Origin of the sequence: Escherichia sp. MOD1-EC6842 (assembly GCF_002965705.1) — a bacterium.
Classification (GTDB): domain Bacteria; phylum Pseudomonadota; class Gammaproteobacteria; order Enterobacterales; family Enterobacteriaceae; genus Escherichia; species Escherichia ruysiae.
On the sequence record NZ_PTRF01000008.1, the window covers coordinates 1 to 56,455 of the forward strand.

The window sequence follows — 56,455 nt, forward strand, 5'->3', positions numbered from 1 at the left end:
AGGATCGCGCCGTCCATCTGCGCAGCACCGGTGATCATGTTTTTAACATAGTCGGCGTGCCCCGGGCAGTCTACGTGCGCGTAGTGACGGGTCGGGGTGTCGTATTCAACGTGAGAAGTGTTGATGGTGATACCACGAGCTTTTTCTTCCGGCGCGTTATCGATCTGGTCGAATGCACGAGCAGCACCGCCGTAGGTTTTAGCCAGTACGGTGGTGATTGCAGCGGTCAGAGTAGTTTTACCGTGGTCAACGTGGCCGATAGTACCAACGTTAACGTGCGGTTTTGTACGTTCAAATTTTTCTTTAGACACGGCTATATTCCTTACTATAGTGCTCTCCCCTTCAGGAGAGAGCACGGGACTTTGGTATTAACCCTGAGGCTTATTTACCACGGGCTTCAATTACGGCCTGAGCAACGTTACTCGGCGCTTCATCATACTTCAGGAATTCCATAGTGTATGATGCGCGACCTTTGGTCAGAGAACGCAGCTGAGTTGCATATCCGAACATTTCAGACAGCGGTACTTCAGCGTGGATCTTAACGCCAGTAACTTCAGATTCCTGACCTTTGAGCATACCACGACGACGGCTCAAGTCACCGATAACGTCACCGGTGTTCTCTTCCGGAGTTTCTACTTCAACCTTCATGATCGGCTCAAGCAGAACTGGTTTCGCTTTCTTAAAGCCTTCTTTAAAGGCGATAGAAGCAGCCAGTTTAAACGCCAGTTCAGAGGAGTCAACGTCATGGTAAGAACCGAAGTGCAGACGAATACCCATGTCTACTACCGGGTAGCCTGCCAGCGGACCTGCTTTCAGCTGTTCCTGGATACCTTTATCAACGGCCGGGATGTATTCGCCAGGGATTACACCACCTTTAATGTCGTTGATGAACTCGTAGCCTTTCGGGTTAGAACCCGGCTCCAGCGGGTACATGTCGATAACAACATGACCATACTGACCACGACCACCAGACTGTTTCGCGTGTTTACCTTCAACATCGGTAACTTTCTGGCGGATAGTTTCACGGTAAGCAACCTGCGGTTTACCTACGTTCGCTTCAACGTTGAATTCACGCTTCATACGGTCAACGATGATGTCGAGGTGCAGCTCACCCATACCCGCGATGATGGTCTGGTTAGATTCTTCGTCAGTCCATACACGGAAAGACGGGTCTTCTTTAGCCAGACGGCCCAGAGCCAGACCCATTTTTTCCTGGTCAGCTTTGGTTTTCGGTTCAACTGCGATGGAGATTACCGGCTCAGGGAATTCCATACGTTCCAGAATGATCGGCGCATCCGGGTCACACAGGGTGTCACCAGTAGTTACGTCTTTCAGACCGATTGCAGCAGCGATGTCGCCCGCGCGAACTTCTTTGATCTCTTCACGTTTGTTAGCGTGCATCTGAACGATACGACCGAAACGCTCACGTGCAGCTTTCACGGAGTTCAGTACGGTATCACCAGAGTTAACCACACCGGAGTACACACGGAAGAAGGTCAAGTTACCAACAAACGGGTCGGTAGCGATTTTGAACGCCAGTGCAGAGAACGGCTCGTCATCACTTGCGTGACGCTCAGCCGGAGTGTCTTTACCGTCGTCCAGGATACCGTTGATCGCAGGTACGTCAACCGGGGATGGCAGGTAATCAATTACCGCATCCAGCATCGCCTGAACACCTTTGTTCTTGAACGCAGAACCACAGGTTACCAGGATGATTTCGTTGTTCAGAACGCGCTGACGCAGAGCACCTTTGATTTCTGCTTCAGTCAGTTCTTCACCACCCAGGTATTTTTCCATCAGCTCTTCAGAAGCTTCAGCTGCGGATTCGATCAGGTTCTGGTGCCATTCGTTAGCCAGTTCAACCATGTCTGCCGGGATATCTTCGTATTCGAAGGTTACGCCCTGGTCAGCGTCGTTCCAGTTGATAGCTTTCATTTTCACCAGGTCAACAACACCGGTGAAATGTTCTTCAGCACCAATCGCCAGCTGCAGCGGAACCGGGTTCGCGCCCAGACGGGTTTTGATCTGGTTAACAACTTTCAGGAAGTTCGCACCCATGCGGTCCATTTTGTTAACGAACGCAATGCGCGGAACTTTATATTTGTTTGCCTGACGCCATACGGTTTCAGACTGCGGCTGAACACCACCAACTGCGCAGTAAACCATTACCGCACCATCGAGAACACGCATGGAACGTTCTACTTCGATTGTGAAGTCAACGTGCCCCGGGGTGTCGATGATGTTGATGCGATGCGGCTCATACTGCTTAGCCATACCAGACCAGAATGCAGTAGTCGCAGCGGAAGTGATGGTAATACCACGTTCCTGCTCCTGCTCCATCCAGTCCATGGTTGCAGCGCCGTCATGAACTTCACCGATTTTATGGTTTACACCGGTGTAGAACAGAATACGTTCGGTAGTAGTGGTTTTACCGGCGTCGATGTGCGCACTGATACCGATGTTACGGTAGCGTGCGATGGGTGTTGTACGAGCCATTTGTTTCCTCGTTTATCTTTTAGGCGTTCAATTTAAGTAGCCCAAAGCGGGCTGCTTACTGGAAGCGCCCGCCTGGTGACTAAAACTCCGAAGGGATTACCAACGGTAGTGTGCGAACGCCTTGTTGGCTTCGGCCATACGGTGAACGTCTTCACGTTTCTTAACTGCAGTACCTTTGTTTTCTGCAGCATCGGAAAGTTCGTTCGCCAGGCGCAGAGCCATGGATTTATCACCGCGTTTACGAGCAGCTTCAACGATCCAACGCATTGCCAGAGCATTACGACGAACCGGACGGACTTCAACTGGTACCTGATAAGTAGAACCACCAACGCGGCGAGACTTAACTTCGACAGTCGGGCGCACGTTTTCGAGAGCTACTTCGAATGCTTCCAGTTCAGATTTACCAGAACGCTGAGCCAGGGTCTCCAGCGCGCTGTATACGATAGATTCGGCAGTAGATTTTTTACCATCTACCATCAGGATATTTACAAATTTAGCCAGCAGTTCTGATCCGAACTTCGGATCCGGCAGAATTTTACGCTGACCAATGACGCGACGACGTGGCATGGAAATACTCCGTTGTTAATTCAGGATTGTCCAAAACTCTACGAGTTTAGTTTGACATTTAAGTTAAAACGTTTGGCCTTACTTAACGGAGAACCATTAAGCCTTAGGACGCTTCACGCCATACTTGGAACGAGCCTGCTTACGGTCTTTAACGCCGGAGCAGTCAAGCGCACCACGTACGGTGTGGTAACGAACACCCGGGAGGTCTTTAACACGACCGCCACGGATCAGGATCACGGAGTGCTCCTGCAGGTTGTGACCTTCACCACCGATGTAGGAAGTCACTTCGAAACCGTTAGTCAGACGAACACGGCATACTTTACGCAGTGCGGAGTTCGGTTTTTTAGGAGTGGTAGTATATACACGAGTACATACGCCACGTTTTTGCGGGCATGCTTCCAGCGCAGGCACGTTGCTTTTCGCAACTTTGCGAGCACGTGGTTTGCGTACCAGCTGGTTAACTGTTGCCATTAAATAGCTCCTGGTTTTAGCTTTTGCTTCGTAAACACGTAATAAAACGTCCTCACACAATATGAGGACGCCGAATTTTAGGGCGATGCCGAAAAGGTGTCAAGAAATATACAACGATCCCACCGTTACCAGGCGACCTGGCTGGTGTGCTTAACCGTAAGTCTGACGAAATCAGTATAGTCAATGGGAGTGATATCGTTCGAAATTCGACCAACCAAACCACGAGCGATGAGGTCTTCGTTCAGGGCATAGACCTTAATGGGGGCATTACGCAAACTTTCAAGGTAGCGGTTACCATCAGCTGCGGCAGTTACGCCATCCTGCAATAACAGCAGTTCATCCCCCTCGCTGAGCAGACGCAGCAGCGCAGGAAAATCCGTCAGCCAGGGTGAGCGATGTAATGTATGCAGCATGTAAGCCTCAAAATCTCAAAATAACATCGTAGTTGCCGAGTTCCCGACGTAATGCTTCTGCTTCGAGCGGAGTGACGTCGACAACAAAGGGTGTCTGCGGATCTAACCCACGTTCACGTAGTGAAGCCGCACAAACCCAGCACTGTTCAATATCATACAGCCCCAGCAGTTTAAAGGTTGCGATATAATCACGCGCCAGCACCGCATCGGGCTTTTGCCCAGGCAGAAGCTGAAAAACGCCATCGGCAATAAAGAAGACGGCGAGCTCGTCAGTTAATGCGGAAGTCGCCAATAAAGCATCTAATCCTTCACGGCCAGCAGCTGTACCATGAGGTGCAGTAGAAAAAACAAACGCAATTCGTTTCATCAGAACTGTACCACCCTGTCGCAAGTCAGCGAGGCTTCAGCCAGAGCGCCAAGACCACTTAAGGTAAAGCCCGGCTGGAGATTTACAGATGCCAGACCGAGTCTTCCAGCTTCAGTTTCATCGACGATACCGCGACGTAATGCTGCCGCCACGCAAATGTTCAGCGCCACACCATGTTGTGTATTCAGTTGTTGCCAGCCACGCACAAGGTCAAATTCATCGCTTGCCGGTGAGGTCAATTGGTTAGCGTTATAGACCCCTTCACGATAGAAAAAGACGCTGCTTAACTCATGGCCTTCTGCTATCAGCGCCTGCGCAAACTGAAAAGCACTACTCGCCTGTTGCGTACCGTATGCTGGCCCGGTTACCACGATGGCAAAACGCATTACTTCTCTTGCCCCTGGAAATCACCGCTCTTGAACTGACGGATATAGAGATAAACAGTGTGCTTGGAGATGTTCAGACGATCTGCAACCTGGTTGATCGCGTCTTTAATATCGAAGATCCCTTTCTCGTAGAGATTCAGCACGATCTGACGATTTTTGGCGTTATTGGCAACATTGCGATCGGCATTCACTTCTTCGATGGTGAACTCCAGCGTTTGGGTAACCAGATCTTCAACAGAAGAGGCAAAGTTGACGCTTGAACCGACATCCGGGGTTTCTGGCGGCACAAAAGTGCTCATAATCTGCGAGAAGGGAACATCAAGATTCATATTGATGCACAGCAGACCAATTACACGCTGTTCGCGGTTACGAATGGCGATAGTCAGGGACTTCATTAATACACCGCTTTTGGCGCGAGTAAAATAGCATTTAGAAACGCTGCTATCCGCCCCCGTCATATCGTGCAGCATACGCAGCGCCAGATCGGTAATCGGCGAACCAATCTTCCGGCCTGTATGTTCACCGTTGGCAATACGAATGGCTGAACATTTCAAATCCTGCAAAGAGTGCAAAACGATTTCACAGTGGGAGCCAATGAGCATCGCTAACCCGTCCACCACAGCTTCGTAGGATTTCAGAATATCAAAATCGGTCTGGTCGAAAGGACGTTGATCCAGTAAATCCAACTCACTGGTTTCATTGGTTAAAAGCGACCTGGACATGAAAAAAAACACTCCTTTTCAGGAGCCTGTCGTTAACTTTTCAGGGCAGGCTCATTAATGATGCGGGTAACTAAATTAATACAGCGGAGGTTCCGCTTTCCAGCACTAATTATATCCGGCCTGTAATAAAAAAAACCGCCGCCTGGTCAGGCGGCGGTTCTTAATGCTTATTTTTTAGCAGAATCTGCGGCTTTCGCATCGGCTTCTGGCTTCGCATCAGCCTTCGGCGCTGGTTTCACATCCAGCAACTCTACGTCAAATACCAGAGTAGAGTTTGGTGGGATCCCCGGAACACCCGCTTTACCGTAAGCCAACTCTGGTGGAATAACCAATTTGATCTTGCCACCTTTCTTGATGTTCTTCAGGCCTTCGGTCCAGCCTGGGATAACGCCGTCCAGACGGAAAGAGAGCGGTTCACCACGGGTGTAAGAGTTATCGAACTCTTTACCGTCGATCAGCGTACCCTTGTAGTTCACTACAACAGTATCGCTGTCTTTCGGTGCTTCGCCTTTACCGGCTTCTACTACTTGATAAACCAGGCCAGTCGAAGAGGTTTTCACACCTTTCTCTTTAGCAAATTTCTCGCGGTACTCTTTGCCTTTAGCTTCGTTATCAGCCGCGTCTTTTTCCATCTTCGCCTGAGCAGAAGACTTCACGCGAGCTTCGAATGCTTGCAGAGTCTGTTCGATCTCTTGATCGGAAAGTTTGCTCTTATCGGCAAACGCATCCTGGACACCGGCGATCAGCTGATCTTTATCCAGCTTAATGCCCAACTTTTCTTGTTCTTGCAGAGAATTTTCCATGTAACGACCCAGCGAAGCACCCAGTGCGTAAGCTGATTTCTGATCGTCATTTTTGAACGCTGCTTTGCTGTCAGCAGTTGTGGCAGGTTTCGCCGCTTCGGCAGCAAAAGTAATTGGTGTATGCAGGGCAACGGCCATTGTGGTCGCCAGCAGCGTTACTTTAAACAGTGATTTCATCCATATCTCCAGGCTCGGGGCATCTCACCCCAGGGTTAACTATTATCAGAAGGGTACTATAAAGCGTTGTCGGATAAATCTACATACAGACACGCCCTATTATCATCTATTTTCAGACTCTTTTTGTTTAAATTAGTTTCGATGTCGCGAAATGAGTGCTGTCTCTGGCAGCAAAGTTAAGTAGAATCCGCAGCGATCATTCGACCAAAGAGGTGAACCATGCAGGATTTATCGATGGAAGCACGCCTGGCAGAGCTGGAGAGCCGACTGGCTTTTCAGGAAATCACCATTGAAGAACTGAACGTCACGGTGACCGCTCATGAAATGGAGATGGCAAAACTGCGCGATCATCTGCGTCTGCTTACTGAGAAGTTAAAAGCCAGCCAGCCGTCGAACATCGCGTCGCAGGCTGAAGAAACGCCACCGCCACATTACTGAGGCGAAAAAAAAGCGGGTAATTCCCGCTTTTTTGATACCGTTACGGTATTAGTGGCAACCGCAACCGCCGTTACCTTTACCACCACAGCAGCCTTCGCCACCGTGTTCATGACCGTGATCGTGACCGCCGCAGCAACCGTCGTGATCGTGGTGATGATCGTGCGCGCCATGAACGTGACCATGAGCCAGTTCTTCTTCAGTCGCTTCGCGAATCGCCACAACTTCAACGTTGAATTTCAGGTTCTGACCCGCCAGCATGTGGTTACCATCAACCACGACGTGATCGTCTTCAACAGCAGTGATCTCAACCGGCACCGGACCCTGGTCAGTTTCAGCCAGGAAACGCATACCTACCTGCAGTTCATCAACGCCCATAAATACGTCTTTAGGAACGCGCTGCACCAGGTTTTCGTCGTACTGGCCGTAAGCGTCGTTCGCGCCAACAGCTACATCAAATTTGTCGCCAACTTCATGACCTTCCAGCGCCGTTTCCAGGCCAGAGATCAGGGAACCGTGACCATGCAGGTAGTCCAGCGGCGCACTCACCGGAGACTCATCAACCAACACACCGTCTTCTGTACGTACCTGATAGGCCAGGCTGACCACCAGGTCTTTTGCTACTTTCATGATATCTCCTGAGCATGGGAAGAATAGTGGCGCAGATTGTATCGGAATTCTGCTGCCGTGTACTCACTAGCTTAAAAAAACTCGGCGCATATCGCTAGTCCGGATGAAAAATCCCAATCACTTGCTCATCTTTGCGAACGTGATCGCGGGCTTCTTTATCGGCTTCACGCATCTGATGCCCACACTTAACACATTCAACAATATCAATATTATTTTCGCGCCACATCGCCATTGAGTCTTGCGCCTGACAGGCTGGACATTTCGCGCCAGCAATAAAACGTTTTCGGATTGCCATCTTCACCCTCTACTCAAATTCATCCCAGCCATCCATTTGGCGTCGTTCTTGTTGCATTTCACGCTGGAAAATCTCTTCCAGTTCGCGTCGGGCTTCCCTGGCGCGAGAAATTTGTACGGTATCAGCGTGCATCGGGATAAGTTCCCGCAGCATTCGCATATCCAGGCGACGAAAATGCAGTTGCGCCCGCTGCGCCTGGTGTGGATGCATACCTAGCGACACTAACGTCTTGCGCCCCAGCTCTAACGCACTGGAGAATGTTTCACGGGAAAACTGTGTCACCCCTGCTTGTAATAACTCATGTGCTTCGACACGTCCGCGCGCTCGCGCAAGAATATGCAAATGCGGGAAGTGCTGCTGGCATATTTCCACCAGCTTCATGGTGTCTTCCGGCTCGTTACAGGTAATGACGATAGACTCTGCGGCCTCTGCGCCCGCAGAACGTAAAAGATCTACCTGCGTAGCGTCGCCGTAATAAACTTTGTAGCCATATTTGCGCATCAGGTTCACGGCGCTGATGTCCCGCTCCAGCACGGTAATGCGCATTTTATTCGCCATCAACAAACGACCAATCACCTGACCAAAACGCCCAAAGCCCACGACAATGACCTGCGGTTTATCATCGTTGACCCACGGTTTTTCATCTTCTTCTTCCGTTCCGTTAAACTGGCGGGATAGCCATTTATCCACCAGCTTCATCAGCAGCGGCGTGGTCATCATGGAAAGCGTGACCGTCACCAGTAACAGCGCCATCTGGTCGCCCTGGAATAAGCGTTGTGAAGAAGCGGTAGAAAAGAGCACAAAGGCAAATTCACCGCCCTGGCTCAGCACGCCAGCAAACTGCATCCGCTCAGAACTGCGCACGCCATACAGGCGCGCTAACAGATACAGCACAAGAATTTTCACCGCCACCAGCACGACCACGCTTATCACTACCCACAACAGATGGGTATAAAGCACCCCGAGGTTTAGCGACATCCCGACGGAGATAAAAAATAGCCCGAGCAGTAAGCCTTTAAACGGATCGATAGCCGTTTCCAGTTCATGGCGATATTCACTTTCCGCCAGCAGCACGCCCGCAATAAACGTACCGAGCGCCATCGACAGCCCCAGCGCATCCATAAACAATGCGGAACCCAGCACCAGCAGCAGCGTCGCGGCGGTGAACACTTCCCGCACGCCAGAAGCTGCAATAAAACGGAATACCGGGCGCAGTAAATAGCGCCCACCAATCAACATACCGACAAATGCCAGCACCTTCATGCCGATCTTCATCCAGTCGAAATGTTCGTCTGCCGAACCCGCCAACAATGGCACTAACGCCAGCGCCGGGATCACCGCCAGATCCTGAAATAGCAGAACCGAAAACCCGAGCTGCCCGGATTCGCTTCGATTCATCCCTTTCTCACGCATCAGTTGCAACGCCATTGCGGTTGAAGACATCGCCAGACCAATGCCACCTACCACCGCCGCCTGCCAGGCGAAATCCGTCAGCATCAATAATCCCGCCAGCAACGCCGCGCTTAACAGTACCTGTGCCGCGCCTACGCCAAAAATCGAGCGTCGCAATTGCCAAAGCTTGGAGGGATTCAACTCCAGCCCAATGATAAACATCAGGAACACCACGCCGAGTTCCGAAAAGTGGAGGATCTCATCGACGTCGCTAATAAACCCAAGCCCCCATGGGCCAATCGCAATCCCTGCCAGCAAATATCCCAACACAGCGCCAATACCCAGCCGCGATGCCAGCGGCACCGCAGCCACCGCCGCGAAGAGAAACAGCACTCCCGCGAGTAAAAAATCGGAACCTTCCATCAGCGGCCTCCTGGGGGCAGTGGATTTGCCAGCCAGTCGCCGTAGGCTCTGGCGTGACTCGCCAGCTCCTGTGCGCTTTGCCGTCTCGCCCAGTAAATAATAATGGGGCTTAACCAATGCATCCGGCACATGCCCGCCGCCAGTTCAAAGGGGCGCAGAACATCGCTCATCGGGTAGCGATTCAACGCGTCATAACGGTAAGCACTTTCCGGCTCGCCAGTGGTGATCACGCTACGCCAGTACTTTCCCGCCAGTTGGTTTCCCCCCGGCCCGCTGGCAAAACCACGGCTTAATACCCGGTCCAGCCACTCTTTCAGTAGCGCCGGGCAGCTATAGGTATAAAGAGGATGCTGAAAGACAATCACCTCGTGCTCGCGCAGTAATGCCTGCTCACGGGGGATATCAATAAAAAAATCGGGATAGTGCGCGTAAAGGTCGTGCACGGTAACATTGCTGAGCTGCGTGGCCGGTTTAAGCAGTACCCGGTTTGCCACCGAGTCCTGAGATTCCGGATGGGCATACAGCAGCAAAACTTTCGCTGGCTGAGACATCATCCCCCTCCCGGTATGGTTTTTGTGTATAGTCGCTGTTTTGGGCTACCATTGCGCCCGGTGCGGCAGCTCGCCCATACATTACATTATCATAATGATAAGTTAACATAGTCTGAACATACGGCGCCTTATGATTGTTTTCTCCTCGTTACAAATTCGTCGCGGCGTGCGCGTCCTGCTGGATAATGCCACCGCCACCATCAACCCTGGGCAGAAAGTCGGCCTGGTGGGTAAAAACGGCTGTGGTAAATCTACCCTGCTGGCATTGCTGAAAAATGAAATCAGCGCCGACGGCGGCAGCTACACCTTTCCTGGTAACTGGCAACTGGCGTGGGTGAATCAGGAAACGCCGGCGCTACCGCAACCTGCGCTGGAATATGTCATTGATGGCGACCGCGAATATCGCCAACTGGAAGCGCAGTTGCACGACGCCAACGAACGTAACGACGGGCACGCCATCGCCACCATTCATGGCAAGCTGGATGCTATCGACGCGTGGAGTATTCGCTCCCGCGCCGCCAGCCTGCTGCACGGCCTCGGTTTCAGCAACGAACAACTGGAGCGCCCGGTGAGTGATTTCTCCGGTGGCTGGCGTATGCGTCTTAACCTCGCCCAGGCGCTGATTTGCCGTTCAGACTTGCTGCTGCTCGACGAACCGACTAACCACCTCGATCTTGATGCGGTTATCTGGCTGGAAAAATGGCTGAAGAGCTATCAGGGCACGCTGATCCTGATCTCTCACGACCGCGACTTCCTCGATCCGATCGTCGATAAAATTATTCATATCGAACAGCAAAGCATGTTCGAGTACACAGGTAACTACAGCTCGTTTGAAGTGCAGCGCGCCACCCGCCTGGCGCAGCAACAGGCGATGTATGAAAGCCAACAAGAACGTGTAGCGCATCTGCAAAGTTATATCGACCGTTTCCGTGCCAAAGCCACTAAAGCGAAGCAGGCACAGAGCCGCATTAAGATGCTTGAGCGCATGGAGCTGATTGCCCCCGCGCACGTCGATAACCCGTTCCGCTTTAGCTTCCGCGCGCCGGAAAGCCTGCCTAATCCGTTGTTGAAGATGGAAAAAGTCAGTGCGGGCTATGGCGATCGCATTATTCTCGACTCGATAAAACTGAATCTGGTGCCGGGTTCGCGCATTGGTCTGTTAGGCCGCAACGGCGCGGGTAAATCGACATTAATCAAACTGTTAGCCGGTGAACTTGCGCCAGTCAGCGGAGAAATTGGCCTGGCGAAAGGGATCAAACTCGGCTACTTCGCCCAGCATCAACTGGAATACCTGCGCGCTGACGAATCGCCTATTCAGCATCTGGCGCGTTTAGCACCGCAGGAACTGGAGCAAAAACTGCGTGACTATCTCGGCGGTTTTGGTTTCCAGGGCGATAAAGTGACGGAAGAAACGCGCCGCTTCTCCGGTGGCGAAAAAGCGCGCCTGGTGCTGGCTTTAATTGTCTGGCAGCGCCCGAATCTGCTGCTGCTCGACGAACCGACCAACCACCTTGACCTCGACATGCGCCAGGCACTCACCGAAGCATTGATCGAGTTTGAAGGCGCGCTGGTTGTCGTCTCGCACGACCGTCATTTGCTGCGTTCCACCACTGACGATCTCTATCTGGTTCACGATCGTAAAGTCGAACCGTTCGACGGCGATCTGGAAGATTATCAACAGTGGTTAAGCGACGTACAAAAGCAGGAAAACCAGGCCGACGAAGCGCCAAAAGAGAACGCTAACAGCGCCCAGGCACGTAAAGATCAGAAGCGTCGGGAAGCAGAGTTGCGTGCGCAAACCCAGCCGCTGCGTAAAGAGATCGCCCGTCTGGAAAAAGAGATGGAGAAGCTGAACGCGCAACTGGCGCAGGCGGAAGAGAAACTTGGCGACAGCGAGCTGTATGACCAGAGCCGTAAAGCAGAACTGACCGCCTGCCTGCAACAACAAGCCAGCGCCAAATCCGGGCTGGAAGAGTGCGAAATGGCGTGGCTGGAAGCCCAGGAGCAACTGGAACAGATGCTCCTGGAAGGCCAAAGCAACTGATGGCGCAGATAACGACGACCGATGCCAATGTATTCAGCAGCAGTGTTGAATTTACCCCTATGCGCGGTTTCAGCAATTGTCATCTCCAAACCATGCTGCCGCGTCTGTTTCGTCGTCAGGTGAAATTCATCCCGCACTGGCAGCGGCTGGAGTTGCCCGACGGCGACTTTGTCGATCTCGCGTGGAGTGAAGACCCCACACAAGCGAAGCATAAACCGCGTCTGGTGGTCTTCCACGGTCTCGAAGGCAGCCTCAATAGTCCTTATGCACATGGTCTGGTTGAGGCAGCGCAAAAGCGCGGCTGGCTGGGCGTGGTGATGCATTTTCGCGGGTGCAGCGGTGAACCAAACCGGATGCACCGCATTTACCATTCGGGCGAAACCGAAGATGCCAGTTGGTTTTTACGCTGGCTGCAACGCGAATTTGGTCATGCGCCAACGGCTGCCGTCGGCTATTCGCTCGGCGGTAATATGCTGGCCTGTTTGCTGGCCAAAGAAGGCAATGACCTCCCGATTGATGCGGCGGCGATTGTCTCTGCACCGTTTATGCTGGAAGCCTGTAGTTATCACATGGATAAAGGCTTCTCCCGCGTTTATCAGCGTTACTTGCTGAACTTGTTAAAAGCCAATGCTGCGCGCAAACTGGCGGCCTACCCCGGAACGCTGCCGATTAATCTCGCACAGTTGAAATCGGTACGCCGCATCCGCGAATTTGACGATCTGATCACCGCCAAAATTCACGGCTACGCCGACGCTATCGACTATTATCGTCAGTGTAGCGCCATGCCGATGCTCAATCGGATCGCCAAACCCACGCTGATTATTCACGCCAAAGACGATCCGTTTATGGATCATCAGGTGATCCCGAAACCGGAAAATCTCCCACCACAGGTGGAGTATCAACTGACGGAACATGGCGGTCATGTTGGCTTTATTGGCGGTACATTACTTCATCCGCAAATGTGGCTGGAGTCACGCATTCCTGACTGGTTAACAACGTATCTGGAGGCGAAATCATGTTGATTCCGTGGCAAGACCTCTCCCCCGAAACGCTGGAAAATTTAATTGAAAGCTTTGTGTTACGTGAAGGCACCGATTATGGTGAACATGAGCGTACACTTGAACAGAAAGTCGCCGACGTCAAACGCCAGCTACAGTGCGGAGAAGCGGTGCTGGTATGGTCGGAGCTGCACGAAACGGTCAATATCATGCCGCGCAGTCAGTTTCGCGAATAACCTGCAACCGTCGGCGGACGAGATAATAATGATAGCTAAGTCATGGAGTTACTATGTCTGCCAAACATCCGGTCATTGCGGTAACAGGATCCAGCGGCGCGGGAACCACCACTACCAGCCTCGCGTTTCGAAAAATCTTCGCGCAGTTAAATCTGCGCTCAGCCGAGGTAGAAGGCGACAGTTTTCACCGTTACACCCGCCCGGAAATGGACATGGCGATCCGCAAAGCGCGCGACGCCGGGCGGCATATCAGTTACTTCGGCCCCGAAGCTAACGACTTCGGCCTGCTGGAACAAACCTTCATTGAATACGGCCTGAGCGGCAAAGGGAAATCTCGCAAATATCTGCATACCTACGACGAAGCCGTACCGTGGAATCAGGTGCCTGGTACGTTTACCCCGTGGCAGGCGCTGCCAGAACCCACCGATGTGCTGTTTTATGAAGGTTTGCACGGCGGCGTGGTCACACCACAACATAACGTCGCGCAGCATGTGGATTTACTGGTTGGTGTAGTGCCTATCGTTAACCTGGAGTGGATTCAAAAACTCATCCGCGACACCAGCGAGCGCGGGCACTCGCGAGAAGCGGTGATGGACTCGGTAGTTCGCTCAATGGAAGACTATATCAACTACATCACACCGCAGTTTTCTCGCACCCACATTAACTTCCAGCGCGTCCCCACCGTTGACACCTCAAACCCCTTCGCCGCAAAAGGCATCCCATCGCTGGATGAAAGCTTTGTGGTAATCCATTTTCGAAATCTGGAAGGAATCGATTTCCCCTGGCTGTTGGCGATGCTGCAAGGCTCGTTCATTTCCCACATCAATACATTAGTGGTGCCGGGCGGCAAAATGGGTCTGGCAATGGAGTTAATTATGCTGCCGCTGGTGCAACGACTGATGGAAGGGAAGAAAATCGAGTAACTCTGCTATTAAGCCGGATAAAATACTCTCCGGCTTCACAACGGGATAGTTAAATCACGCGGCAACCACTTCATACGAGTGAGTAATATTTACCGCTTTTTCCAGCATCAACGCGACTGAGCAATACTTCTCGGCTGAGAGATCAACCGCACGCGCAACCGCTGCATCCTTCAGGTCGCGACCGGTGACGATAAAATGCAGATTAATGTGCGTAAACAGGCGTGGTGCCTCTTCGCGGCGTTCAGAGGTCAATTTTACTTCACAATCGACCACATCCTGACGCCCTTTTTGCAGGATAGAAACCACATCAATGGCGCTGCAACCACCCGCCGCCATCAACACCATTTCCATCGGACTTGGCGCTTTATCGCCTGAGTTGCCGTCCATTAAAATCTGGTGACCAGAGGCGGATTCGCCCAGAAAGGTTAACCCTTCGACCCACTTCACACGCGCTTGCATAATCGAAACTCCATTGCGTCAATTTTCCTGACAGAGTACGCGTACTGACCAAATCGCGCAACGGAAGGCGACCTGGGTCATGCTGAAGCGAGACACCAGGAGACACAACGCGAAAGCTATGCTAAAACAGTCAGGATGCTACAGTAATACATTGATGTACTGCATGTATGTAAAGGACGTCACATTACCGTGCAGTTCAGTTGATAGCCCCTTCCCAGGTAGCGGGAAGCACATTTCGGCAATCCAGAGACAGCGGCGTTTTCTGGCTCTGGAGAAAGCTTATAACAGAGGATAACCGCGCATGGTGCTTGGCAAACCGCAAACAGACCCGACTCTCGAATGGTTCTTGTCTCATTGCCACATTCATAAGTACCCATCCAAGAGCACGCTTATTCACCAGGGTGAAAAAGCGGAAACGCTGTACTACATCGTTAAAGGCTCTGTGGCAGTGCTGATCAAAGACGAGGAGGGTAAAGAAATGATCCTCTCTTATCTGAATCAGGGTGATTTCATTGGCGAACTGGGCCTGTTTGAAGAAGGCCAGGAACGTAGCGCATGGGTACGTGCGAAAACCGCCTGTGAAGTGGCTGAAATTTCCTACAAAAAATTCCGCCAATTAATTCAGGTAAACCCGGATATTCTGATGCGTCTCTCCGCACAGATGGCACGTCGCCTGCAAGTCACTTCAGAGAAAGTGGGCAACCTGGCATTCCTCGATGTAACAGGCCGCATTGCACAGACTCTGCTGAACCTGGCAAAACAACCGGATGCCATGACTCACCCAGACGGTATGCAAATCAAAATTACCCGTCAGGAAATCGGTCAGATTGTCGGCTGTTCTCGTGAAACCGTGGGGCGCATTCTGAAGATGCTGGAAGATCAGAACCTGATCTCCGCACACGGTAAAACCATCGTCGTTTACGGCACTCGTTAATCCCGTCGGAGTGGCGCGTTACTGAGTAGCGCGCCATTTTGTTTAACCCGATGTGGCGCAGACTGATTTACCATCCTGATATCAACTATGCACTACGACAAACGCTGGTGCTATGTTTGCCCGTGGCCGTTGGTCTATTGCTTGGCGAATTAAGGCTTGGGCTGCTCTTTTCCCTCGTCCCCGCCTGTTGCAATATTGCGGGGCTTGATACGCCCCATAAACGCTTTTTCAAACGTTTAATTATTGGTGCGTCGCTGTTTGCCACCTGCAGCTTGCTAACACAACTGCTGCTGGAAAAAGATATCCCCCTGCCATTTCTGCTGACAGGGTTAACGTTGATACTTGGCGTTACTGCCGAGTTAGGGCCATTACACGCAAAATTACTTCCCGCATCGCTGCTGGCAGCTATTTTTACCTTAAGTCTGGCGGGATACATGCCCGTCTGGGAACCGTTGCTCATCTATGCGTTGGGTACACTCTGGTATGGGCTGTTTAACTGGTTTTGGTTCTGGCTCTGGCGCGAACAACCGCTACGCGAGTCACTTAGCCTGCTGTACCGTGAACTGGCAGATTATTGCGAAGCCAAATACAGCCTGCTTACCCAGCACACCGATCCTGAGAAAGCGTTGCCACCGCTGCTGGAACGCCAGCAAAAAGCGGTCGATTTAATTACCCAGTGCTATCAGCAAATGCATATGCTTTCCGCGCAAAATAATACCGATTACAAGCGGATGCTGCGCATTTTCCAGGAGGCGCTGGATTTACAGGAACACATCTCGGTCAGTTTGCATCAGCCAGAAGAGGTGCAAAAGCTGGTCGAGCGTAGCCATGCGGAGGAAGTTATCCGCTGGAATGCGCAAACCGTCGCCGCTCGCCTGCGCGTGCTGGCTGATGACATTCTTTACCATCGCCTGCCGACGCGTTTTACGATGGATAAGCAAATTGGCGCACTGGAAAAAATCGCCCGCCAGCATCCGGATAACCCTGTAGGGCAATTCTGCTACTGGCATTTCAGCCGCATCGCCCGCGTGCTGCGAACGCAAAAACCACTCTATACCCGTGACTTACTGGCCGATAAACAGCGCCGAATGCCGTTACTCCCGGCGCTGAAAAGCTATCTTTCCCTGAAATCGCCAGCACTGCGTAATGCAGGACGACTGAGTGTGATGTTAAGCGTTGCCAGCCTGATGGGCACCGCGCTGCATCTGCCGAAATCCTATTGGATACTAATGACGGTATTGCTGGTGACGCAAAATGGTTATGGCGCGACTCGTCTGCGAATTGTGAATCGTTCTGTCGGAACCGTGGTTGGATTAATTATTGCTGGTGTTGCACTGCACTTTAAAATCCCTGAAGGTTACACCCTGACGCTGATGCTTTTCACCACGCTCGCCAGTTACCTGATATTGCGCAAAAACTACGGCTGGGCGACGGTCGGTTTTACCATTACCGCTGTATATACCCTGCAACTGTTATGGCTGAATGGCGAGCAGTACATCATCCCCCGTCTAATCGATACTATCATCGGTTGTCTGATTGCCTTCGGCGGCACAGTTTGGCTGTGGCCGCAGTGGCAGAGCGGCTTATTGCGCAAGAACGCCCATGATGCCTTAGAAACTTACCAGGAGGCCATTCGTCTGATCCTCAGTAAAGATCCGCAACCTACGCCACTAGCCTGGCAACGAATGCGGGTTAATCAGGCGCATAACACCTTGTATAACTCATTGAACCAGGCGATGCAGGAACCGGCGTTTAACAGCCATTATCTGGCAGATATGAAACTGTGGGTTACGCATAGTCAGTTTATTGTTGAGCATATTAATGCCATGACCACGCTGGCGCGGGAGCACCGGACATTGCCGCCGGAACTGGCGCAGGAGTATTTGCAGTCTTGTGAAATCGCTATTCAACGCTGTCAGCAGCGGCTGGAATATGATGAACCGGGGAGTTCTGGTGACGCCAATATCATAGACTCGCCAGAGATGCTGCCACACGAAGGCGCGTCTGGCACGCTGGAGCAGCATTTACAACGCGTTATTGGCCATCTGAATACAATGCACACCATTTCAGCGATGGCCTGGCGGCAGCGACCGCATCACGGGATTTGGTTGAGTCGGAAGTTACGGGATTCGAAGGCGTAATATCATTATTGCCAGAAGCAAACCGTAGGTCGGATTAGGCGTTCACGCCGCATCCGACATGCTTTGCCTGATGCGACGATGACACGTCTTATTTACGCCCCAATCACCTTCGCCACCGCGTGGGCGAAACGTTGCATCCCTTCATCGATATCCGCATCTTCCACCACCAGCGATGGTGCAAAACGCATCACATCCGGTCCGGCATTCAGCACCATTACGCCTGCCTCTGCGCCCGCATACAGGAAATCACGCGCCCGACCTTTGTACTGTGGCTTAAGCTCCGCGCCAATCAACAGCCCCATACCGCGAATATCGCTAAACACATCGTACTGCTGATCGATCTTCTGCAAATGGTCAACAAAACGCTGGCGTTTCGCCTGAATGCCTTCCAGCACTTCAGGGGTATTGATGATATCAAACGCCGCGCCCGCTACTGCACAGGCCAGAGGATTACCGCCGTAGGTGGAACCGTGAGAACCAGGATGAAACGCAGAAGCAATTTCCGCCGTGGTCAGCATGGCGCTAATCGGGAAGCCGCCGCCTAACGCTTTCGCAGAAGTCAGAATATCCGGCGTCACGCCGTAGTACATGTAAGCAAACAAATCGCCAGTCCGCCCCATCCCGCACTGCACTTCATCAAACACCAATAATGACTGATGTTGATCGCACAGCTCGCGCAAGCCCTGCAAAAACTCTGGCGTCGCTGCCGTCACACCGCCCTCGCCCTGGATCGGCTCAACCACCACCGCACAGGTGTGATCATCCATCACCGCTTTCACTGCGTGGAGATCGTTAAAGGGAACGTGGATGATGTCTGCCGGTTTTGGCCCAAAGCCGTCGGAATATTTTGGCTGCCCGCCTACCGAGACGGTAAACAGCGAGCGTCCATGAAAGGCGTTATGGAAGGCAATAATTTTGGTTTTGAACGGGCTATGGCGCACGCAAGCGTAATGACGCGCCAGTTTAAAGGCCGTTTCGTTGGCTTCCGTCCCGGAGTTCATAAACACCACGCGTTCGGCAAAGGTTGCCTCGATCAGCTTACGCCCAAGACGCAGCGCCGGTTCGTTGGTGAAAACGTTGCTGATATGCCATAGCGTTTCCCCCTGGGTTTTTAACGCTTCCACCAGCGCCGGATGGCAATGGCCTAATGCCGTAACCGCAATGCCACCCGCGAAATCGACGTACTCTTTGCCTTGCTGATCCCAGACTCGGCTGCCCTGACCTTTTACCGGAATAAACTCTGCCGGTGCATAAATCGGCAGGATCACTTCATCGAAAGTCGCGCGTGTAATTGCTGCTTGTTCAGTTGCCATCTCATGATCACCCTGTTACGCATAAATCAATGTGAAATTATAATCACAAAATATGCATAAAAAATCACTAGATAGCAACCAGAAATCAGCGATGCAGGAAATTCGCCAGCAATTGATGCCCCTGTTCGCTGAGAATGCTTTCCGGGTGGAACTGCACACCTTCAAGATCCCACTGGCGATGGCGAATCCCCATAATCTCGCGGGTTTCGCTCCAGGCAGTCACGTCAAAGCACGCTGGCAATGAGTCAGGTTCTACCACCAGCGAATGGTAGCGCGTCACGGTGAGTGGATTTGCCAGACCGCGAAATACCCCCTGGCCGTTATGCGTAATCGGTGAAGTTTTGCCGTGCATGACCTTTGCGGCGCGCACGACTTTGCCGCCAAAAGCCTGCGCCATCGCCTGATGACCGAGGCAGACGCCAAGAATCGGCAAGCGTCCGGCATAGTGACGAATAGTCTCAAGGGAGATCCCGGCTTCATTGGGCGTACAGGGGCCAGGTGAGATGACAATTTTCTGCGGTTTAAGGGCGTCGATATCCGCCAGCGTCAACGCATCGTTGCGCTTAACCAGCACATCCGCCCCCAGTTCACAAAAGTACTGGTAGAGGTTCCAGGTGAAAGAATCGTAGTTATCAATAAGCAGGATCATGGCGGCTCCGGTACGAAAGAACCGCGCTATTTTACTCAGATTCCCCGGCTTCGCTTACCACTTTGCTAAATATCGTCTGCAGCGCAGAGAGATCGCCCATAGCCCCGCTCTGATTTGCCTGATTCCAGGTCTCTTTTTCGATACCCTGCCAGCTCAGTTGATAGCCCGCATGAATAGCCAGTTGCTCGAAGAAGATCCGCTGTGCCAGGCCACTTCCCGCACGGAATGGATGCAGGACATTGATTTCACAATAGTAGTGCGCCAGTCGCTCGACGAACTTCGCTTTCTCAAGGCCGACCAGATAACCTTCTTCCTCCAGATCCTGCATCAGGGCATTGCCCTCTTTTTCGATATAAGCAAAGTGGCAGAACGGCGTATCCCCCTGATAAATATCGACTTCACGCAGTTGCCCCGCCCAGTCGAAAATATCCTGATACAGCTGGCGATGAATAGCGCGCAAATGCGGTAAACCACGCACCAACGGACCAAGCTCAATGGTCGCGGCACGCAGCGCCGTCATTTCGTAAGCCGCCTGCTCCAGCCGCTGCTGTTGGCGGATATCCAGCCGATTACGCATGATATCGAGGCCAGGATAGAGATACGGGTCGCGCCCTTCGCCGAATTTATCGCTCATAGTGCCTCCTTAGCTCTTCAAGGCGCACCAAAGCCTCAGCGGCAGTAAGAGTGACTAATGGCATCTCGACGCCTTCAAGACGGCGACTGGCCTGGAAATTACGATTACGCTGAAGCTCCCAGAGACGGGACTTTTGCTTATCGGTGAGTTTCTTCACTGGATGCCTCCCTGAACGTGTCCATTTGCCACAAGTATAAGCGGCAAATCCGGGTTACGCCGGAAGAGCAGATGCGCGGACAATTTTGCCCGCGCGAGAAATCGTTACGGCAGGACTTTAGCGGAAAGGATAACGACCGGCTTTGACGGCACATTCTGGTATGGACCAACGTCATGAGTCGGCACCTGGGAAATCTTATCGGCAACGTCCATACCTTTCACCACTTTACCAAAGACGGCGTAGCCGAAATCACGCTGACCGTGGTCAAGGAAGGCATTGTCGGCTACGTTGATAAAGAACTGACTGGTTGCGCTGTCTTTGTCCGCAGTTCGCGCCATAGCAATAGTGCCGCGCGTATTGCGCAGGCCGTTATCGGCTTCATTTTTGATTGGCGGGTTTGGTTTTTTCTGCTGCATCTGCTCGGTAAATCCGCCGCCCTGAATCATAAAGCCAGGGATAACGCGGTGAAAGGTGGTGTTGTTATAAAAACCACTGTTCACATAATCGACAAAGTTTTGCACTGATACCGGCGCTTTCTGGCTATCCAGCTCCAGTTCGATATTACCAGCAGAGGTTGTTAACAATACGTGCGGATCCCCTTTCGCTGCCATTGCTACGGGTGAGAGAGCAGAAAGAGCGAAAACAGCAGCCATCGCCGCCAGGGTCGATTTGAACATGAGATTTCCTTAACAAACAGAGCAGAAAAAAAGCAAGTGGAGAGATTCTAAATAGCCTTCAATGACAAGGCCATTCCTTTACCTAATTTTACGTACTTGAAATATATGTAACCTGATGATCACTTTTATTTCGTGATCAGAATCACTTTAACGTTTGCAAATTAGCAACCGTTTGCAATTAAATATTTAATCAGATCACAAAATCACCTAAAATCGCCCGCTCGCGGCATAGCCCGCTATGCCATTTTACTTTTGAACGCAGGCCAATCATGACTAACAGCAATCGCATCAAGCTCACATGGATTAGCTTTCTTTCCTACGCACTGACCGGTGCGTTGGTTATTGTCACCGGGATGGTGATGGGAAATATCGCCGATTATTTCAATCTGCCCGTTTCCAGTATGAGTAATACCTTCACCTTCCTCAACGCCGGCATTTTAATCTCTATCTTCCTCAACGCCTGGCTGATGGAAATCGTCCCGTTGAAAACGCAGTTACGTTTTGGCTTTCTCCTGATGGTGCTGGCGGTTGCCGGTTTGATGTTCAGCCACAGCCTGGCGCTGTTCTCGGCGGCGATGTTCATCCTTGGGGTGGTCAGCGGTATCACCATGTCGATTGGTACATTCCTGGTAACGCAAATGTATGAAGGGCGCCAGCGCGGTTCCCGTCTGCTGTTTACCGACTCCTTCTTCAGTATGGCCGGGATGATTTTCCCGATGATCGCCGCATTTCTGCTGGCGCGCAGCATTGAGTGGTACTGGGTTTATGCCTGCATCGGGTTGGTGTACGTCGCTATTTTTATTCTGACCTTCGGCTGTGAGTTCCCGGCGCTGGGCAAACATGCGCCAAAAGCTGACGCCCCGGTAGCGAAAGAAAAGTGGGGGATCGGCGTGCTGTTTCTCTCTATTGCTGCGCTGTGCTACATCCTCGGTCAGCTAGGTTTTATCTCCTGGGTGCCAGAGTACGCCAAAGGTCTGGGCATGAGCCTGAACGACGCGGGTACGCTGGTAAGCAACTTCTGGATGTCGTACATGGTCGGCATGTGGGCGTTCAGCTTTATTCTGCGTTTCTTTGACCTGCAACGTATTCTGACCGTGCTGGCAGGCCTGGCTGCGATTCTGATGTACGTCTTTAACACCGGAACACCAGCGCATATGGCATGGTCTATTCTTGCTCTGGGCTTCTTCTCCAGCGCAATCTATACCACCATCATCACTCTGGGTTCCCAGCAGACAAAAGTACCATCGCCAAAACTGGTTAACTTCGTACTCACCTGTGGAACCATCGGCACCATGCTGACCTTTGTGGTTACCGGTCCGATCGTAGAACATAGCGGTCCACAGGCGGCACTGCTCACTGCAAACGGTCTGTACGCTGTGGTATTCGTGATGTGCTTCCTGTTAGGTTTTGTCAGCCGTCACCGTCAGCACAACACCCTGACCTCTCATTAATTGCCAATGCCGGGCGGCACTTTTGTCGTCCGGCTTTTTCCTCTCATCTCCCGCAACGTGCCTTCATCTCTATAAATGCTTTTATTTTGTCTGTTTTTTGCACAAACATGAAATGTCAGACAATTCCGTGACTTAAGAATATTTATACAAATCAGCAATATACCTCTTAAGGAGTATATAAAGGTGAATTTGATTTGCATCAATAAGTGGGGTTGCTGAATCGTTAAGGTAGGCGGTAATAGAAAAGAAATCGAGGCAAAAATGAGCAAAGTCAGACTCGCAATTATCGGTAACGGTATGGTCGGCCATCGCTTTATCGAAGATCTTCTTGATAAATCTGATGCGGCCAACTTTGATATTACCGTTTTCTGTGAAGAACCGCGCATCGCTTATGACCGCGTACACCTCTCGTCTTACTTCTCTCACCACACCGCCGAAGAGCTGTCGCTGGTGCGCGAAGGCTTTTACGAGAAACACGGCATTAAAGTTCTGGTCGGCGAACGCGCTATCACCATCAACCGTCAGGAGAAGGTGATTCACTCCAGCGCCGGGCGTACCGTTTATTATGACAAGCTGATCATGGCGACCGGTTCCTACCCGTGGATCCCGCCGATCAAAGGTTCTGATACCCAGGATTGCTTTGTCTATCGCACCATTGAAGACCTCAACGCGATTGAATCCTGCGCCCGTCGCAGCAAGCGCGGTGCCGTTGTTGGCGGTGGCCTGTTAGGTCTGGAAGCCGCTGGCGCGCTGAAAAACTTAGGCATTGAAACCCACGTTATCGAATTTGCCCCTATGCTGATGGCGGAACAGCTTGATCAGATGGGCGGCGAGCAGCTGCGTCGCAAAATCGAAAGTATGGGCGTGCGCGTTCACACCAGCAAAAACACCCTTGAAATTGTGCAGGAAGGTGTCGAAGCGCGTAAAACCATGCGTTTTGCCGACGGTAGCGAGCTGGAAGTTGACTTTATCGTCTTCTCTACCGGTATCCGTCCGCGCGATAAGCTGGCAACCCAGTGTGGTCTGGACGTTGCTCCGCGTGGGGGTATCGTAATCAATGATTCCTGCCAGACTTCCGATCCGGATATCTACGCTATCGGTGAATGCGCAAGCTGGAACAACCGTGTCTTTGGTCTGGTCGCACCAGGCTACAAAATGGCGCAGGTCGCCGTCGACCACATTCTCGGTAGCGAAAACGCCTTTGAAGGCGCTGACCTTAGCGCCAAGCTGAAACTACTGGGCGTGGACGTTGGCGGTATTGGCGATGCGCATGGCCGTACACCAGGCGCTCGTAGCTATGTTTACCTCGACGAAAGCAAAGAGATCTACAAACGCCTGGTTGTCAGCAAAGACAACAAAACCCTGCTCGGTGCGGTACTGGTGGGCGATACCAGCGATTACGGCAACCTGCTGCAACTGGTGCTGAACGCTATCGAACTGCCAGAAAACCCGGATTCCCTGATCCTGCCAGCGCACTCTGGTAGCGGTAAGCCGTCTATCGGTGTAGATAAACTGCCGGACAGCGCGCAAATCTGCTCCTGCTTCGACGTCACCAAAGGCGACCTGATTGCTGCTATCAACAAAGGCTGCCACACCGTTGCGGCGCTGAAAGCCGAAACCAAAGCCGGTACTGGCTGCGGCGGCTGTATCCCGCTGGTCACTCAGGTACTGAATGCGGAACTGGCGAAACAGGGTATCGAAGTTAACAACAACCTGTGCGAACACTTTGCTTATTCGCGTCAGGAACTGTTCCATTTGATCCGCGTTGAAGGCATTAAAACCTTCGAAGAACTGCTGGCGAAACACGGCAAAGGCTACGGTTGTGAAGTTTGTAAACCGACCGTCGGTTCGCTGCTGGCCTCCTGCTGGAACGAATACATTCTGAAGCCGGAACATACTCCGCTGCAGGATTCTAACGACAACTTCCTCGCTAACATCCAGAAAGACGGCACCTACTCGGTGATCCCGCGTTCTCCGGGCGGTGAAATCACCCCGGAAGGGCTGATGGCGGTAGGTCGTATCGCGCGTGAATTTAATCTCTACACCAAAATCACCGGCTCCCAGCGCCTGGCGATGTTTGGCGCACAGAAAGACGATCTGCCGGAGATCTGGCGTCAGCTGATTGAAGCCGGCTTCGAAACCGGTCATGCCTATGCGAAAGCACTGCGTATGGCGAAAACCTGCGTGGGTAGCACCTGGTGCCGCTACGGCGTTGGCGACAGCGTGGGTCTCGGCGTGGAACTGGAAAACCGCTACAAAGGCATCCGTACTCCGCACAAAATGAAGTTCGGTGTCTCTGGCTGTACCCGTGAATGTTCAGAAGCTCAGGGTAAAGACGTGGGTATCATCGCCACCGAAAAAGGCTGGAACCTGTACGTTTGCGGTAACGGCGGCATGAAACCGCGTCATGCGGATCTGCTGGCGGCGGATATCGATCGCGAAACGCTGATCAAATATCTCGACCGTTTCATGATGTTCTACATCCGTACCGCCGACAAACTGACGCGTACCGCGCCGTGGTTAGAAAACCTTGAAGGCGGCATCGATTACCTGAAAGCGGTGATCATTGACGACAAACTGGGGCTGAACGCACATCTGGAAGAAGAGATGGCGCGCCTGCGTGAAGCGGTAGTGTGTGAGTGGACTGAAACGGTCAATACACCGTCCGCGCAGACTCGCTTCAAACACTTCATCAACAGCGACAAGCGTGACCCGAACGTGCAGATGGTGCCAGAGCGCGAACAGCACCGTCCGGCAACGCCGTATGAACGTATCCCGGTAACTCTGGTGGAGGACAACGCATGAGCCAGTGGAAAGACATCTGCAAAATCGATGACATCCTGCCTGAAACCGGCGTCTGCGCGCTGTTAGGTGACGAGCAGGTAGCAATTTTCCGCCCGTATCACAGCGACCAGGTGTTTGCGATCAGCAACATCGACCCGTTCTTCGAATCCAGCGTGCTGTCACGCGGGCTGATTGCGGAACACCAGGGCGAGCTGTGGGTAGCCAGCCCGCTGAAAAAACAGCGTTTTCGCTTAAGCGACGGCTTGTGCATGGAAGACGAACAGTTTTCCGTCAAGCATTACGAAGCGCGAGTGAAAGACGGCGTGGTACAGCTACGCGGTTAATGTTTTAACGGGAGGCGCAATGCCTCCCCTTTTTGCATTGTCCTGTAATGACCTTCGGTATATTGCAGGACATTTTTTAAACTTTTTGTTTTATTTTTTGTTTTTATTTTTTAAAGGATAATCAAATGTTTACAGACACTATTAATAAGTGTGCGGCTAACGCTGCGCGCATTGCACGCCTGTCGGCAAATAACCCGCTCGGCTTTTGGGTCAGCTCCGCCATGGCGGGCGCGTATGTGGGTCTTGGGATCATCCTGATTTTCACGCTCGGTAACCTGCTCGATCCATCTGTTCGTCCTCTGGTGATGGGCGCGACCTTTGGTATCGCCTTAACGCTGGTAATTATCGCCGGTTCTGAACTGTTCACCGGACACACCATGTTCCTCACCTTTGGGGTGAAAGCGGGCACCATTAGCCACGGGCAAATGTGGGCAATCCTGCCGCAAACCTGGCTGGGTAACCTGGTAGGTTCCGTCTTCGTTGCCATGCTTTATAGCTGGGGCGGCGGTAGCCTGCTGCCGGTAGATACCAGCATCGTTCACTCCGTCGCGCTGGCTAAAACCACTGCACCGGCAATGGTACTGTTCTTCAAAGGCGCATTGTGTAACTGGCTGGTTTGCCTGGCTATCTGGATGGCGCTGCGCACTGAAGGGGCGGCGAAATTTATCGCTATCTGGTGGTGTCTGCTGGCATTTATCGCGTCTGGCTATGAGCACTCCATCGCTAACATGACGCTGTTCGCGCTCTCCTGGTTCGGTAACCACAGCGAAGCCTACACGCTGGCAGGTATTGGGCATAACCTGCTGTGGGTGACGCTGGGTAATACTTTATCGGGCGCCGTATTCATGGGATTGGGTTATTGGTATGCTACGCCGAAAGCGAATCGTCCGGTTGCGGACAAATTTAATCAAACTGAAACGGCTGCAGGTTAATCAGTAAGGGGTTTTTACGTGGATCATTTGCCTATATTTTGCCAATTACGCGATCGCGACTGTCTGATTGTCGGCGGTGGTGATGTTGCGGAACGCAAAGCAAGGTTGCTGTTAGACGCGGGCGCTCGCTTAACGGTGAATGCATTAGCGTTTATTCCACAGTTCACCGCATGGGCAGATGCTGGCATGTTAACCCTCGTCGAAGGGCCATTTGATGAAAGCCTTCTCGACCCCTGCTGGCTGGCGATTGCCGCGACGGATGATGACGCGCTTAACCAGCGCGTCAGCGAAGCCGCCGAAGCTCGCCGCATCTTCTGTAACGTGGTCGATGCGCCGAAAGCCGCCAGCTTCATTATGCCGTCGATTATTGACCGCTCACCGTTGATGGTAGCGGTCTCCTCTGGCGGCACCTCGCCGGTTCTGGCGCGACTGCTGCGCGAAAAACTCGAATCACTGCTGCCGCTACATCTGGGGCAGGTAGCGAAATACGCCGGGCAGTTACGCGGTCGGGTGAAACAACAGTTCGCGACAATGGGCGAGCGTCGCCGTTTCTGGGAAAAACTGTTCGTTAATGACCGTCTGGCGCAGTCGCTGGCAAACAACGATCAGAAAGCCATTACTGAAACGACCGAACAGTTAATCAACGAGCCGCTTGACCATCGCGGTGAAGTGGTGCTGGTTGGCGCCGGCCCTGGCGATGCCGGGCTACTGACGCTGAAAGGTCTGCAACAAATTCAGCAGGCTGATGTGGTGGTCTACGACCGTCTGGTTTCTGACGATATTATGAATCTGGTACGGCGCGATGCTGACCGCGTTTTCGTCGGTAAACGCGCGGGATACCACTGCGTACCACAGGAAGAGATTAACCAGATCCTGCTGCGGGAAGCGCAAAAAGGCAAACGCGTGGTGCGTCTGAAAGGCGGCGATCCGTTTATTTTTGGCCGTGGTGGCGAAGAGCTGGAAACACTGTGCAACGCGGGTATTCCGTTCTCGGTAGTTCCGGGTATTACTGCAGCTTCTGGTTGCTCTGCTTATTCGGGTATTCCACTTACGCATCGCGATTATGCTCAGAGCGTACGCTTAATTACCGGACACTTAAAAACCGGTGGTGAGCTGGACTGGGAAAACCTGGCAGCAGAAAAACAGACGCTGGTATTCTATATGGGACTAAATCAGGCTGCGACCATTCAGCAAAAATTGATTGAACACGGAATGCCAGGCGAAATGCCAGTGGCGATTGTCGAAAACGGGACGGCGGTAACGCAACGCGTGATTGACGGTACGCTCGCGCAGCTGGGCGATCTGGCGCAGCAAATGAACAGTCCATCATTAATTATTATTGGCCGGGTTGTTGGTTTGCGCGATAAATTAAACTGGTTCTCAAACCATTAATTTAAACAAATTTAATTAAGGTCAGATATTTCTGACCTTTTTTTATTTACAATAATCACCATATTAATTTTTATCTTCATTAGACATAAAACAACTTTTTAACTAATTCCTTATTTTAATAACTACCTACAGTTACAGGGGCTTACAAATATAATCGAAATATTAATAGCCCACTCACTGACGTGTAATAGATATTCCTGTATTGTCTCTAACGAGCTGTTTGCTTATATTCATATAATTAATGAATATTACTCGATATATTTTACATAGGGAATGAAAATGAACAAATTTATTAAAGTAGCACTGGTAGGTGCGGTACTGGCTACATTGACTGCATGTACTGGTCATATCGAAAACCGTGATAAAAACTGCTCTTACGACTACCTGCTGCACCCGGCAATTTCTATTTCTAAAATCATTGGCGGCTGCGGTCCTACTGCACAGTAATCTCTTAATAGAAATCGGTTAATGTCGGTTTAATTGCCTGACGCCCTCTGGATCCCCCGAGGGCGTATTTGTTTCTATGCCCTTCTTTCCCCCTGCCTGTAAAAATAATTTCATTTTAATTTCAATGCGATAGTCATTCACTCCCGCCACAACACGATCCTGTGCAAAATTTTGTGATCTTCCTCCACAACACATAACATTATATGTTGTTATATTCATAATGCATTGTCATATTACCTTTTAAATGACTGCAAACTCTCCCCTACAACGTGTTGGACAAGAAAAAGGTATCGCTATGGGAAGCCAGGAACTCCAACGCAAGCTCGGATTTTGGGCCGTTCTTGCAATCGCCGTCGGGACAACCGTCGGCTCCGGTATTTTCGTCTCCGTGGGTGAAGTCGCTAAAGCGGCGGGAACGCCGTGGTTGACGGTGCTCGCTTTTGTCATCGGCGGGTTAATTGTGATCCCGCAAATGTGCGTCTATGCGGAGCTATCAACCGCTTATCCGGAAAATGGCGCAGATTATGTTTATTTAAAAAATGCCGGTAGCCGACCGCTGGCTTTTCTCTCCGGCTGGGCCAGCTTCTGGGCCAACGATGCGCCTTCACTGTCAATCATGGCGCTGGCGATTGTCAGCAATCTTGGCTTTTTAACGCCTATCGATCCTCTGCTCGGTAAATTTATCGCCGCCGGGTTAATTATCGCCTTTATGCTGCTGCATCTGCGATCCGTCGAAGGCGGCGCAGCGTTTCAGACGCTGATTACCATCGCCAAAATTATCCCGTTCACTATCGTCATTGGCCTTGGGATCTTCTGGTTTAAAGCGGAGAATTTTACCGCCCCTTCCACCACCTCGATTGGCGCGACGGGCAGCTTTATGGCGCTACTGGCGGGGATCTCTGCCACCAGTTGGTCGTATACCGGCATGGCCTCCATCTGCTATATGACTGGTGAAATCAAAAACCCCGGCAAAACCATGCCGCGAGCGCTGATTGGCTCCTGCCTGCTGGTTTTAGTGCTTTACACCCTGCTGGCGCTGGTGATTTCCGGGCTGATGCCCTTCGATAAACTCGCCAACTCTGAAACGCCGATTTCCGACGCCCTGACCTGGATCCCCGCACTCGGCAGCACCGCCGGGATCTTCGTTGCCGTCACGGCGATGATCGTCATTCTCGGCTCGCTTTCCAGTTGCGTGATGTACCAGCCGCGCCTGGAATACGCGATGGCGAAAGACAATTTATTCTTCAAATGCTTCGGGCATGTGCATCCGAAATACAACACGCCAGATGTTTCCATCATCCTGCAAGGGGCGCTTGGGATCTTCTTCATCTTCGTTTCCGATCTCACCAGCCTGCTGGGCTACTTCACGCTGGTGATGTGTTTCAAAAACACCCTCACCTTCGGCTCCATCATCTGGTGTCGTAAACGCGACGATTACAAACCGCTGTGGCGTACTCCGGCTTTCGGGCTGATGACTACCCTCGCCATTGCATCAAGCCTCATTCTGGTTGCCTCAACTTTTGTCTGGGCACCTATTCCCGGCCTTATCTGCGCCGTCATCGTTATTGCTACTGGTCTGCCTGCTTACGCCTTCTGGGCGAAGCGGAGCCGCCAGCTCAACGCTTTGTCGTAATGTTATCTGGAGAAAAGTGAAATGTTAGATATTGATAAAAGCACCGTGGACTTTCTGGTCACCGAAAATATGGTTCAGGAAGTAGAAAAAGTACTCACCCATGACGTTCCGCTGGTACATACCATCGTGGAAGAGATGGTGAAGCGCGACATTGATCGTATTTATTTCGTTGCCTGCGGATCGCCGCTCAACGCGGCGCAAACGGCGAAACATCTGGCGGATCGTTTTTCCGATCTTCAGGTCTACGCTATTTCCGGCTGGGAGTTCTGCGATAACACCCCGCATCGCCTCGACGATCGTTGTGCAGTGATTGGCGTTTCTGACTACGGTAAAACCGAAGAGGTAATCAAGGCGCTGGAACTGGGCCGGGCCTGCGGTGCACTCACTGCGGCGTTCACCAAACGCGCGGACAGCCCGATTACTTCGGCGGCAGAGTTTACCATTGATTATCAGGCCGACTGCATCTGGGAAATTCACCTGCTGCTCTGCTACAGCGTGGTGCTGGAGATGATCACCCGCCTCGCGCCAAACGCGGAAATCGGCAAGATCAAAAACGATCTTAAGCAATTGCCGGATGCGCTCGGTCATCTGGTGCGTACATGGGAAGAGAAAGGTCGCCAGCTCGGTGAACAGGCCAGCCAGTGGCCGATGATTTACACGGTTTCTGCGGGACCGCTGCGTCCGCTGGGTTACAAAGAAGGCATTGTAACGCTGATGGAATTTACCTGGACCCACGGCTGTGTGATTGAGAGCGGTGAGTTCCGCCACGGCCCGCTGGAGATTGTTGAACCGGGTGTTCCATTCCTGTTCCTGCTCGGCAATGACGAAAGCCGCCATACCACCGAACGCGCCATTAACTTTGTCAAACAGCGTACCGACAACGTGATCGTCATCGATTACGCCGAAATTTCGCAAGGGCTACATCCGTGGCTGGCGCCGTTCCTGATGTTCGTGCCGATGGAGTGGCTCTGCTACTACCTGTCAATTTACAAAGATCACAACCCGGATGAACGCCGCTATTACGGTGGTCTGGTGGAATATTAATCCCCTCTCCCGGCCTGGCAACGGGCCGGATTTACGCAAGGAGTTATCCGATGAAAACAGGTATGTTTACCTGCGGCCACCAGCGGCTGCCTATTGAACACGCATTCCGTGACGCAAGCGAGCTGGGTTACGATGGCATTGAAATTTGGGGCGGGCGTCCGCATGCCTTCGCGCCGGACTTAAAAGCAGGCGGCCTCAAACACATTAAGGCACTGGCGCAGACGTATCAGATGCCGATTATCGGTTACACGCCAGAAACCAATGGTTATCCGTATAACATGATGCTGGGCGATGAGCATATGCGTCGCGAAAGCCTCGACATGATCAAGCTGGCGATGGATATGGCGAAAGAGATGAACGCCGGTTATACGCTGATTTCTGCGGCTCACGCGGGTTATCTCACGCCGCCTGATGTTATCTGGGGGCGGCTGGCAGAGAACTTAAGCGAATTGTGCGAGTACGCGGAAAATATCGGTATGGATTTGATCCTCGAACCGTTAACGCCGTATGAATCGAACGTCGTGTGTAACGCCAACGATGTGCTTCATGCGCTGGCGCTGGTGTCTTCGCCGCGTCTGTTCAGCATGGTCGACATCTGCGCGCCGTATGTCCAGGCAGAGCCGGTGATGAGTTATTTCGACAAACTGGGCGATAAACTGCGTCATCTGCATATTGTCGACAGCGACGGAGCCAGCGACACGCATTACATCCCCGGTGAAGGCAAAATGCCGTTGCGGGAGCTGATGCGCGATATCATCGACAGAGGTTATGACGGTTACTGTACGGTGGAACTGGTGACGATGTACATGAACGAACCCAGACTCTACGCTCGCCAGGCGCTGGAACGCTTTCGTGCGCTGCTGCCGGAGGATGCGAGATGAAAAACCTGGCGACAATCGGCGATAACTGCGTCGATATCTACCCGCAACTGAATAAAGCGTTTTCTGGCGGTAATGCGGTGAACGTGGCGGTGTACTGCACTCGCTACGGCATACAACCCGGATGCATTACCTGGGTGGGTGACGATGACTACGGCACAAAGCTGAAGCAGGATCTTGCCCACATGGGCGTCGATATCAGCCATGTCCATACGAAACACGGCGTTACCGCGCAAACTCAGGTGGAACTGCACGGCAACGATCGCGTTTTTGGCGACTACACCGAAGGCGTGATGGCCGACTTTGCCCTGAGCGAAGAGGATTACGCCTGGCTGGCGCAGTATGACATTGTGCACGCGGCAATCTGGGGACATGCGGAGGACGCATTCCCGCACCTGCACGCAGCGGGCAAACTTACCGCTTTCGACTTCTCCGACAAGTGGGACAGCCCGCTCTGGCAGACGCTGGTGCCGCATCTCGATTTTGCCTTTGCCTCCGCGCCGCAAGAAGACGAGGCGCTGCGTCTGAAGATGAAAGCGATTGTGGCCCGTGGCGCAGGCGTGGTGATTGTCACGCTGGGCGAAAACGGCAGCATTGCCTGGGATGGCGAGCAGTTCTGGCGTCAGTCTCCTGAACCGGTGACGGTTATCGACACCATGGGTGCCGGAGATTCGTTCATTGCCGGATTCCTTTGCGGCTGGTCTGCGGGGATGACATTACCGCAGGCGATGGCGCAGGGAACGGCGTGTGCAGCGCAAACCATTCAGTATCACGGTGCCTGGTAGGCATAACGTTGGCGTGAGGATCTTCACGCCAACGTGCTGTTACTTGCCGGAAAACGACCCTATAATCCGTGTAATTCATTCTTTATTTCAGGGTCGATTATGTCAGCTACGGACCGCTACTCTCATCAACTGCTCTATGCCACCGTCCGCCAGCGGCTGCTGGATGATATCGCGCAGGGAGTTTACCAGGCTGGGCAACAGATCCCTACCGAAAACGAGCTGTGTACGCAGTACAACGTCAGCCGCATCACCATTCGTAAAGCCATCAGCGACTTAGTGGCGGACGGTGTACTGATCCGCTGGCAGGGTAAAGGCACCTTTGTGCAAAGTCAGAAAGTTGAAAACGCCCTGCTGACCGTTAGCGGCTTTACCGACTTTGGTGTTTCGCAAGGTAAACCGACGAAAGAGAAAGTGATCGAGCAAGAGCAGGTCAGCGCCGCGCCGTTTTGCGAGAAGCTGAATATTCCTGGCAACAGCAAAGTGTTCCGTCTCAGCCGGGTGATGTATCTTGATAAAGAGCCGCTGTTTATTGATAGCTCGTGGATCCCATTGTCACGTTATCCTGATTTTGATGCGATTTATGTCGAAGGCAGCTCCACCTATCAGTTATTTCAGGAGCGTTTTGACACGCGAGTGGTCAGCGACAAAAAGACCATTGATATCTTTGCCGCTACGCGCGCGCAGGCAAAATGGCTGAAGTGTGAACTGGGCGAACCCTTGTTTCGCATCAGCAAAATCGCCTTTGATCAGAATGACAAACCGGTGCACGTCTCCGAACTCTTCTGCCGCGCCAATCGCATCACCTTAACGATTGATAATAAAAGACATTAACCGTAGGCCAGATAAGATGCGCCAGCATCGCATCCGGCGATGCTGGCGCACTGAATTTTACATCCCGCACATTCCCCTCATCCTCCCCCTCTCCCCAGTGGGGCGAGGGGAATGTGCGGTGCGGAATTTAGCTGACGGTGCTATCCAGCATTAAATACTGGCAATACTCTCACGCAAAATCCGCAGCACCGTCTCTTCACCACTACGATTCGGATTAATGCGAATCGCGCAATGTTCTAATTGCGGATTCGCCTGGCGAAACGTTCCGGAAAGGCGATAAAAGAGCGGCGGGATCTCATATTTCGACTCCGCGCCCACCGGATACGGTAACGCACCGCGTTTCTGCGCTTCTTCCAGCACCCTGGCGGCAATCGGCTGATGAAACTCCACAATCAACACCTTCGACTGCGCATTGGCAATGACGGCACTTTTAACTTCCGGCACCGCGCCGCCGTTAAGTAAAGCCAGCAGCCGTTCAGAAACGCCCGCCTGTACCGCATGCATCACCGGCGCGAAAACCAGCCCACGCAAGACTTCCTGCGCCTGAGAGCCCTGGATCTGACTACCGCCAGAATAGAGCGTAGCGCGAATACGGTTGATAACGTCGGCATCGCCTACCACCGCACCAACACCCTCTGGCCCAAATAGCTTGAAGCAGGAAAATGTCGAGACATTCGCCCCGCATTCGCAGCCGATTCGCGCCACCTTCATTACCGCATAGTTATCATCGATTAACGCAGGAACGCCAGCCGAGCGCAACGTTGCCAGCACCTCTGCCAGAATGTAGCGATCCTGCGGCTGCTGGCGCGTATGCTGCACCAGCGCCGCATCAGGTTGTTGCTCGTCTACGACCTGCTTAAGTGCCGACAGGTCATTGAAATCAACAGTAATAAGCGTCAGCCCCATCTGTTCAATGATGACGCGTGTCGTCGGATAAACGGGCGCGTCATGCACCAGAAGACGCTGCCCTAGTTTAAGCAAAGCCGCCAGCCCGGCACGAATCGCTCCTGTGCCAGCGCCTTGCACCAGCACCGCCGCTGGCGCATGAAACGCATCTGCCAGCACCTGCTCCACACGCTGGGTAATGCGAGGCTGATTCAGCCCCGGCGTTAATCCCAAATCACCCCAGGTAAGAAATTCGCTACCAGGAAAATGGCGACAAATGCTATCCACCAGCGCAAACTGCTTCTGCTGCGCTTCAGCAATGGTCAGACTTTTCAGAGGAAACGTCTTCATAAGTGCATTCCTTAAGCCGGAACAAACAGGCCAAGCCAGTAAAGTACATTCAGCAGAATACCGGTAATCATTACTGCCACCACTGGTGCCGCCATTTTTTGTACCGGACGACCGAGAGATTCGTTGAGGAAGTAAATGGCAACCGCGATAGAGAATCCGGTATAACCCGCCATTTTAATTGCCGCGAAAATCGAGCCGACCAGCAGCGCCACTTCCATCAGCATATTCATGGCGTTACGGATGTTATCCGACGCATTACGCACCGACGGATAGCGCCCCAGCCATTTGCCAATCGAACGAAGCAGTAAGACTTCCGCCGAAATAACTACGGCGCCTAATACCGCTGCAACCATCGGATTCGGCGAGAGATAGCCCACCGCATAAACAAAGGTAAAGCCCGCAACTGCATACACGCCAGTGGCTAACGCGGTGGTGGCAATCAACGGTACAAAACCCAGCCCGCGCATAAATTCCGCCAGTGCCGCCTGATTAATCAGCGTTTGCGATTGTTCCGGTGTAACGCCTGCGGAGTACGCTTTCTCAAGGGTGAAAATAGAAACTTCGCTACCGGCAAAAATCTTCATGCTGGCAACGGCAGCAATCAATGCTCCCACGATGGCGATATACGGTAAGTTTTTGATAATCCGCGACGTGCGCTCTTCAAACACCGAAAGCCCGCTGGCATCGATGTCATTTTCATCACGATGACGCAGGTCGTGAGTAATGGCGATCCCCAGCAGCATTACCATGCCAATAAAGATTTCGATGGATTCCGGATTAAGATGCGGGAAAAAACGCACCACCACCACACGGGTCATCAACACGACGGCAGCGGCGATCAGGCTTTGCTTCCAGCCAAACTGGTAGAAAATCGCCACCAGCGGGAACAGCGCAAAAGCAGAAACCACCGGCGAGCTAAGTTCCCCAAGGCTACCTAATACATCTACCGGCAGCGCAGTCAGCAACTGGTTTACCGGCAACAGGCAAGTGAGGATCAGTACCCCCCAGATCGCGCCAAGACCAAACGCCATCAGGCTGTTTATCGCCAGTACGCCGAGAATATCGGTAGGAAGAAAAAGCAGCCATGCATTGAGCAGGCCGGTTTTCAGGGTAAAAGAGATCCCCACCGAGGCCACAAAACCAATGCTCAGACCAAAAGCGATACTCCCCGCCTCGCGACGTTTCATATAGCCTTCAATCAGTTGCGGCAGGATCGGGCGAATACCATCATGGAAAACAGCCGCCGAGCGATGCGCCAGAAATGATGTCATACCGGTCAGGCACGCCACCAGGATAATCTGGATATACAGATCCATAGTCGTGCCTTTTATTTCAGATGGTTAATCAGCATCGGAATCGCATGTTCGACGTGCTCAACGGAAAGCCCAAACGCCACTTTCCCTTCGGCGATCATTTTGGCGATATGTTCGTCTTTCGCTTTAATGCCCGGCTTGGCAATAGTGCAACTTTTGTTATAGCCAATCACCGCGATGGCAATCGACAATGCCGCACCCGCACCGGTATTACACGCGCCGATGTAGTAATCCAGTTGCCCGGATTTCACTTTCATTGCCGCTTCCATGTCGTTATGAATGAAAACTTCAAAACAGCCAGGAGCCGTCGCTTCAATAGTTTTTTTAATCTGCTCACGCTGTAAGCCTGCAACGCCAATCTTTTTCATGAGTCTGTCCTTATTGGAAAAATTGAGAGGGATTTTCACGTAACATCACATCCACATCGGCCTGACTGAATCCTGACTGGCGCAATTGCGGAATAAAGGTGGTCAATAAAAAGTCATAGCCATAACCACCGTTGGCTTTTAAATGGGAGCGGCGCGTAATATCCATCGACAGCATGACGCGGTTCAGCAACCCACGGTCGCGTAGCGCATGAAGCATCGCAATACGCTTTTCGTCCGGGTAGTAACTGTTCTTACCAATGGTGTCGAACTGCACATACGCGCCGAGATCGATCATCTTCAAAATGTTGTCGAGGTTGTCTTTCAGATCGCAGTGACCAACGGTGACGCGCGAAAGATCAACTCCGTGGGCTTGCAGTAGCGCCAGTTGTTCCAGCCCCATGGTGCTAAAAGAGGTATGCGTGGAGATCGGACGTCCGGTCTGGTTATGTGCCAGCGCGGCGGCAATAAACACCTTCTCTTCCAGCGGCGTAATCTTTCCTTCGCTGGAACCAATCTCTGCGATGATCCCGGCTTTCAGGTCGGTGCCATCGATACCCTGTTCAATTTCATCGACCATCTCTTGCGCCAGTTCCTGCACGCTGCGGGTCGCCACATGTTCCGGGAAAAACGCGTCCTGGTAATAACCGGTACAGACCACCACGTTGATCCCCGTCTCGCGCATCACATCAAGCATGAATTGCGCATTGCGCCCCATGTAGCGGTTGGTCATCTCAATCACATTACGCACGCCCTGCGCCATCAGGTCGTTCATCTCCTGACAAATGAACGCATATTGATCAAGGCGGCAATCTACGTTGTTTTTAAAGCCGGAGAGATCAATATGCAGATGCTCATGGGCAAGGGTGTAGCCGGTCGAGTCGATGGTCATAAAGAGTCACCCTGAAAGCGAAAGGACGATAAAAAGGAAGTGCCGTTTTGTGGCGGCGATGCGCGGAAAAATTCACATACTGTGGCTCCTACGTCAGAGAGCGTGGAACAAACCCCCAGACGAGTTGCAACCAGCCCTTGCTGATAAACCAGTACCGGCACCACTTCGCGGGTATGGTGGCTATGTCCAATGGTCGGGTCGTTACCGTGATCAGCCATCACGATCAGGCAATCATCCGGCTGCATCGCCTCAACAAGGCGAGTAAGGTTACGGTCAACGACCTGCAAACGTTCGGCATAACGTGCGACGTCTTCTGCATGACCGGCAAGATCGGTTTCCTGGATATTGGTGCAAATAAACGCGGTCTGATGAGCGTTAAACTCGTCGAGGGTGATATCCATAATCTGCTGGCTATCCACCAGATTTTGCCAGCTCACGCCATAAGGATTACTGACGATATCCGCTACCTTTCCCACCAGAACCGTAGGTATGCCCGCCTGATACAACTGTTGCGGCACCTGCACTTTTTCATCGACGCCGTAGCCCATATGCACGACCTGGAAGCCGTTGTCATAAGCGCCAGAACGCGGCGCATTGATGCCAATAAAACGTCCTTCTTTGCTTTCTACGGCATCGAGAATGCGCTGGCTGTCCGCTAACAGCCCCCCAAATGTGATCACTCTGCCAACCTGAACTTGCTCACGCACCACACGACCTATTTTGATGACTTCATCGAACGGTATTACGGAGAGATTGGCGGTAACGTTATAGACCTGGCCTAAATCCGCTTCGAGATTGTCACCAACTGCCACGGCCTGGTTAACCCACAGAAACTGCAACTCATCGCCACGGCGCTCTACTTGCCAGCCCGCAGTAATTAATGCTTGCTCAACACAGTCAATAACATCACGAAAGGGCATCCGCAGCGGCGGCAGTGGTCGCGTACCTAAAATTTCCTGATGTCCCATAAAGGTATCGCCACCTTCATGTTGCAGTTCCGCCACACCCCAGACTGCGGAATCCGATGGCTGCATATCTCCGGGGGCATAGCCCAGAGCATTAATAAGCCCTAACTTCTCCAGCATTGGCAGTTGTAAATGCGGTAACTCACAAAGAATGTGACCGCAAGTATTGGCTCCGGCATCCTGCGGGCGTACCCGCGTGACATCTTTCATTGCTCCCACGCCGAAGCTATCAATCACTAACACCACAAATCGCGCCATTTACGCCTCCAGAAGGTTGCCGAGGCTGTCATAACGGCCTACGATTTCCGGCGCTCTGTGCTGAATACCGGACACCAGCACGACATCACTGCGGGTAACAAAAATTTGTGTACGAAAACAGAGCATCACCGCACTACTCACCGGAAACTCTCCCGCCAAAGGCAAGGTGTAGTCGATGCTGCTGTCATCCACGGCGTTGAGATATGTTTCAGTAATGCTTTGATTTTCTGGCGTAAACACCAGCGCATGTTGCGCATGACCACGACGGTAATAGCCGCCGCCATAGCAGTAGCTATCGCCACGAAAATGATGGGATATTTCGCTTAACCAGAGCATGGCTACGCGTTCAGGCTGGTCACCCTGTTGGTTTGCCGGAATGGTGCCCGTCAGCGCATGACCAGGTTCGGCATGAGTAACACCGTATTCCGCCAGCAATGGCAGCGAAGTACAGCTGGTTGCTGAAGGTGCGTTTAATTGCTCAACAGCAACACCCGATTCCGCCAGCTGGTTGCGTGCATTGACCAACGTCTGGAGGTTCGGCGTCGGCAAAACTTTCCCGGCACTCTCATTCCATAGCAGGCAAGGGAAATGGGTAAGTCCCGCTAAATGGAGTCCTGGCAGTTTTTGGATTTCAGCGACAATTTCCTGCAACGAATGTTGAGCAAAACCACTTTCCTGTCCCGGATAAAGAAAATCATCGTCGCTATAAACTTTGAGCAGCACAGACTGAATCCGCCCCGCTTTCACCGCTGCCGCAGACACTTCCCGCGCTTTGGCAAGGGTAAACACGGTGATGACGTCGGTGCCCTGTTCAACGGCATCAGCGACCTGGTGACAAGGGATTTGCACCAGATGCCCCTGATGCGCCACCGGCAAACCTGCGCGGCGCATCACTCGCGCCTCTTTGTAATCCACCGCCACAATACCGCTGTAGCCCAGCGCCAGCAGTTTTTCCGCCAGCCACGGATTGCGACCGAACTGTTTGGTCATCAGATACAGCTCAATACCATAAAGCCGCGCCGTCTCAATCAACCGCTTACCGTTTTCCAGTACCTGATCCACGTCGATAACCCAACTGTCCGGGGCTATCTTGCCCTGCTGCCACAGGTTTAGTGCGGCAGAAATCAGTGCCGGGTTCTGGCGTTTCAATGCTTCTACAAACATCTTGTTGCCTCGTTTCTGTTCCTTGAATTAAATATTCATTTTTTTGAATATTTAGGTTGTGCGACGTGGATTTGTCGGGAGCTTCAAACCTCTTCGTTAGCAGCCATCCATAATCCATAAAGGTTGGCCAGCAAATAGCCTTCTTCACACGGGTTAACTTCCAATGCGAATTCCTTCAACAACACCTGATGCAATTGCACAACGGCTTGCCAGTGGCTGGATTGCGCCAGCTCTGCCAGCAACTCGTTATCCAGTGGCTCAATTTCTTCACCACGGCGACTGCGCATAAGTGCACTCGCCATATGTGTCATCGCCATCGTTCCTTGCTCACTGCGCACCGGCAGATGGCACTCTTTTTCCAGTACGTTGACGACCTGCATCATGCCTTTGCAGATGTCCTTATCGATGACCCCTGCATCGCAAAGCAGGTTGAGTCTGGTTTCCATTTTAGATGCCTTTCGTTTAATAACTGGGTTCCTGTTCCCCACTGACCACTCGCTGTTGATGGGCAAGCAGGGCGTGTTTATCAACAACCGCACGCAGCAATTGTTGCATCGGGTAATCATCGGCTCGCGTCAAAACCACGGCTTCAGTTGCCTGTAAAAATCGCGGATCGTCTGTGAGCGGCGTGGCTTCTAATCCCAGCATGGTCAGTTCGTTTTCCGCCACCACGTTCCAGATAACCGCATCGACATCACCTTTAACAATGCGCTGTAAACTCTCGTGATAAGAGAGATCGACTCGCTCCACATCGCTACTGCCAAAAAAGACATCGGTCATGATTTTCTGATCTGCCGAACGGTTATCCAGCCCCACGCGCTTCACGTTACCGGACTCCCCTTTACGGCAAATCAACTGGTGCTCGCCAACGTAGGTATGCGGCCCCAACTCCAGCGCAAGACATAATCCTTTTTGCGTGAGATAACTTTCTGCCGCCAGTCGCGAAACTACCGCCATGTCATAGACACCGTTAAGCAAACACTCCACGCGAATATCCGCACCACGCATATGCGCATAGTAAAAAGGAATGCCATCAAACTGAGCTTTTAATCCGCTCGCTAAACCTTCGTACAAGCGGGTATAGGGCAAGGGCATCGCACATACCACATTGTTGATATCAACATGGGTCAGCAGTGCTTTGTTATCCATCTCTACCAGATAACTGCCATTGCGCCCGCGACGTTCAATCCGTATCGCGCCGCTTGACTCCAGATTTTTTAACGCGGCCTGCGTCAGGCCGACGGACGAACGGCATTCAGTTGCCAGTTCATCTATAGTTTTCAGGCGATTACCACACTTTTCACCTAACAAATAACGAGCCAGCGTCGTGATGACGACACCTTCTTTTTTGATAAACGTTCGACGCATAATAAATTTTCAATAAAATGAATATTTATATCTTCATGAAAATGAAGATAAGGCGCAACAAGCAGATGTGGAAACGGCGAGATGCTTCACATTTTTTTGGGTTATTGCAAATAACGACGTAAAAAAACCGGGTTTCCCCGGTTTTTGGTATCAATAGTGAATTAAGGCTTCGCCACAAAACCAATCGCTTCGTAAACCGCTTTCAACGTGCGGGAAGCGTGTTCGCTGGCTTTTTCTGCGCCGTCTTTCATTACCTGTTGCAAGAAGGCTTCATCATTGCGGAAACGGTGATAACGCTCCTGCAATTCAGTCAGCATACCGGAAACCGCTTCAGCCACTTCGCCTTTCAGGTGACCATACATCTTGCCTTCGAACTGTTTTTCCAGTTCCGGAATGCTTTGGCCCGTTACAGCAGAAAGGATATCCAGCAGGTTAGAAACGCCCGCTTTGTTCTGCACGTCGTAGCGAACTACCGGCGGCTCGTCGGAGTCAGTGACCGCACGTTTGATTTTCTTCACTACCGATTTCGGATCTTCCAGCAGACCGATAACGTTATTGCGGTTATCGTCAGACTTGGACATCTTCTTGGTCGGCTCCAGCAACGACATTACGCGCGCGCCAGATTTCGGAATAAACGGCTCCGGTACTTTAAAGATATCGCCATACAGCGCGTTGAAACGCTGGGCAATATCGCGGCTCAGTTCCAGGTGCTGTTTCTGGTCTTCGCCGACCGGCACCAGATTGGTTTGATACAGCAGGATGTCCGCAGCCATCAGCACCGGATAGTCAAACAGACCAGCGTTAATGTTCTCGGCATAACGCGCAGATTTATCTTTAAACTGCGTCATGCGGCTCAGTTCGCCGAAGTAGGTATAGCAGTTCAGTGCCCAGCCTAACTGCGCATGTTCCGGCACGTGGGACTGAACAAAAATAGTGCTTTTCTCAGGATCGATACCGCAAGCCAGGTACAACGCCAGCGTATCCAGCGTCGCTTTACGCAGCTTCTGCGCATCCTGGCGAACGGTGATGGCGTGTTGGTCAACGATGCAGTAAATGCAATGGTAATCATCCTGCATGTTTACCCACTGACGCAGCGCACCCATGTAGTTACCAATGGTCAATTCACCTGAAGGCTGTGCGCCACTAAAAACGATGGGCTTAGTCATTTTTCGATTCCTGATTTTCGCTTTGCGGAAGCCCTAATGCGGGCAGAAGGTCATTTATAGAGTGATAAATTACATCAGGCTGGCTGAGATCGATAGCCTCGCCGTAGTTATATCCGTAGGTTAAGCCAACTGAAGGGCAACCGGCTGCTTTTGCTGCCTGAATATCATTGCGAGAATCGCCGACAAACAGCATCTGTTGCGGGGCAATGCCCATACGTTCAGCCACCAGTAGCAGCGGATCCGGGTGGGGTTTTTTGTTTTGTACGTCATCGCCGCCGATAACCACGCTAAAGTATTTTGCGATATCTAAGGCTTCCAGCAGCGGGGCGACGAACGGCGTTGGTTTGTTGGTAACCAGACCTAGCGGCAGGCCTTTAGCCTGCAATGCGCCCAGCGTATCGGCAACGTGCGGGAACAAAAACGTGCCTTCTTCAGCAACTTCGCCATAGTAACGATCAAACAGCTTACGCAGAATACGTACTTGTTCTTCTGCCGGAATATCGTCATCAACGGGCGGTTTGCCCATCGTTTTACGCAGCGTCGCACGTTCCTGACGCGCCCAGGTCAATGCCCGCTCCATCAGCACATCTGCGCCATTACCAATCCAGGTAATAACACGCTCTTCGCCTGCAACGGGCAACTCCAGCGCATACAGCGCCATATCTACCGCAGCAGCCAGACCGGGAGCACTGTCAACCAGCGTGCCATCGAGATCGAAGGCAACGCCGCGAATATCTTCAAACTTACTCATGACTTACCTTTGCCAGTTCACTGCGCATTTCATCAATGACTTTTTTATAGTCTGGCTGGTCGAAAATAGCGGAGCCAGCGACAAACATATCCGCGCCCGCCGCAGCGATTTCGCCAATATTGTTCACCTTCACGCCACCGTCCACTTCCAGTCGAATGTCGAAGCCAGACTCGTCGATACGACGACGTACTTCGCGCAGTTTATCTAACGTTTGTGGAATGAAAGACTGACCGCCGAAACCAGGGTTGACGGACATCAGCAGGATCACATCCAGTTTGTCCATCACGTAATCCAGATAGCTCAGCGGTGTCGCCGGGTTAAATACCAGCCCCGCTTTACAGCCATTTTCTTTAATCAGTTGCAGCGTGCGATCAACATGCTCGGAGGCTTCAGGATGAAAGGTAATGATGCTGGCACCTGCGGCAGCGAAATCCGGCACAATGCGATCAACCGGTTTCACCATCAGATGTACATCGATAGGGGCGGTAATGCCGTAATTACGCAAGGATTTCAGCACCATTGGTCCAATCGTCAGGTTGGGAACATAGTGGTTATCCATGACGTCAAAATGCACGACATCAGCGCCAGCTGCCAGGGCCTTTGCGGTATCTTCACCCAGGCGGGCAAAATCAGCCGACAGAATTGAGGGGGCAATCAAATACTGTTTCATCCGCTTCTCCTTGAGAATTATTTTTTCGCGGGTGAAACGACTCCTGGTTTGTACAAAGCCAGCAGTTCGTCCACCTTTTTACGTGTGCCGCCGTTGCTGCTTATACTGCGTCGAACTTTGACGACATGCAATTTTGCGCGTTGATACCACTCGCGCGTTAGCGCCGTATCATGGTTAGAAATCAGTACCGGGATCTGACGGTTAACCAGACCTTCGGCGATCTCCGCCAGATGCGCCTGTTGTTCAAGAGTAAAACTGTTTGTGTGATACGCCGTAAAGTTGGCGGTCGCAGATAGTGGTGCATAAGGCGGATCGCAATAGACGACAGATGCATCATCTGCGCGCGCCATGCTATCGGCATAAGACTCACAATAGAAAAAGGCATTCTGCGCTTTTTCAGCGAAGTGATACAACTCAGCTTCCGGGAAATAGGGTTTTTTGTAGCGGCCAAACGGCACGTTAAACTCACCGCGCAGATTGTAACGACACAGGCCGTTGTAACCGTAGCGGTTCAAATATAAAAACAGTACCGCCCGACGGAACGGATCCTGGCTTTTGTTGAACTCTTCGCGGAACTGATAGTAAACCTCGGCGCAATTTGTCTCAGGAACAAACAGCTCGCGGGCAGCCTGTACGTACTCATCAGTACGCATCTTCACAATGTTGTAGAGACTAATCAGGTCGCTATTGATATCGGCAAGGATATAACGAGAAAAGTCGGTGTTGAGAAACACCGACCCGGCACCCACAAAAGGTTCAACCAGACATTCACCCTTAGGCAAATGCCGTTTAATATCATCAAGCAGGGGATATTTACCCCCTGCCCACTTCAAAAAAGCGCGATTTTTCTTCATGCTGACTAACTAATTACACCTTCTCCGGCTGTGGAGAAAGCTCCGACAGCATCCAGCGCTTCAGGCAACTCCCGCAACGATAAACCATTACGGGAGATAACCTTGATTACTTCAGATCGGCCTGTACCTGACGCAGCGGTTTCGCCCATGGGTTTTTGGCCTGAACATCTGCTGGCAATGTAGATACCGCTTTTTTCGCCTCTTCTTTCGAAGCGTACACGCCAGAAACCAGTACATACCACGGCTGACCATTACGCGTCGTTTCATAGACAACGTAGTTTTTCAGATTCTCTTTCTTCGCCCAACCGTTCAGGTTGTCGTAGTTAGAAGAACTGCTCAGCTGCAGAGTGTAATGGCTGGACGGTGCCGATTTCAACGAACCAACATTACCTGCGGTCTTCGCTCCAGCGGCTGGTGTTGCCGTGGTTTGCGCCGGAGATGCCGTCTGTACTGGAGCCGTAGTCGCCGTCTCTTTTGGTGCTGCTGGCGTTGTGGCTTGCGTAGAAGTCGCAGCCGGTGCCTTTGTGCTCGCCACAGGTGCAGCCGGTTCAGTACGCTTCGGCGTCTGTGCTACCGGCTTCGGTTCCGTTTTCACAGTTGCTTGTGGTTTTTTCGGTTCAATCACCGCCTGCTGACGTGCCGGACGCGTGGTGGTCGGCCGTTCAGCGGTTTGCGCTTTCGCCGTATCACGCGATACGTTGCCATTACGAACTGGCGCTACAGTTGCGGGTTCGGTTGGCAGCGTGGAGTTGACCGCCACATTGTTCAACTGCTGCTGATTTTGCGGCTGGGTCAGCGCGTTATTCAGGTCACCCTGCACTTCAACACGTTGTTGACCATCCGTTGCCGCCGGGGTTTGCCCCTGGGTCGGCGTAGAAGAAATCGGCGGCAGAGAAACATCCTGCTGGGTATTTTCCGCAGACGTGGTTCCCGGCGCTGGCTGCACGCCATTTGCCTGATCAGTCGCATTGCCAGCAAGATCAATACTCTTCTCACCAGACGCGGTTTGATCGCTGGAAGAGGTCGAGGGGGCTTTTAGCGCAGAACCGATACCGATGATCAACAGCAGCAGAACCAGAATACCGACGCCCATCATCATATACTGACGAGAAGCCGGTTTGCTGGCTGCTTTTTTGCGCTTACGCGGACGACGCTCTACACGCTCTTCATCCACAGCGTCATCTTCGGAATCATCAATTTCTTCTTCGATTTCCGGTTCCTCATTGCGCTCTTTTTGCGCACGAGTTGGACGGCGATCGTCAGTTTCATCAAGTTCAATATCATCAAAATTGATCTGCGGTTCGCCACGTTCAGTACGTTCTGAACGCTCAGAAGATTGACGAGAACGACCAGTACGACGATCGCTGGGATCGGGTTTCAGCTCGTCTTCTGGTTTGAATTCATCCATTTAACACCCCACTAAAAGGTTAATGCTTACCACGTTGCAATTAACCTGAAGCTAATAGACCGCTGATAAGCGGCCGGACCTTTCTTGTTGTTACGCTGATTGACAATCGGTAATAGCGTTAAGAACAAGTTCGTGCGATACGCCGCCGCGAACTTCACTCTTACCAATTGCCAGCGGAAGAATTAAGCGCATCTCTCCCGCAAGGACTTTCTTGTCACGCAGCATATGCGGTAAATACGCCTGCGCGGACATTTCGCGCGGCCCATTAACCGGTAATCCAGCCCGCGTAAGCAGGGTAATAATACGCTGCGTTTCGGCAGAACTAAACTGCCCGAGACGTTCCGACGTCCGCGCCGCCATCACCATACCCGCCGCGACTGCTTCACCGTGCAACCAATTGCCATACCCCATTTCCGCTTCAATAGCATGACCAAAGGTATGTCCCAGATTCAGTAAAGCACGTAAGCCGGATTCGCGCTCGTCGGCAGCGACAACTTCTGCTTTCAGCTCACAGCAACGACGAATACAGTACGCCATTGCCGGACCATCCAGATTGAGCAGCGCATCCAGATTATCTTCCAGCCAGTTGAAAAACTCACCGTCAAGAATAATGCCGTATTTGATGACTTCCGCCAGCCCCGAAGCTAACTCTCTCGGAGGAAGCGTTTTCAGACAGTCGAGATCCACCACCACTGATGCTGGCTGATAAAAAGCGCCAATCATATTTTTACCGAGGGGATGGTTGACTGCGGTTTTTCCGCCAACGGAAGAGTCCACCTGCGACAGCAATGTCGTCGGGACTTGAATGAAGCGAACGCCGCGCTGATAGCTCGCCGCTGCAAAACCGGTAAGATCGCCTACTACGCCGCCGCCAAGCGCCACCAGCGTCGTATCGCGACCGTGCGGTTTTTGCAACAACGCCGTAAAAACGGTGTCGAGTACTGCCAGGCTTTTATACTGCTCGCCGTCAGGGAGGATAACGCTATCGACGTTAACACCCGCCTGTTCAAGTACGCTGCGAACCTTATCGAGATACAGAGGAGCCAGGGTTTCGTTGGTGACCAACATCACCTGCTCACCCGATTTCAGCGGTAAGAATGAAGCTGGTTCGTTAAACAAACCAGATGCGATGGTAATTGGGTAACTACGTTCCCCGAGAGTGACGACTATCCTCTCCATAACGCGACATCCACCTTAATTACTGTACCCGCAGACGAGTGTATATAAAGCCAGAATTAGTTGCTTTCCAGCATGTGAATAATCTGGTTTGCGACCACTTTGGCGCTTTGATCATCAGTACGAATGGTCACGTCGGCAATCTCTTCATACAGCGGATTGCGTTCATTAGCCAATGCTTCCAGAACTTCACGCGGCGGTGTTTCAACGTGCAGCAACGGGCGTTTTTTATCACGCTGCGTGCGCGCAAGTTGCTTTTCGATGGTCGTTTCAAGATAAACGACAACGCCACGTGCGGAAAGACGGTTACGCGTTTCGCGGGATTTCACAGAGCCGCCGCCAGTAGCCAGCACAATACCCTGTTTCTCGGTCAACTCATTGATGACCTTTTCTTCGCGATCGCGGAAGCCTTCTTCGCCTTCTAAATCGAAAACCCAGCCCACATCAGCTCCGGTTCGTTTCTCAATCTCTTGATCGGAATCGTAAAATTCCATATTGAGTTGTTGAGCTAACTGGCGCCCAATAGTGCTTTTTCCGGCACCCATAGGCCCAACCAGAAAGATATTGCGTTTCTCTGCCATTTTTTCGGTACTACTAAGACTATTCGTTAATGATAAACCCGCTTCGCTCAGAGAGCGCCGCAGGACATGAACTGAAACCTCATAAAATATTGCGAGAGTCAGACTGAAAATTATCTCAATACTCCAGCGGGTTTGGCAACTGAATAAATTGCCCATCCCTCTGCATATCTGGTCGCTGCAGGTGCACTGCCTTGCTATCACCGCTCTGGCGATAAATCACCGGGTAAGATTAGCGTAAAAAAGACAGCAAAATGCCGCGTGAAAGATAAATCACCATCATAAAACGCAGGTAACAAAGAGCACCGACTCTCAAATCGGTACTCCTTGTATGCTAAATACCTGCGCACGTCAAATAGATGAAACATGTTCAGCATGAAAACATCGCCGTTTTTGCGGCAGTTTACTCACTGGAAACCAACCGTGGCGTGATAAATACCACTAACTCGCGTCGTTCATCTTCTTTTCCGTCATGACGAAATAATTGCCCGAACCAGGGGATGTCGCCCAACAGCGGTACGCTATCCTGACCCGATTTATTTTTACGGGTAAAAATACCACCCAGTGCCAGCGTTTCTCCGCTTTTTACTTCAACCTGCGTTTCGATCTCCTGCTTATCAATCGCCAGCACTTCGCCATCAGCTTGTTGTAGCACCTGTCCCGGAACGTTCTGGCTGATGTGTAATTTCAGTCGGATGCGACCTTTTTGTAACACCGTGGGCGTGACTTCCATTCCCAGTACGGCCTCTTTAAATTCCACCGACGTCGCGCCGCTTTCACCACTGGAAACCTGATACGGGATCTCGCTTCCCTGTTTAATGCTGGCAGGCTGGAGATGTGAGGCCAGCAGACGCGGGCTGGCGATAATATCCAGTTGCTGTTTTTGTTCGAGCGCGGAAAGCTCCAGATCCAGTAAACGCCCGTTGATGCGCCCAATGTTAAAACCGATATGCGTCGTTGCCGTTGCCACAGAGAGATCGCCGCCGAGCGTGGTCACTTGCCCAACGCCGCCAGTTTGTTGCGCATCGGCCAGCGTCCATTTCACCCCCAATTCCCGCAAACTTTTTTCATTAATGGTGACAATGTGCGCCAACAGTTCAACCTGCCCGACCGGCAAATCCATTTGCGCTACCCACTGCTCCAGTGCGCTTAACGCCGTTTTGTTATCACGCAGCAAAAGGCGATTAGTACGTTTATCGACAGTCATGCTGCCTTTGGCGCTAAGTAGCTTTTCTCCTGCTTTCGCCAGCTCTCCGGCGTCGGCGTATTGCAGAGTAATATTGCGATTTTCCAGCGGCAGATTTGCCTGCACCCGCGCCTGTTCAGCCTCCTGACGGGCGATATTGTCATTCTGCCAGGCAACGGAATGCACTGAAAGAATGTTGCCTTCCTGGCGCGTTATCAGCCCGGCGCTTTTCACTACGGTTTGTAGTGCCTGTTTCCAGGGAACGTCAGTGAGATGTAACGACACCGTACCATTGACGTCTGGCGAAACCACCAGGTTTAACTTCTCCTGTTCAGCCAGCGCCTGTAACACCTGAGCCACCGGAACGTCATCCACCATCAGCGTCACTTTTTGCGGCTTTGCCGCCTGTACGCTGGGTATCATCATCAACAGTAGTGCGGCTATCCATTGCTTCATTTTTATCTCCTTGCCGTTGCCACAACCACTGTGGCGGTTCGCAGTTTTTTCCAGTTCCCAGCGTTAATGTTTCTGGCGTCAGTTGTAAAATTGTCCAGCCATTCTCCAGCACATCGTTTTGCTCCACCCGTCGCCATTTTTTTTGCCCATCTTTTATTACGCCAATAACGCGCTCGCCTCGCCCTACCATCCCCTGATAACGCCACTGGGTAAGTTCGCTAATCCGGCATAGATCTTCCGGCGGCTTAAAAGGGTCACGCATACCGGTTAAAAGGCACAAGGCAATACCTGCCAACAACCCGCGTTTACCCCTCATGCGGCATCTCCAGTTGTAGCGTGAACAAAAGATCATCACCTTCCACGCTTAATGAAAAACGGCTCACGCTGACGTTGCGCTCTGCCAGCCGTGTAAATGCCGACGGCACCGCTTCCCAGAACGTTTTCAACGCCAACTCGCCTCCCTGAGCGGATGGATGCCAGTAAAGCAGTTGCGCGCCGGGCAACTGAAAATCCAGTGGCGAAAAGGACAGCGTTTTTTCTTCGCTGATGGGAGTGGTGTCTACCAGGCGATAAAGTGCAGTCCATTGCTGGTGATGACTTGCCCGCAGTCGAATTAATGCGTCACTCTCTTCCTGGTGTGCCGAGGAAAGAAAAATGAGCGTAACTAACATCAGCAACCAGACTGCCCAGCAAAACTGGCGGATACGGAGTGATGTCGCGAACCACCAGTCAAAGAGAGTGTTCATCGCTAACCGTCCTTGTTAACTGATACTCAAATTGCCAGCGTCCTTGTGCATCTTGCTGCGTGGCTCCACGCTGGTTGAGTTGAAAAGAAGTATCCTGGCGGAGTGCTTTTTCCAGTGCGTTTAACACAGTAATGTTCGTCGCAAGTCCCTTTACCTCCAGCGTTCCCTGCTGCCAGCGTATCGTTGTCAGCCAGGCATGTTCTGGTAAAAGTACCGCCAGTGACTCCAGCGCAAATTGCCAGTCGCGGGTAAATTGTCGCTGGCGCTGACGTTGCAAACGCTGTTCGCGTAATTGTTGGCGTTCCAGCAAACGTGGTTTACTGGTTTGTAGGGTGCTGGCGCGTTGTTGTTCCGCCTGAAGCAAAACAGCGTCAACGCGTACTTCAGCGTTGGTTGTCAAACGCAGCATGAGCGTTATCCCGACAGCCAGCAGCAGAGGAGCAACGAACATCAGCAACCAGAAGCGAAGAAAGGCCGTCCGGCGTTGCTCTCGCCAGGGCAAAAAATTGATTGGCGGATTCATCAGTACCTCTCCCCAAGCGCCAGCCCCAGCGCGATAGCAAAGTTTCCACCTGGTGGCGGTAGTGGCGGCTGACGCACAGAAACCGCATTCCAGGGGTCAAATCCGCCTTCGCCGCATATCGCGAGACTTTCAGAATTAATGGCTAACGTCGCGGCCAGTTCATTCGCGCTTGTCATCCCCACCGCCAGTTTGCGTCCCCAGCTATAACGCGTCGCCCATAACCACTGTTCGTTATCACGCCAGGCCAGACATTGCTGATGAGAAGGTAAAAAAGGCAGGAATCGCTGCAAAGCGCAGGCGTCTGGGGTAATCGCACTAACGTGAATACGCAATCTTTCTGCCAGGCTAAGCAGCGTTGCCAGCTCTTTGCTTTGCGCGGCGGTCACGTTATAAGCGGGACTCAGCGAATCTTCGCTGTAATCAAAGCGCAGGGAGTCCGGTTCCATATCCAGCTCGCGAGCCATCGAGCCTGTCAACCAGGCCATTTGCTCCCGTTCGCCCAGGGACATTGCCGGACGCGGAAATGCCCTTTGTAACGTTCGGCTAGCGGGAAATGCCAACATAATGTGATGACGGTGTGGCAGTTCACGACTCCACGGTAACAACGTTTTAGTCAGCCGTTCCGCGTCAATAATGCGCCCATCTTTGATAATGTCGGTCGCCAGCGGCAAACGCCACCAGCGTTGCAAAAAGCATTCTTTCGCGCCACGCACGATAGCAACCGCCACCGCTTCTTGCTGTTGTAAATGCAAACCAATTTGCCAGGTCTTAAATGCCATTGTGATGATCTCCTTATCCCCCGTCACTCTGACGGGTATATCAATGCGTCTGGCTTGCCTTTATACTACCGCGCGTTTGTTTATAAACTGCCCAAATGAAACTAAATGGGAAATTTCCAGTGAAGTTCGTAAAGTATTTATTGATCCTTGCAGTCTGTTGCATTCTGCTGGGAGCAGGCTCGATTTATGGCCTCTACCGCTACATCGAGCCACAACTGCCGGATGTGGCGACATTAAAAGATGTTCGCCTGCAAATTCCGATGCAGATTTACAGCGCCGATGGCGAGCTGATTGCTCAATACGGTGAAAAACGTCGTATTCCGGTTACATTGGATCAAATCCCGCCGGAGATGGTGAAAGCCTTTATTGCGACGGAAGACAGCCGCTTCTACGAGCATCACGGCGTTGACCCAGTGGGGATCTTCCGTGCGGCAAGCGTGGCGCTGTTCTCCGGTCACGCATCACAAGGGGCGAGCACCATCACCCAACAACTGGCGAGAAACTTCTTCCTGAGTCCAGAACGCACGCTAATGCGTAAAATTAAGGAAGTCTTCCTCGCAATTCGTATTGAACAATTGCTGACGAAAGACGAGATCCTCGAGCTTTATCTGAACAAGATTTACCTCGGTTACCGCGCCTATGGTGTCGGTGCTGCGGCACAAGTCTATTTCGGTAAAACGGTCGATCAACTGACACTGAACGAAATGGCGGTGATTGCCGGGCTGCCTAAAGCCCCTTCCACCTTCAACCCGCTCTATTCAATGGATCGAGCCGTCGCGCGGCGTAACGTCGTGCTGTCGCGAATGCTGGACGAAGGGTATATCACCCGACAGCAGCTCGATGAGACACGCACCGAAGCGATTAACGCCAACTATCACGCACCGGAGATCGCCTTCTCAGCGCCATATCTCACCGAAATGGTACGTCAGGAGATGTATAACCGTTACGGCGAAAACGCTTATGAAGACGGCTATCGCATTTACACTACCATTACCCGCAAAGTGCAGCAGGCCGCACAGCAAGCCGTGCGTAATAACGTACTGGACTACGACATGCGTCACGGCTATCGCGGCCCGGCCAATGTGCTGTGGAAAGTAGGTGAATCAGCGTGGGATGACAAAAAGATTACCGATACGCTGAAGGCGCTGCCAACCTATGGTCCGCTGCTACCTGCCGCAGTCACCCGCGCCAACCCGCAGGAAGCAACAGCAATGCTGGCGGACGGAACATCTGTGACGCTGCGTATGGAAGGGATTCGCTGGGCACGGCCTTATCGCTCCGATACTCAGCAGGGACCGACGCCGCGTAAAGTGACCGATGTTGTGCAAACAGGTCAGCAAATCTGGGTTCGCCAGGTGGGCGATGCCTGGTGGCTGGCACAGGTGCCGGAAGTGAACTCGGCGCTGGTATCGATCAATCCGCAAAACGGCGCAGTTATGGCGCTGGTCGGTGGTTTTGATTTCAATCAGAGCAAGTTTAACCGCGCCACCCAGGCGCTGCGTCAGGTGGGTTCGAATATCAAGCCGTTCCTCTACACCGCAGCGATGGATAAAGGTCTGACGCTGGCAAGTATGCTGAACGATGTGCCAATTTCCCGCTGGGACGCAGGCGCGGGTTCTGACTGGCAGCCGAAAAACTCACCTCCGCAGTACGCCGGTCCAATCCGTTTACGTCAGGGGCTGGGCCAGTCGAAAAACGTGGTAATGGTACGCGCAATGCGAGCAATGGGCGTGGACTATGCCGCAGAGTATTTGCAACGCTTCGGCTTCCCGGCACAAAATATTGTTCACACTGAATCGCTGGCACTGGGTTCCGCTTCCTTCACGCCGTTACAGGTGGCGCGCGGGTACGCAGTGATGGCTAATGGTGGCTTCCTGGTCGACCCCTGGTTTATCAGCAAAATTGAAAACGACCAGGGCGGCGTGATTTTCGAAGCGAAACCGAAAGTAGCCTGCCCGGAATGTGATATTCCGGTGATTTACGGTGATACGCAAAAATCGAACGTGCTGGAAAACAGCGACGTTGAAGACGTGGCTATCTCTCGCGAACAGCAGAATGTTTCTGTGCCAATGCCACAACTGGAGCAGGCTAATCAGGCATTAGTGGCGAAGACTGGTGCGCCAGAATACGCACCACACGTCATCAGCACACCGCTGGCGTTCCTGATTAAGAGCGCCCTGAACACCAATATCTTTGGTGAACCTGGCTGGCAGGGCACTGGCTGGCGCGCAGGTCGTGATTTGCAACGTCATGATATCGGCGGGAAAACCGGGACGACCAACAGTTCGAAAGATGCGTGGTTTTCGGGTTACGGTCCGGGCGTTGTGACCTCGGTATGGATTGGCTTTGATGATCACCGCCGTAATCTCGGTCACACTACGGCTTCCGGGGCGATAAAAGATCAGATCTCCGGTTATGAAGGTGGTGCAAAGAGCGCCCAGCCAGCCTGGGATGCTTATATGAAAGCCGTGCTGGAAGGTGTACCGGAACAACCGCTGACGCCGCCGCCGGGTATTGTGACGGTGAATATCGATCGCAGCACCGGGCAACTGGCCAACGGTGGTAACAGCCGCGAAGAGTATTTCATCGAAGGTACGCAGCCTACACAGCAAGCGGTACGCGAGGTAGGGACAACCATTATCGATAATGGTGAGGCTCAGGAATTGTTCTGATTAAAAAGGCGCTTCGGCGCCTTTTCAGTTTGCAGACAAAGTGCACGTTGTTCATGCTGGATGCGGCGTGAACGCCTTATCCAGCCAACAAAATCGTCGAAACTCAATACATTGCAGGAACCACGTAGGCCTGATAAGCGTAGCGCATCAGGCAAGCTCCACGTATTTACAACCGCCCCTGCCCCTTCAACCACTCGCGCACCAGGAACAACGCGCTGACATTACGCGCTTCGTTGAAGTCAGGATCTTCGAGCAAATCCATCATATGTGTCAGTGGCCAGCGCACCTGAGGTAGTGGCTCTGGTTCATCGCCTTCCAGCGATTCAGGGTAGAGATCTTGCGCCACCACGATATTCATTTTGCTGGAAAAGTAAGACGGTGCCATGCTGAGTTTCTTCAAAAAAGTCAGATCCTTTGCGCCAAATCCCACTTCTTCTTTGAGTTCGCGGTTTGCTGCTTCATAAACACTTTCACCGGGATCAATTAATCCTTTCGAAAAACCTAATTCGTAGGATTCAGTTCCCACCGCGTATTCGCGGATCAAAATCAGGTGATCGTCCACAATCGGCACAATCATCACTGCTTCCCGGTTGGTTGGACGCATTCGTTCATAAACACGCCGCACGCCGTTGCTGAACTCCAGATCCACGCTTTCGATGGTAAACAATCGGGAACGGGCTACGGTTTCAACATTCAGAATGGTGGGTTTTTGTAATGATTTGCTCATCGTGGAATCTATGCTGTGAAATCAGCAGTTATTGTGCGATATCGGACACGCATTCGGCAATGTGAATTGCATGTTATTTACATTTACGCAACTTAATAAATAATCATTCTCAAATCAAATTAAAAGTCAATAGGTTGAAATAACTCCAGGAATTTGCTGATATTCCGCCCTCAGAGGGTTTGCTATGATCACCGGTTACTGGGATGCGCTTAATGATGCTCAAGTTCAACTCCACGCTTGCCGATAGCCAACCGCAGGATCCTATATTGTGTCCAGGATGCGACTAATCACACCTGACAAATTAAGTAAGATGGGGAAAGCATGAGCACCATTGTAATTTTTATAGCTGCTTTGCTGGCCTGCTCACTACTTGCGGGATGGCTGATAAAAGTGCGCTCCAGGCGGCGTCAACTGCCCTGGACTAACGCCTTCGCTGATGCGCAAACGCGCAAACTCATGCCTGAAGAACGTAACGCCGTTGAAAATTATCTCGACAGCCTGACGCAGGTTTTGCAGGTTCCTGGTCCGACGGGCGCCAGCACGGCCCCCGTATCACTGACGCTGAACGCGGAAAGCAACAACGTCATGATGCTGACACATGCCATCACGCGTTATGGCATTTCAACCGACGATCCTAACAAATGGCGTTATTATCTCGATTCGGTGGAAGTCCACCTGCCCCCGTTCTGGGAGCAGTACATCAACGATGAAAATAGCGTTGAACTGATCCATACCGATTCGCTGCCGCTGGTTATTTCTCTCAACGGTCATACGCTGCAAGAGTACATTCAGGAAACTCGTGGCTATGCGTTGCAGCCTGTTCCGTCAACGCAGGCGTCGATTCGCGGCGAAGAAAGCGAACAAATCGAACTGCTCAATATTCGCAAAGAAACACACGAAGAGTATGCGCTTAGTCGGCCGCGCGGGCTGCGCGAAGCGTTGCTGATTGTCGCCTCCTTCCTGATGTTCTTTTTCTGCCTGATTACTCCGGATGTATTTGTCCCGTGGCTGGCTGGCGGCGCGTTACTGCTGTTGGGCGCAGGTCTGTGGGGGCTATTTGCGCCACCGGCAAAATCATCCCTGCGGGAGATCCACTGTCTGCGTGGTACGCCGCGTCGTTGGGGATTGTTTGGTGAAAACGATCAGGAACAGATCAACAATATTTCGCTCGGTATTATCGACCTGGTCTATCCCGCGCACTGGCAGCCTTATATTGCGCAGGATCTGGGGCAGCAAACGGATATCGATATCTATCTTGATCGGCACGTGGTACGTCAGGGACGCTATCTTTCACTGCATGACGAAGTGAAAAACTTCCCGCTGCAACACTGGCTACGCAGTACGATTATCGCGGCGGGTTCTCTGCTGGTGCTGTTTATGCTGCTGTT

The 56,455-nt window shown here is 52.1% G+C and carries 60 protein-coding genes (1 of these 60 cut by a window edge); 20 read left to right on the forward strand and 40 right to left on the reverse strand.

Annotated elements, in window-relative coordinates; all coding sequences use genetic code 11:
* From A7Z29_RS11405 to fkpA, 9 genes are all read right to left on the reverse strand, one after another.
* Window positions 1-311, reverse strand: a 311-nt coding sequence (locus A7Z29_RS11405) for a GTP-binding protein (protein WP_000031691.1), incomplete at its 3' end; no start/stop codon positions are given.
* A 70-nt stretch (window positions 312-381) separates the two neighbouring features.
* Window positions 382-2,496, reverse strand: a complete 2,115-nt coding sequence (fusA, locus tag A7Z29_RS11410) for an elongation factor G (protein ID WP_000124700.1) — start codon at window positions 2,494-2,496, stop codon at window positions 382-384.
* Between the two features lie 96 nt (window positions 2,497-2,592).
* Window positions 2,593-3,063 carry a 30S ribosomal protein S7 gene (rpsG, locus tag A7Z29_RS11415; protein WP_001138043.1) on the reverse strand — a complete coding sequence of 157 codons (471 nt, stop codon included), beginning with the start codon at window positions 3,061-3,063 and terminating at the stop codon, window positions 2,593-2,595.
* Window positions 3,064-3,159: 96 nt separating this feature from the next.
* On the reverse strand, window positions 3,160-3,534 hold the full coding sequence (gene rpsL / locus A7Z29_RS11420; protein ID WP_000246815.1) for a 30S ribosomal protein S12: 375 nt from the start codon (window positions 3,532-3,534) through the stop codon (window positions 3,160-3,162).
* 125 nt (window positions 3,535-3,659) lie between these two features.
* Window positions 3,660-3,947, reverse strand: coding sequence for a sulfurtransferase complex subunit TusB (tusB, locus tag A7Z29_RS11425; protein WP_000903390.1), 288 nt, complete (start codon window positions 3,945-3,947; stop codon window positions 3,660-3,662).
* A gap of 7 nt (window positions 3,948-3,954) precedes the next feature.
* A complete protein-coding gene (gene tusC / locus A7Z29_RS11430) occupies window positions 3,955-4,314 on the reverse strand; it encodes a sulfurtransferase complex subunit TusC (protein WP_032226629.1) in 360 nt (119 codons plus the stop codon).
* A complete protein-coding gene (gene tusD / locus A7Z29_RS11435) occupies window positions 4,314-4,700 on the reverse strand; it encodes a sulfurtransferase complex subunit TusD (protein ID WP_001209695.1) in 387 nt (128 codons plus the stop codon). The genes tusC and tusD overlap by 1 nt, the downstream gene beginning before the upstream one ends.
* A complete protein-coding gene (locus A7Z29_RS11440) occupies window positions 4,700-5,422 on the reverse strand; it encodes a helix-turn-helix transcriptional regulator (RefSeq protein ID WP_010348315.1) in 723 nt (240 codons plus the stop codon). The genes tusD and A7Z29_RS11440 overlap by 1 nt, the downstream gene beginning before the upstream one ends.
* Before the next feature lie 167 nt (window positions 5,423-5,589).
* On the reverse strand, window positions 5,590-6,402 hold the full coding sequence (gene fkpA / locus A7Z29_RS11445) for an FKBP-type peptidyl-prolyl cis-trans isomerase (RefSeq protein ID WP_000838278.1): 813 nt from the start codon (window positions 6,400-6,402) through the stop codon (window positions 5,590-5,592).
* Window positions 6,403-6,621: 219 nt separating this feature from the next.
* Here fkpA and A7Z29_RS11450 point away from each other — a divergent pair, with 219 nt between their 5' ends.
* Window positions 6,622-6,840, forward strand: a complete 219-nt coding sequence (locus A7Z29_RS11450; protein ID WP_001153620.1) for a protein SlyX — start codon at window positions 6,622-6,624, stop codon at window positions 6,838-6,840.
* A 48-nt stretch (window positions 6,841-6,888) separates the two neighbouring features.
* Here the strand turns inward: A7Z29_RS11450 and slyD are convergent, their stop codons facing one another.
* From slyD to kefG, 4 genes are all read right to left on the reverse strand, one after another.
* Window positions 6,889-7,467 carry a peptidylprolyl isomerase gene (gene slyD / locus A7Z29_RS11455; RefSeq protein ID WP_032226631.1) on the reverse strand — a complete coding sequence of 193 codons (579 nt, stop codon included), beginning with the start codon at window positions 7,465-7,467 and terminating at the stop codon, window positions 6,889-6,891.
* Between the two features lie 94 nt (window positions 7,468-7,561).
* Window positions 7,562-7,762 carry a YheV family putative zinc ribbon protein gene (locus A7Z29_RS11460; RefSeq protein ID WP_001007730.1) on the reverse strand — a complete coding sequence of 67 codons (201 nt, stop codon included), beginning with the start codon at window positions 7,760-7,762 and terminating at the stop codon, window positions 7,562-7,564.
* 9 nt (window positions 7,763-7,771) lie between these two features.
* Window positions 7,772-9,577: a glutathione-regulated potassium-efflux system protein KefB gene (gene kefB, locus A7Z29_RS11465; RefSeq protein ID WP_000399133.1), complete on the reverse strand. Its 1,806-nt coding sequence runs from the start codon at window positions 9,575-9,577 to the stop codon at window positions 7,772-7,774.
* Window positions 9,577-10,128 (reverse strand): glutathione-regulated potassium-efflux system ancillary protein KefG, encoded by a 552-nt coding sequence (gene kefG, locus A7Z29_RS11470; RefSeq protein WP_001411441.1) that lies wholly within the window; start codon window positions 10,126-10,128, stop codon window positions 9,577-9,579. Before kefG ends, kefB begins: the two co-directional genes overlap by 1 nt.
* 130 nt (window positions 10,129-10,258) lie before the next feature.
* On the opposite strand from kefG, the gene A7Z29_RS11480 reads away from it, so the two are divergent.
* From A7Z29_RS11480 to A7Z29_RS11495, 4 genes are read left to right on the forward strand one after another with little or no spacing between them, the layout of a single operon-like run.
* Window positions 10,259-12,172, forward strand: coding sequence for an ABC transporter ATP-binding protein (locus tag A7Z29_RS11480; protein WP_105290256.1), 1,914 nt, complete (start codon window positions 10,259-10,261; stop codon window positions 12,170-12,172).
* Window positions 12,172-13,194, forward strand: coding sequence for a hydrolase (locus A7Z29_RS11485; protein WP_105290257.1), 1,023 nt, complete (start codon window positions 12,172-12,174; stop codon window positions 13,192-13,194). The genes A7Z29_RS11480 and A7Z29_RS11485 overlap by 1 nt, the downstream gene beginning before the upstream one ends.
* Window positions 13,188-13,406, forward strand: a complete 219-nt coding sequence (locus A7Z29_RS11490; protein ID WP_000907085.1) for a YheU family protein — start codon at window positions 13,188-13,190, stop codon at window positions 13,404-13,406. The genes A7Z29_RS11485 and A7Z29_RS11490 overlap by 7 nt, the downstream gene beginning before the upstream one ends.
* A 53-nt stretch (window positions 13,407-13,459) precedes the next feature.
* A complete protein-coding gene (locus A7Z29_RS11495; protein ID WP_001274699.1) occupies window positions 13,460-14,329 on the forward strand; it encodes a phosphoribulokinase in 870 nt (289 codons plus the stop codon).
* Window positions 14,330-14,383: 54 nt separating this feature from the next.
* On the opposite strand, the gene A7Z29_RS11500 is transcribed toward A7Z29_RS11495, so the two are convergent.
* Entirely contained in the window at window positions 14,384-14,788 is a 405-nt protein-coding gene (locus A7Z29_RS11500; RefSeq protein ID WP_001148908.1) for an OsmC family protein, read from the reverse strand.
* A 301-nt stretch (window positions 14,789-15,089) separates the two neighbouring features.
* Here A7Z29_RS11500 and crp point away from each other — a divergent pair, with 301 nt between their 5' ends.
* Both crp and A7Z29_RS11515 read left to right on the forward strand, forming a co-directional pair.
* Window positions 15,090-15,722 carry a cAMP-activated global transcriptional regulator CRP gene (gene crp / locus A7Z29_RS11510; RefSeq protein WP_000242755.1) on the forward strand — a complete coding sequence of 211 codons (633 nt, stop codon included), beginning with the start codon at window positions 15,090-15,092 and terminating at the stop codon, window positions 15,720-15,722.
* Between the two features lie 50 nt (window positions 15,723-15,772).
* Entirely contained in the window at window positions 15,773-17,863 is a 2,091-nt protein-coding gene (locus A7Z29_RS11515; protein WP_000269294.1) for a YccS/YhfK family putative transporter, read from the forward strand.
* Window positions 17,864-17,955: 92 nt separating this feature from the next.
* On the opposite strand, the gene argD is transcribed toward A7Z29_RS11515, so the two are convergent.
* From argD to ppiA, 5 genes are all read right to left on the reverse strand, one after another.
* Window positions 17,956-19,176 carry a bifunctional acetylornithine/succinyldiaminopimelate transaminase gene (gene argD / locus A7Z29_RS11520; protein WP_105290258.1) on the reverse strand — a complete coding sequence of 407 codons (1,221 nt, stop codon included), beginning with the start codon at window positions 19,174-19,176 and terminating at the stop codon, window positions 17,956-17,958.
* Between the two features lie 85 nt (window positions 19,177-19,261).
* On the reverse strand, window positions 19,262-19,825 hold the full coding sequence (pabA, locus tag A7Z29_RS11525) for an aminodeoxychorismate synthase component 2 (protein WP_000601866.1): 564 nt from the start codon (window positions 19,823-19,825) through the stop codon (window positions 19,262-19,264).
* Window positions 19,826-19,856: 31 nt separating this feature from the next.
* Window positions 19,857-20,459, reverse strand: a complete 603-nt coding sequence (locus A7Z29_RS11530; RefSeq protein WP_001280620.1) for a putative adenosine monophosphate-protein transferase Fic — start codon at window positions 20,457-20,459, stop codon at window positions 19,857-19,859.
* Window positions 20,449-20,616, reverse strand: coding sequence for a YhfG family protein (locus A7Z29_RS11535; RefSeq protein ID WP_000736864.1), 168 nt, complete (start codon window positions 20,614-20,616; stop codon window positions 20,449-20,451). Before A7Z29_RS11535 ends, A7Z29_RS11530 begins: the two co-directional genes overlap by 11 nt.
* A gap of 104 nt (window positions 20,617-20,720) precedes the next feature.
* Window positions 20,721-21,293 carry a peptidylprolyl isomerase A gene (gene ppiA / locus A7Z29_RS11540; protein ID WP_000477233.1) on the reverse strand — a complete coding sequence of 191 codons (573 nt, stop codon included), beginning with the start codon at window positions 21,291-21,293 and terminating at the stop codon, window positions 20,721-20,723.
* 269 nt (window positions 21,294-21,562) lie between these two features.
* Between ppiA and tsgA the strand changes: the two genes are divergently transcribed.
* The 11 genes from tsgA to frlR all read left to right on the forward strand — a co-directional run bounded on the left by tsgA (window position 21,563) and on the right by frlR (window position 33,814).
* Window positions 21,563-22,744 (forward strand): MFS transporter TsgA, encoded by a 1,182-nt coding sequence (tsgA, locus tag A7Z29_RS11545; RefSeq protein WP_000185241.1) that lies wholly within the window; start codon window positions 21,563-21,565, stop codon window positions 22,742-22,744.
* A 261-nt stretch (window positions 22,745-23,005) separates the two neighbouring features.
* A complete protein-coding gene (gene nirB, locus A7Z29_RS11555) occupies window positions 23,006-25,549 on the forward strand; it encodes an NADPH-nitrite reductase large subunit (protein ID WP_105290259.1) in 2,544 nt (847 codons plus the stop codon).
* Window positions 25,546-25,872, forward strand: a complete 327-nt coding sequence (nirD, locus tag A7Z29_RS11560; RefSeq protein ID WP_000084764.1) for a nitrite reductase small subunit NirD — start codon at window positions 25,546-25,548, stop codon at window positions 25,870-25,872. Before nirB ends, nirD begins: the two co-directional genes overlap by 4 nt.
* 125 nt (window positions 25,873-25,997) lie before the next feature.
* Window positions 25,998-26,804, forward strand: coding sequence for a nitrite transporter NirC (gene nirC, locus A7Z29_RS11565; protein ID WP_000493563.1), 807 nt, complete (start codon window positions 25,998-26,000; stop codon window positions 26,802-26,804).
* Window positions 26,805-26,822: 18 nt separating this feature from the next.
* Window positions 26,823-28,196 (forward strand): siroheme synthase CysG, encoded by a 1,374-nt coding sequence (gene cysG, locus A7Z29_RS11570; protein WP_105280498.1) that lies wholly within the window; start codon window positions 26,823-26,825, stop codon window positions 28,194-28,196.
* Window positions 28,197-28,475: 279 nt separating this feature from the next.
* Window positions 28,476-28,643: a YhfL family protein gene (locus A7Z29_RS11575; RefSeq protein WP_001031834.1), complete on the forward strand. Its 168-nt coding sequence runs from the start codon at window positions 28,476-28,478 to the stop codon at window positions 28,641-28,643.
* Between the two features lie 295 nt (window positions 28,644-28,938).
* A complete protein-coding gene (gene frlA, locus A7Z29_RS11580) occupies window positions 28,939-30,276 on the forward strand; it encodes a fructoselysine/psicoselysine transporter (RefSeq protein WP_000535516.1) in 1,338 nt (445 codons plus the stop codon).
* A gap of 21 nt (window positions 30,277-30,297) precedes the next feature.
* A complete protein-coding gene (frlB, locus tag A7Z29_RS11585) occupies window positions 30,298-31,320 on the forward strand; it encodes a fructoselysine 6-phosphate deglycase (protein WP_105290260.1) in 1,023 nt (340 codons plus the stop codon).
* Window positions 31,321-31,370: 50 nt separating this feature from the next.
* On the forward strand, window positions 31,371-32,201 hold the full coding sequence (gene frlC / locus A7Z29_RS11595; RefSeq protein WP_000847849.1) for a fructoselysine 3-epimerase: 831 nt from the start codon (window positions 31,371-31,373) through the stop codon (window positions 32,199-32,201).
* On the forward strand, window positions 32,198-32,983 hold the full coding sequence (gene frlD / locus A7Z29_RS11600; RefSeq protein WP_105290261.1) for a fructoselysine 6-kinase: 786 nt from the start codon (window positions 32,198-32,200) through the stop codon (window positions 32,981-32,983). The genes frlC and frlD overlap by 4 nt, the downstream gene beginning before the upstream one ends.
* Before the next feature lie 99 nt (window positions 32,984-33,082).
* A complete protein-coding gene (gene frlR, locus A7Z29_RS11605) occupies window positions 33,083-33,814 on the forward strand; it encodes a DNA-binding transcriptional regulator FrlR (protein WP_105290262.1) in 732 nt (243 codons plus the stop codon).
* Between the two features lie 150 nt (window positions 33,815-33,964).
* Here frlR and A7Z29_RS11610 read toward each other — a convergent pair whose 3' ends face one another.
* The 20 genes from A7Z29_RS11610 to hofM form a co-directional block, all read right to left on the reverse strand.
* Window positions 33,965-35,050, reverse strand: a complete 1,086-nt coding sequence (locus tag A7Z29_RS11610) for an aminotransferase class I/II-fold pyridoxal phosphate-dependent enzyme (RefSeq protein WP_105290263.1) — start codon at window positions 35,048-35,050, stop codon at window positions 33,965-33,967.
* Window positions 35,051-35,061: 11 nt separating this feature from the next.
* On the reverse strand, window positions 35,062-36,366 hold the full coding sequence (locus tag A7Z29_RS11615) for a YhfT family protein (RefSeq protein ID WP_105290264.1): 1,305 nt from the start codon (window positions 36,364-36,366) through the stop codon (window positions 35,062-35,064).
* Between the two features lie 11 nt (window positions 36,367-36,377).
* Window positions 36,378-36,731, reverse strand: a complete 354-nt coding sequence (locus A7Z29_RS11620; protein WP_000719728.1) for a DUF2620 domain-containing protein — start codon at window positions 36,729-36,731, stop codon at window positions 36,378-36,380.
* Between the two features lie 10 nt (window positions 36,732-36,741).
* Complete coding sequence (locus A7Z29_RS11625; protein ID WP_085461330.1) at window positions 36,742-37,620, reverse strand: phosphotriesterase-related protein; 879 nt, start codon at window positions 37,618-37,620, stop codon at window positions 36,742-36,744.
* Entirely contained in the window at window positions 37,617-38,843 is a 1,227-nt protein-coding gene (locus tag A7Z29_RS11630; RefSeq protein WP_085461331.1) for a phosphopentomutase, read from the reverse strand. The genes A7Z29_RS11625 and A7Z29_RS11630 overlap by 4 nt, the downstream gene beginning before the upstream one ends.
* Window positions 38,844-40,007, reverse strand: coding sequence for a YhfX family PLP-dependent enzyme (locus tag A7Z29_RS11635; RefSeq protein ID WP_105290265.1), 1,164 nt, complete (start codon window positions 40,005-40,007; stop codon window positions 38,844-38,846).
* 83 nt (window positions 40,008-40,090) lie between these two features.
* Window positions 40,091-40,453, reverse strand: coding sequence for a PRD domain-containing protein (locus A7Z29_RS11640; protein ID WP_001491358.1), 363 nt, complete (start codon window positions 40,451-40,453; stop codon window positions 40,091-40,093).
* 16 nt (window positions 40,454-40,469) lie between these two features.
* Window positions 40,470-41,375, reverse strand: coding sequence for a GntR family transcriptional regulator YhfZ (gene yhfZ, locus A7Z29_RS11645; protein ID WP_001254799.1), 906 nt, complete (start codon window positions 41,373-41,375; stop codon window positions 40,470-40,472).
* Between the two features lie 161 nt (window positions 41,376-41,536).
* Window positions 41,537-42,541, reverse strand: coding sequence for a tryptophan--tRNA ligase (gene trpS / locus A7Z29_RS11650; protein WP_105290266.1), 1,005 nt, complete (start codon window positions 42,539-42,541; stop codon window positions 41,537-41,539).
* Window positions 42,534-43,292: a phosphoglycolate phosphatase gene (gene gph / locus A7Z29_RS11655; protein WP_000032690.1), complete on the reverse strand. Its 759-nt coding sequence runs from the start codon at window positions 43,290-43,292 to the stop codon at window positions 42,534-42,536. Before gph ends, trpS begins: the two co-directional genes overlap by 8 nt.
* Window positions 43,285-43,962: a ribulose-phosphate 3-epimerase gene (gene rpe, locus A7Z29_RS11660; RefSeq protein ID WP_000816280.1), complete on the reverse strand. Its 678-nt coding sequence runs from the start codon at window positions 43,960-43,962 to the stop codon at window positions 43,285-43,287. Before rpe ends, gph begins: the two co-directional genes overlap by 8 nt.
* A gap of 17 nt (window positions 43,963-43,979) precedes the next feature.
* A complete protein-coding gene (gene dam, locus A7Z29_RS11665) occupies window positions 43,980-44,816 on the reverse strand; it encodes an adenine-specific DNA-methyltransferase (RefSeq protein WP_000742146.1) in 837 nt (278 codons plus the stop codon).
* Between the two features lie 106 nt (window positions 44,817-44,922).
* On the reverse strand, window positions 44,923-46,224 hold the full coding sequence (gene damX / locus A7Z29_RS11670) for a cell division protein DamX (protein WP_105280507.1): 1,302 nt from the start codon (window positions 46,222-46,224) through the stop codon (window positions 44,923-44,925).
* A gap of 90 nt (window positions 46,225-46,314) precedes the next feature.
* Window positions 46,315-47,403: a 3-dehydroquinate synthase gene (gene aroB / locus A7Z29_RS11675; RefSeq protein WP_000439868.1), complete on the reverse strand. Its 1,089-nt coding sequence runs from the start codon at window positions 47,401-47,403 to the stop codon at window positions 46,315-46,317.
* A gap of 56 nt (window positions 47,404-47,459) precedes the next feature.
* Window positions 47,460-47,981 carry a shikimate kinase AroK gene (gene aroK / locus A7Z29_RS11680; RefSeq protein ID WP_000818618.1) on the reverse strand — a complete coding sequence of 174 codons (522 nt, stop codon included), beginning with the start codon at window positions 47,979-47,981 and terminating at the stop codon, window positions 47,460-47,462.
* A 400-nt stretch (window positions 47,982-48,381) separates the two neighbouring features.
* Window positions 48,382-49,620 carry a DNA uptake porin HofQ gene (hofQ, locus tag A7Z29_RS11685; protein ID WP_085461333.1) on the reverse strand — a complete coding sequence of 413 codons (1,239 nt, stop codon included), beginning with the start codon at window positions 49,618-49,620 and terminating at the stop codon, window positions 48,382-48,384.
* Window positions 49,532-49,936: a DUF2531 family protein gene (locus tag A7Z29_RS11690; RefSeq protein WP_085461334.1), complete on the reverse strand. Its 405-nt coding sequence runs from the start codon at window positions 49,934-49,936 to the stop codon at window positions 49,532-49,534. Before A7Z29_RS11690 ends, hofQ begins: the two co-directional genes overlap by 89 nt.
* Window positions 49,926-50,366, reverse strand: coding sequence for a DNA utilization protein HofO (gene hofO / locus A7Z29_RS11695; RefSeq protein ID WP_001093899.1), 441 nt, complete (start codon window positions 50,364-50,366; stop codon window positions 49,926-49,928). The genes A7Z29_RS11690 and hofO overlap by 11 nt, the downstream gene beginning before the upstream one ends.
* Entirely contained in the window at window positions 50,350-50,889 is a 540-nt protein-coding gene (locus A7Z29_RS11700) for a PilN domain-containing protein (protein WP_032226654.1), read from the reverse strand. Before A7Z29_RS11700 ends, hofO begins: the two co-directional genes overlap by 17 nt.
* Window positions 50,889-51,668 (reverse strand): DNA utilization protein HofM, encoded by a 780-nt coding sequence (gene hofM, locus A7Z29_RS11705; protein WP_105290267.1) that lies wholly within the window; start codon window positions 51,666-51,668, stop codon window positions 50,889-50,891. The genes A7Z29_RS11700 and hofM overlap by 1 nt, the downstream gene beginning before the upstream one ends.
* A gap of 119 nt (window positions 51,669-51,787) precedes the next feature.
* Between hofM and mrcA the strand changes: the two genes are divergently transcribed.
* Window positions 51,788-54,340, forward strand: a complete 2,553-nt coding sequence (gene mrcA, locus A7Z29_RS11710) for a peptidoglycan glycosyltransferase/peptidoglycan DD-transpeptidase MrcA (RefSeq protein ID WP_010348371.1) — start codon at window positions 51,788-51,790, stop codon at window positions 54,338-54,340.
* Between the two features lie 166 nt (window positions 54,341-54,506).
* Here mrcA and nudE read toward each other — a convergent pair whose 3' ends face one another.
* Entirely contained in the window at window positions 54,507-55,067 is a 561-nt protein-coding gene (gene nudE / locus A7Z29_RS11715; RefSeq protein ID WP_105290268.1) for an ADP compounds hydrolase NudE, read from the reverse strand.
* Window positions 55,068-55,388: 321 nt separating this feature from the next.
* Here nudE and igaA point away from each other — a divergent pair, with 321 nt between their 5' ends.
* On the forward strand, window positions 55,389-56,455 hold the start of the coding sequence (igaA, locus tag A7Z29_RS11720) for an intracellular growth attenuator protein IgaA (protein ID WP_000104495.1). Its footprint extends 1,069 nt past the window's final position; the window shows 1,067 of its 2,136 coding nt (coding positions 1-1,067); its start codon is at window positions 55,389-55,391; the stop codon falls past the right edge of the window.

What these genes read in the sequence shown, in the direction of transcription:
- fusA (WP_000124700.1), bottom strand. Translation starts at nt 2,496, where the DNA reads ATGGCTCGTACAACACCCATCGCACGCTACCGTAACATCGGTATCAGT.
- rpsG (WP_001138043.1), bottom strand. Translation starts at nt 3,063, where the DNA reads ATGCCACGTCGTCGCGTCATTGGTCAGCGTAAAATTCTGCCGGATCCG.
- rpsL (WP_000246815.1), bottom strand. Translation starts at nt 3,534, where the DNA reads ATGGCAACAGTTAACCAGCTGGTACGCAAACCACGTGCTCGCAAAGTT.
- tusB (WP_000903390.1), bottom strand. Translation starts at nt 3,947, where the DNA reads ATGCTGCATACATTACATCGCTCACCCTGGCTGACGGATTTTCCTGCG.
- tusC (WP_032226629.1), bottom strand. Translation starts at nt 4,314, where the DNA reads ATGAAACGAATTGCGTTTGTTTTTTCTACTGCACCTCATGGTACAGCT.
- tusD (WP_001209695.1), bottom strand. Translation starts at nt 4,700, where the DNA reads ATGCGTTTTGCCATCGTGGTAACCGGGCCAGCATACGGTACGCAACAG.
- A7Z29_RS11440 (WP_010348315.1), bottom strand. Translation starts at nt 5,422, where the DNA reads ATGTCCAGGTCGCTTTTAACCAATGAAACCAGTGAGTTGGATTTACTG.
- fkpA (WP_000838278.1), bottom strand. Translation starts at nt 6,402, where the DNA reads ATGAAATCACTGTTTAAAGTAACGCTGCTGGCGACCACAATGGCCGTT.
- A7Z29_RS11450 (WP_001153620.1), top strand. Translation starts at nt 6,622, where the DNA reads ATGCAGGATTTATCGATGGAAGCACGCCTGGCAGAGCTGGAGAGCCGA.
- slyD (WP_032226631.1), bottom strand. Translation starts at nt 7,467, where the DNA reads ATGAAAGTAGCAAAAGACCTGGTGGTCAGCCTGGCCTATCAGGTACGT.
- A7Z29_RS11460 (WP_001007730.1), bottom strand. Translation starts at nt 7,762, where the DNA reads ATGGCAATCCGAAAACGTTTTATTGCTGGCGCGAAATGTCCAGCCTGT.
- kefB (WP_000399133.1), bottom strand. Translation starts at nt 9,577, where the DNA reads ATGGAAGGTTCCGATTTTTTACTCGCGGGAGTGCTGTTTCTCTTCGCG.
- kefG (WP_001411441.1), bottom strand. Translation starts at nt 10,128, where the DNA reads ATGTCTCAGCCAGCGAAAGTTTTGCTGCTGTATGCCCATCCGGAATCT.
- A7Z29_RS11480 (WP_105290256.1), top strand. Translation starts at nt 10,259, where the DNA reads ATGATTGTTTTCTCCTCGTTACAAATTCGTCGCGGCGTGCGCGTCCTG.
- A7Z29_RS11485 (WP_105290257.1), top strand. Translation starts at nt 12,172, where the DNA reads ATGGCGCAGATAACGACGACCGATGCCAATGTATTCAGCAGCAGTGTT.
- A7Z29_RS11490 (WP_000907085.1), top strand. Translation starts at nt 13,188, where the DNA reads ATGTTGATTCCGTGGCAAGACCTCTCCCCCGAAACGCTGGAAAATTTA.
- A7Z29_RS11495 (WP_001274699.1), top strand. Translation starts at nt 13,460, where the DNA reads ATGTCTGCCAAACATCCGGTCATTGCGGTAACAGGATCCAGCGGCGCG.
- A7Z29_RS11500 (WP_001148908.1), bottom strand. Translation starts at nt 14,788, where the DNA reads ATGCAAGCGCGTGTGAAGTGGGTCGAAGGGTTAACCTTTCTGGGCGAA.
- crp (WP_000242755.1), top strand. Translation starts at nt 15,090, where the DNA reads ATGGTGCTTGGCAAACCGCAAACAGACCCGACTCTCGAATGGTTCTTG.
- A7Z29_RS11515 (WP_000269294.1), top strand. Translation starts at nt 15,773, where the DNA reads ATGTGGCGCAGACTGATTTACCATCCTGATATCAACTATGCACTACGA.
- argD (WP_105290258.1), bottom strand. Translation starts at nt 19,176, where the DNA reads ATGGCAACTGAACAAGCAGCAATTACACGCGCGACTTTCGATGAAGTG.
- pabA (WP_000601866.1), bottom strand. Translation starts at nt 19,825, where the DNA reads ATGATCCTGCTTATTGATAACTACGATTCTTTCACCTGGAACCTCTAC.
- A7Z29_RS11530 (WP_001280620.1), bottom strand. Translation starts at nt 20,459, where the DNA reads ATGAGCGATAAATTCGGCGAAGGGCGCGACCCGTATCTCTATCCTGGC.
- ppiA (WP_000477233.1), bottom strand. Translation starts at nt 21,293, where the DNA reads ATGTTCAAATCGACCCTGGCGGCGATGGCTGCTGTTTTCGCTCTTTCT.
- tsgA (WP_000185241.1), top strand. Translation starts at nt 21,563, where the DNA reads ATGACTAACAGCAATCGCATCAAGCTCACATGGATTAGCTTTCTTTCC.
- nirB (WP_105290259.1), top strand. Translation starts at nt 23,006, where the DNA reads ATGAGCAAAGTCAGACTCGCAATTATCGGTAACGGTATGGTCGGCCAT.
- nirD (WP_000084764.1), top strand. Translation starts at nt 25,546, where the DNA reads ATGAGCCAGTGGAAAGACATCTGCAAAATCGATGACATCCTGCCTGAA.
- nirC (WP_000493563.1), top strand. Translation starts at nt 25,998, where the DNA reads ATGTTTACAGACACTATTAATAAGTGTGCGGCTAACGCTGCGCGCATT.
- A7Z29_RS11575 (WP_001031834.1), top strand. Translation starts at nt 28,476, where the DNA reads ATGAACAAATTTATTAAAGTAGCACTGGTAGGTGCGGTACTGGCTACA.
- frlA (WP_000535516.1), top strand. Translation starts at nt 28,939, where the DNA reads ATGGGAAGCCAGGAACTCCAACGCAAGCTCGGATTTTGGGCCGTTCTT.
- frlB (WP_105290260.1), top strand. Translation starts at nt 30,298, where the DNA reads ATGTTAGATATTGATAAAAGCACCGTGGACTTTCTGGTCACCGAAAAT.
- frlC (WP_000847849.1), top strand. Translation starts at nt 31,371, where the DNA reads ATGAAAACAGGTATGTTTACCTGCGGCCACCAGCGGCTGCCTATTGAA.
- frlD (WP_105290261.1), top strand. Translation starts at nt 32,198, where the DNA reads ATGAAAAACCTGGCGACAATCGGCGATAACTGCGTCGATATCTACCCG.
- frlR (WP_105290262.1), top strand. Translation starts at nt 33,083, where the DNA reads ATGTCAGCTACGGACCGCTACTCTCATCAACTGCTCTATGCCACCGTC.
- A7Z29_RS11610 (WP_105290263.1), bottom strand. Translation starts at nt 35,050, where the DNA reads ATGAAGACGTTTCCTCTGAAAAGTCTGACCATTGCTGAAGCGCAGCAG.
- A7Z29_RS11615 (WP_105290264.1), bottom strand. Translation starts at nt 36,366, where the DNA reads ATGGATCTGTATATCCAGATTATCCTGGTGGCGTGCCTGACCGGTATG.
- A7Z29_RS11620 (WP_000719728.1), bottom strand. Translation starts at nt 36,731, where the DNA reads ATGAAAAAGATTGGCGTTGCAGGCTTACAGCGTGAGCAGATTAAAAAA.
- A7Z29_RS11625 (WP_085461330.1), bottom strand. Translation starts at nt 37,620, where the DNA reads ATGACCATCGACTCGACCGGCTACACCCTTGCCCATGAGCATCTGCAT.
- A7Z29_RS11630 (WP_085461331.1), bottom strand. Translation starts at nt 38,843, where the DNA reads ATGGCGCGATTTGTGGTGTTAGTGATTGATAGCTTCGGCGTGGGAGCA.
- A7Z29_RS11635 (WP_105290265.1), bottom strand. Translation starts at nt 40,007, where the DNA reads ATGTTTGTAGAAGCATTGAAACGCCAGAACCCGGCACTGATTTCTGCC.
- A7Z29_RS11640 (WP_001491358.1), bottom strand. Translation starts at nt 40,453, where the DNA reads ATGGAAACCAGACTCAACCTGCTTTGCGATGCAGGGGTCATCGATAAG.
- yhfZ (WP_001254799.1), bottom strand. Translation starts at nt 41,375, where the DNA reads ATGCGTCGAACGTTTATCAAAAAAGAAGGTGTCGTCATCACGACGCTG.
- trpS (WP_105290266.1), bottom strand. Translation starts at nt 42,541, where the DNA reads ATGACTAAGCCCATCGTTTTTAGTGGCGCACAGCCTTCAGGTGAATTG.
- gph (WP_000032690.1), bottom strand. Translation starts at nt 43,292, where the DNA reads ATGAGTAAGTTTGAAGATATTCGCGGCGTTGCCTTCGATCTCGATGGC.
- rpe (WP_000816280.1), bottom strand. Translation starts at nt 43,962, where the DNA reads ATGAAACAGTATTTGATTGCCCCCTCAATTCTGTCGGCTGATTTTGCC.
- dam (WP_000742146.1), bottom strand. Translation starts at nt 44,816, where the DNA reads ATGAAGAAAAATCGCGCTTTTTTGAAGTGGGCAGGGGGTAAATATCCC.
- damX (WP_105280507.1), bottom strand. Translation starts at nt 46,224, where the DNA reads ATGGATGAATTCAAACCAGAAGACGAGCTGAAACCCGATCCCAGCGAT.
- aroB (WP_000439868.1), bottom strand. Translation starts at nt 47,403, where the DNA reads ATGGAGAGGATAGTCGTCACTCTCGGGGAACGTAGTTACCCAATTACC.
- aroK (WP_000818618.1), bottom strand. Translation starts at nt 47,981, where the DNA reads ATGGCAGAGAAACGCAATATCTTTCTGGTTGGGCCTATGGGTGCCGGA.
- hofQ (WP_085461333.1), bottom strand. Translation starts at nt 49,620, where the DNA reads ATGAAGCAATGGATAGCCGCACTACTGTTGATGATGATACCCAGCGTA.
- A7Z29_RS11690 (WP_085461334.1), bottom strand. Translation starts at nt 49,936, where the DNA reads ATGAGGGGTAAACGCGGGTTGTTGGCAGGTATTGCCTTGTGCCTTTTA.
- hofO (WP_001093899.1), bottom strand. Translation starts at nt 50,366, where the DNA reads ATGAACACTCTCTTTGACTGGTGGTTCGCGACATCACTCCGTATCCGC.
- A7Z29_RS11700 (WP_032226654.1), bottom strand. Translation starts at nt 50,889, where the DNA reads ATGAATCCGCCAATCAATTTTTTGCCCTGGCGAGAGCAACGCCGGACG.
- hofM (WP_105290267.1), bottom strand. Translation starts at nt 51,668, where the DNA reads ATGGCATTTAAGACCTGGCAAATTGGTTTGCATTTACAACAGCAAGAA.
- nudE (WP_105290268.1), bottom strand. Translation starts at nt 55,067, where the DNA reads ATGAGCAAATCATTACAAAAACCCACCATTCTGAATGTTGAAACCGTA.